Below are 42,199 nucleotides of genomic sequence, written 5' to 3' on the forward strand. Positions count from 1 at the left end.
GATCTGGACGCCGCCTTTGGCCGTGGAGACAACACAGTGCTGCTCCAAGAGCTGGTGGGAAAGCTGGACATCAAGGTGGAGCTCTCCGGCGGTCTCCGGGATGACGCGAGCCTTGAGCGTGCCATGAACCTGGGCGTGGCACGGGTTAACTTGGGTACAGCAGCGTTGGAAAACCCTGAATGGACAGCACGGGTCATCGACCGCTTTGGCGACAGGATCGCCGTCGGCCTTGACGTTCGCGGTACCACCTTGGCTGGCCGCGGTTGGACGCAAGAGGGTGGGGACATCTGGGAGGTTCTCGAACGACTAGAAGCCGCAGGCTGTGCACGTTACGTGGTCACGGACGTCACCAAAGACGGCACACTTCAAGGCCCCAACGTTGAGTTATTGCGCCAAATGGTTGCAAAAACAGCCAAGCCGGTGGTGGCTTCAGGTGGCATCTCCAGCTTGGACGATCTGCGGGTGCTCCGGGAGCTCGTTCCGGCCGGTGTTGAGGGTGCCATCGTAGGCAAGGCACTCTACTCAGGTGCGTTTACGCTGCATGAGGCACTTGACGTTGCCGGTCGCCGCTAGTCGTGGAGTCGGAGCACAAACACGGTAATCACCGGGAGCTACCGGGCCACATCGCAGCAGCACTGGCCGGCGCCGGGGGACTAACTGACTCGGCCGGTCAGCCATGGGCCGGCCGGAGTTTGGCTGGCGAAGATGCCAAGATTCACAACTTTGAGAACGACGACGGCACGGCCGATGCTGACTATCTCGCCGCTGTGGACCGACTTCAGGGTGGTCGAGGATCCGAGGCCGAGGTGGTGGCGTCGCTCGCAACAGCCCGGGTGTTTATACCGATTGTGGCTCAATTGGCCGAAGAAGCGGAACAAAGCAACGGTCTGCACGCTGACAAGCAAGCAGACATGGCAATGGTGACGCTCAAGGCGCCGGACGGTAGAACGGCAATGCCAGTTTTTACTTCAAGTGAGGCGCTTTCTGCATGGCATCCAACAGCGCGGCCTGTGGCTGCCTATGCAGCCAGGGCAGCATTGTCTGCTGTGTCGGAGGACGCTCAACTCTTGGTCATTGACCCAGGGCAGGCATTCACCTTTGTGGTGAGACGCCCGGCCCTGTGGTCACTTGCCCAACAAAGGGAATGGACGCCGTCGTACTTGGACGCTGAGGTTGAAGCATCGGTGCGTGAGGTGGCCGGCGGGTTTCCTCAGATCAGGGGCGTAGGTCTTTCCGCCGGCCACGGCGTATATACCAAGGACGCGTCTGGCGCTGTGTTGCCCGGTGGCGGAGCAGGTCCAGAACTCTGCTTAGAACTCGCGCTGGAAGATGGACTGGATGCCGCTGCGGTACAGTCGCTGGTGGCCGGGGTTCAACAGAATCTGGCCTCCAATGAGGTTTTTGCCGAACGGGTTGACTCCCTTGAATTGAAGTTGCGCCGCGCCCAAAACTAGGGATCCTTAGCCCGGGGCGGCTTGCAGTTTCCCTTGTTGTTCCATGGCAGGAACAATGGGCTTGTGAACTTTGCCCTGTATCAGAAGATTTTGGCCGTAAAACCCATTCGTCGTCTCCTCCTTGTGGGCATGATCGCCAGAATTCCGCACTCGGCAGCGGGTCTTTTGTTGACCCTTCACATCGTTCTCACCCAGCATCGAGGATTCGCGGCCGCGGGTGCTGCTGCAGCAGTGCTGACAATTGGTATTGCCGTTGGTGCGCCGTGGCGAGGACGCCGGGTGGACACCGTGGGGCTGAGGCGCGCGTTGGTGCCATCGGTCATTTCAGAGGCGATTATTTGGACGGTAGTACCCCATGTTCCATACGAGTGGGTTTTGGTGCTGGTGTTCGTTGGTGGCTTGTTGTCGCTTCCTGTTTTTAGTGTGGTGCGCCAATCGCTGGGAGTCCTAGCAAGCGGTGAGCAGCGGCGCACGGCATTCGCCTTGGACTCGATCGCCACCGAAATGGTGTTTATGATCGGCCCAGCCGCCGGGGCTGTGGTGGCCACACAATTCTCCACAGCGCTGGGACTGACCATCGTTGGGCTTGCCACCTCGCTGGCCGGACTGTTTCTGATTTGGTTCAATCCACCGACCCGTACTTCGGAGCGGGACCTGAGCCAATCTGAGGTGGAAATCAGTGAGGCTGAAGACAGTGAAGCGGCGTGCGAGGTGTTGGTTGCAACAGCACCGGCGCATGTCCAAGAGGCTGCGGGGGAGTTGATCCACTTGCCGGCGTCCAAGGCTGGAGCGCAAAAACGGGCTCGGCTGACGGGTGGCCGCCTCATGCAGAGCTTCTCCTGGTTCACAGCTGCCGTTGCCGCAGTCTTCCTAGCGGCAGCCGGAGCTGGAATGGTGCTTTCAGGTACTGACGTGGGCATCGTGGCTCTTTTGCAAGTACATAACACCGCCTCTGACATTGGTCTCGTGATGTTTTTTTGGTGCGCTGCTTCGGTGGTGGGTGGTTTGGTTTATGGTGCGATGGATAGGCCCGTTTCTCCGCTGCTGCTGTTGTTTGGTATGGCGGCGCTGACGATTCCGATGGGGTTCGCCCAGGATTCTTGGAGCTTAGCTTTGTTGTCCATCCTGCCGGGCTTTTTGTGCGCACCGGTGCTTTCGGCCGCATCAGAGAAAGTCGCCGAGCTTGTTACCGAGTCACGTAGGGGAGAAGCGATGGGCTGGTACGGGTCCGCGCTCACCGCGGGTGTGGCCTTTGGCTCACCGATCACCGGGGTTTTTATTGACCTGCAGGGGCCGTGGGTTGGCTTTGTAGCTGTGGGCGCCGTGGGTGCCGTCCTAGCACTGTGCGGAATCGCACTCCAAACACTACGACGACGACGCCGGCGCCTGAGTCACTAGGGTCACTCAGGTCGCCCGAGTGTTGGTCAGCTAGGGGGACGGCGGGTGATTCAGGGTTGCCCGGACGGGTTTGAGACGAGAATGGCTCCCAACGGTAGCGTTGGGAGCCATTCTGCTGGGGCCGCCTAGTTAACCGGGCCAGTGAACTTCTCGCCCGGACCCTTACCCGGTGCATCCGGGATCGACGAGGCCTCACGGAACGCCAATTGCAGGGACCGAAGGCCATCGCGCAAGGGACCAGCATGTTGTGATCCGATCTCGGGGGCAGCAGCTGTTACAAAACCGGCGAGGGCTGTGATCAGCTTGCGTGCCTCATCGAGGTCAACGAGTTCCTCGGCGTTTTCCTCTGCGGCCAGGCCAAGCTTCACGGCAGCTGCACTCATCAAGTGAACTGCCGCCGTCGAAATAACTTCGATGGCAGGGACTTCGGCAATGTCTCGGGCCTGTGAGGCTGCACTGGGCGCGGAGGTAGTGGTGTCTTCCGGATTACTGTCTGTAGAGCTCATAATGCTAAGCTTGTCACAGACCAACTGATGGTCGTTACCTGCGCATGGATCAAGACACGTTGTATTCGTTACATCGTCTTGTACCAAGCGCAGATAAACTAGACATTCAGTTTGCAAGCGGAGTTCTCTCCCACCCGCGTCGACCGACGTCTTTTGGTGAATAGTCACTAGAAATGAAAATAAAGGTCGCCGGGTATCTGGTCGGACGGAAGGCAAGAGTTCGCTCTTGAATTCCGGTGTGGTCTCTTTAGAGCCCCCCGCCAGCCTCGAGGCCTCTGATTGCACCCGCAATGAGAGGCCTTCTTTCGTTGTGAGGGTAAAAGTTTCAACGAATACAGGAGCTACAACATTAGCGAGCCAAGAATCAATGAGCGGATCCGCGTCCCAGAGGTGCGGCTTGTAGGGCCGGCAGGTGAGCAAGTAGGGATCGTCCGCATTGAGGATGCCCTGCGTTTGGCAGCCGAGTCGGACCTTGATCTCGTTGAAGTTGCACCTCAGGCGAAGCCTCCGGTGTGCAAGCTGATGGACTTCGGCAAGTACAAGTACGAAGCCGCAGTCAAGGCACGTGAAGCCCGGAAGAACCAGACCAACACTGTTCTGAAGGAAATCCGCTTCCGCCTCAAGATCGACACCCATGACTACGAAACCAAGCGTGGACACGCACTGCGCTTCCTCGGTGCCGGTGACAAGGTCAAGGCCATGATCCAGTTCCGCGGTCGTGAGCAGCAGCGCCCCGAGATGGGTATTCGCCTGTTGCAGCGCTTCGCTGAGGACGTCTCTGAAGTTGGCGTGGTTGAGTCCACCCCGCGCATTGATGGCCGCAACATGGTGATGGTCATCGGTCCTCTGAAGAACAAGGCCGAGGCAAAAGCTGAGGCTCGTCGCGCTGCACAGCGTGCCGAGGCTAAGGCGCAGAATGCTGCCAAGGGTGAAGGACGTGTAGACGTGGATGCAGATAACTCTGCTCCGATGACTCAGAGCCTCGCGGACCTGCTTCCTGAAGGCCTGCACCTCGGCGAGGATGCAGCCAAGCAGGCGCAGAACGATGCAGCAGAAGCACCTCAGGCGAATGTCGAAGAAGCCAAGGTTGAAGAGACCAAAGCTGAGGACGCTGCGCCGGTTGAAGAAGCCAAGGTGGAAACAGTTGCAGTAACTGCTGCTGAGAAGCCAGTCGAAAAACCGGTTGCCGCTAAGGCTGTTCCTGCCAAGAAGCCTGCTGCTAGCAAGCCTGCCTCCGCTGCAAAGCCAGCGGCAGCGGCGAAACCCGCTGCAAGCGCAAAGCCCGCGGCGGCCCCCAAACCTGCCGCAGCTGCAAAGCCTGCAGCATCCGTGAAGCCTACGGCTGCAAAGCCCACCGCTACACCCAAGCCGTCGGGAGCTGCAAAGCCTGCCGCACCGAAGCCGGCGCCTAAAAAGACCAACTAGTTCCAACGGACGGGACGGCCACCGCCTCCCTGAAGTAAGCAACCAGACGGTTTCCCGAAAAGGAAACCGCATAGTGATCCGCAGCTTGTCTGCGGCAATGTAAGGAGATCGGTTCCCATGCCGAAGATGAAGACCCACAGCGGTGCTAAGAAGCGCTTTAAGCTGACCGGTACCGGCAAGCTCAAGCGCCAGCAGGCTAACCGCCGCCACTACCTGGAGCACAAGTCCTCCCGCCTGACCCGCCGTCTGGCTGGCGACAAGATTGTTGCCAAGGGCGATGCAAAGGTCATCCGGAAGATGCTCGGCGTCTAACTTTCCCCCGAATATTGGCTGATAGCACCACTGCATCAGCTGTTTTCTCAAAGCCTTCTCAGGCCCGCTGAATAACTTGGCGGACATCGCTTGGGATAAGAATTCTGAAGGAGTACGCACGTGGCACGTGTGAAGCGGGCGGTCAACGCCCACAAGAAGCGCCGGGTTATCCTCGAACGCGCAAAAGGTTACCGCGGACAGCGTTCACGCTTGTACCGCAAGGCGAAGGAGCAGTTGCTCCACTCGTTCGTATACAGCTACGGCGACCGTCGCAAGCGTAAGGGTGACTTCCGTCGCCTCTGGATCCAGCGCATCAACGCTGCATCCCGCGCCAACGGCTTGACCTACAACCGTCTGATCCAGGGCCTTAAGGCTGCTGAGATCGAGGTTGACCGCCGTATGCTTGCCGAGCTCGCAGTGAGCGACGCTGGTGCTTTCGCCGCGTTGGTTAAGATTGCCAAGGACGCTCTCCCGGCTGACACTTCCGCACCGGCCGTCAAGGCTGAGGTGGCACCGAAGGCTGCCCCCAAGGCTGCTAAGGCACCGAAGGCTGAGAAGGCCGCTCCGGCTAAGGCTGAGGCTTCCTCCAAGAAGGAAATCGACGGCGCCATTGTTGCTGTTGACGGCCAGGAAGCTCCTGAGGGTCACTCCATCAAGGGCAACGCTGAGTCCAATAAGTACCACGTTCCCGGTTCCACCTGGTACGACGTAACTGTTGCTGAGTACTGGTTCTCCACCGTTGAAGCAGCTAAGGCTGCAGGCTTCGAGCCTGCCGGTGGCGAAGCTCGCCAGCAGATCAAGAACTAGTCGCGAAAGCCACTAAAGTTCTTATATGAACCAAAGCGGACGCCCCCAAGTATTGCCCATGACCAACCCCCGAGCTGATCGGGTACGGGATGTGGCAAAGCTTGGTGGGCGTCCGGTTCGTTTAAAGCGCGAACAGTTCCTCGTCGAGGGCCCTCAGGCCGTTCGTGAAGCCCTAGACCTTGACCGTCGGCGTCGTGACGCGGGTGCCGCGGGTGTCGTCGTCGAACTATTCGCAAGCGAGGCCTGCCTCGAGAAGCACCCCGAACTTGCCCAGGCAGCGGCCGGCGTGCCGTTACGGATCGCCACCAACGAGGTCCTTGCGGCTATGGCGGACACGGTCTCTCCTCAGGGAATTGTGGCCGTATGCCGTTTTGTGGACGTCACCTTAGACTCTGTGCTCGACGCTGGGCCCCGGCTGATTGCCGTGCTTTGCCAAGTGCGGGACCCCGGTAACGCAGGGACGGTCCTACGAGCCGCTGACGCTGCCGGAGCGGATGCTGTTATCTTGACCGCTTCGAGCGTAGATATTTACAACCCTAAAGCCGTACGCTCCACGGCAGGTTCGCTGTTTCACTTGCCAGTGGTACTCGGGACAGATGCTCACGAGCTCGCCGCAGCGTGCAAGGAGCGGGGGATTGGTGTGTTAGCTGCCGACGGTTATGGCGACGTAAACCTCGATGAGCTGCAGGATGCCAGTGCTGCACGCAGGCTAGGTGGCGTTGAGAGTAGCGGATATCAACTCGAGAAGCCCACTGCCTGGCTGTTTGGTAACGAGGCTCAGGGTTTGTCAGAGGACGAGCTTGCTCTGGCGGACCATCGTGTTGCTGTTCCCGTGTATGGGTCAGCGGAGAGTTTGAATCTTGGGACGGCAGCTACCGTTTGCGTGTATGCAAGTGCCAGGGCACAGCGTCGTTAGCCTGGCTTGCACCTATGGGAGTGCAAGAATCCAACGTTAAATCAGAAAGCCCCCAGCGCCGAGGCGCCGGGGGCTTTCGTCATTCAGCTACTTAGGCCTTATTGCGACCAGTGACGGCGCCGTATACACCGGCAACTACTAGACCACCAATAATGGCGAAAATCCAGGTTCCCAAGTGGAAGAAGCCCTGAATAGAGCTTGCTCCGAATACGAGGCTGGACAACCAGCCACCAACAATGGCGCCAACAACGCCGAGGACCAAGCTGGTAATCCAGCCGCCACCGACTTTGCCGGGCATGATTGCCTTAACAATCGCGCCAACAATAAGACCAAGAATGATCCATCCTAGAAAACCCATAATATGCCTCCTATGAAAGGGCTCAACTGACGTCGTAACGCTAGCATCTTTTACATCTTGATGTGCTAGGAGAGAGAGCAACACGCATAAACGGGGTTCGTCTGACATATCCCGGTATTCTGAGCAGTGACAAAAGAACTAGTCTCGGTACTGAGGCGTGGGTAGAATAAACGGGGTAAAAACGTGGCAGCAGGCGGCGGAACAAAAGCGATCGTGGCGGCGCTAGGAGCAAACCTAGCTATCGCTGTTATGAAATTCTTGGCATTCTTTCTGACAGCCTCATCATCGATGCTGGCAGAGGGTATTCACTCTGTAGCCGACTCAGGGAATCAGCTGCTTTTGCTGATCGGTGGAAAACGCGCCAAGCGTGAAGCGGACGCCAAACACCCCTTCGGCTATGGCCGTGAGAGATTCATCTATGCCTTTATTGTCTCGATTGTGTTGTTCAGTGTTGGCGGACTCTTTGCCCTTTACGAAGCATGGGGAAAGATCCAGCACCCGCACGCCATTGAAGGCAATTTCTGGTGGGTCCCGCTTGCCGTGTTGGTGGGGGCAATTGTTGCTGAAAGTTTTTCGTTCCGAACGGCTATCAAAGAATCTAACCCGCTGCGTGGGACACAGAGCTGGGTTAAGTTCATTCGAAACGCCAAACAGCCCGAACTGCCGGTCATCTTACTCGAAGACTTCGGCGCTCTGATTGGTTTGATTTTTGCCCTCTTGGGCGTGGGGTTGACCCTGATTACTGGCAACGGAATCTGGGATGCTATTGGCACCGGAATGATCGGTCTGCTGCTGGTATTTATCGCCATTGTTTTGGCGATTGAAACTAAGTCCTTGTTGTTGGGCGAGTCGGCTACCAAAAATGACGTCGCAAAAATTGAAGCTGCAATTGAGTCAGACGGTACCAAAATCATTCACTTGAAGACCCTGCACATGGGTCCGGAGGAACTATTGGTCGCGGCAAAGATTTCCGTAGGTGCCGCTGATTCCGGTGCCGAGATTGCCACGGTTATTGATAGCGCCGAGGTCCGAATCCGGGAAGCAGTACCGATGGCGCGGGTCATCTACCTCGAGCCAGACCTCCTGCGGCACGCTGACTCCGTTCAGCTCCCCGAAGATACTTCGGCTCCGCTGAACGGCTAGCTCACTAAGGGTCGCTTGCGTTCCACATAGCCGCTAACTAGAGCAACACCGAGCCCCAGCACGGCCAAGCCTGCACCAACCAGTGCTGGGGCTCGGTAGCCCCAACCCCAAGCAATGACCACACCGCCCAAGAAGGCCCCCAATGCGTTGGCCACGTTCAGGGCGGCGTGATTAAGAGATGAAGCCAGTGACGGGGCCTCGGGAGAGGCGTCCAATAGCCTGGTTTGGAGGGAGGGAACCAACATGGAACCCATACTGCCCACAACAAATACCATCAGCAACGCTGAGGGCGCCCAAACCACCGATACAAAGTACAGTACGAGGGAAACGGCGATTGCGGCGAGAACGCCGTAAATTGTTCCCATCACCGAGCGGTCTGCCAAGCGACCACCGATGATGTTGCCAGCCACCATGCCTAGGCCATAGAGGGCCACCACTAGCGGGATTAGCCCGGCGGGAAGTCCTGTAACGGCCGTCATGGTGTGTGAAATATAGGTGTAGGTGGCGAAGAATCCTCCAAAGCCAACCACACCAATCAGCAGTGCGAGCCAAACCTGCAAACGCTTAAGAGCACCAAGCTCGCGCCGGATGCTTGCATCAGGACGAGCTTCGCTAAACGGCACAAAGCGTGCGATCAGTGCGACTGTTACGAGTCCGATTCCTGCAACCACAACAAACAACAAACGCCAGCCAAAGTTCTGCCCCACCCAGGTGGCAATAGGAACACCAATTACGTTTGCCACGGTTAAACCGGCCATCACCATGGAGATTGCCCAGCCGCGCCGGCTTGCCGGCACCAAAGACGCAGCAATGACCGCAGCGACTCCGAAGAATGCACCGTGGGGGAGTCCGGAAACAAAGCGGGTGACAAGCATCCAGTGATAATCCGGCGCCGCGAATGAGGAGAAGTTGGCGAGAGCAAAAATCACCATAAGCGCTAGTGCAAGCCACTTGCGCGGCAGCTTGGCTCCAACGGCGGCAAGAACCGGCGCGCCAACACAAACACCCAAGGCATACGCCGAGATAAGGTTCCCGGCGTCTGGTGTGCTGATGTTCAAACCGCGTTCCACGTCGCTGAGCAATCCCATCATGGCAAATTCAGTGGTTCCGATTCCGAATCCGCCCATAGCCAGAGCAAAAATGGCGAAGGTGAGTTCACGCCGGGAAAGCGTCGACAAAGAATGATGGGGCGTGGTTGGCGTCATAACCTGCAATTTCGGTGGGAGTGAGTCGTATCCGCACAACAGCGCAAACACAAAGATGATTTCTTCAACCCTAAATGGTGCTTAAATCATTCCGCGATTCCTAGAGCAAATTTCGCCCTTGCCTACACTGGTGAGGTGACTAAGACGATTCACGTAGTGGCAGCAGCCATTTGCGACTCCCTAAACCACCCCACCAAATTGCTGATTGCCCAACGCAGCGCACCACCCAAATTCGCAGGTATGTGGGAATTCCCCGGCGGGAAAGTGGAAGCGGGGGAGACAGATCGGAATGCCTTGACGAGGGAGATCCGCGAGGAGCTTGGTGTGGAGATCACGCTGGGCGCAGCCGTTCTAGCCGAGGACCCGATGGGCTGGCCGCTCAACGAGAAGGCCGTGATGCGGGTGTGGCTCGGAGAAATTACAGAAGGTGAGCCGGCTGCCTTGGAAGATCACCACGAGCTGCGCTGGGTTCATTTAGCGGATCCTGAAGGAATTATGGCGCTGCCGTGGATCCCGGCTGACCTTCCTATTGTTGAAGCTCTTCTGAAGTTGGTGGCGGCATGATCCTACTGACCGGGTTCGAACCCTTTAACGGAGCCACAATGAATCCTTCGTGGGTGGCGGCCCAAAGCGCTGCCGATCAACTAAACGCCCAGGGGATAGCCACGGCGGCAATCGAGCTGAAGTGTGTGTTCGGTGAGAGCGCCAGCCAGCTCAAAGCGGCCATCAGCACTCATAACCCGGACGTTGTTATTTGTGTTGGCCAAGCCGGCGGCACCAAGGCTATTCGCGTTGAGCGGGTTGCAGTTAATCTGGACGATGCTCCGATTCCGGACAATGCCGGGAACCAACCGATCGATATTCCCGTGGTCCAGAACGGTCCGGCCGCCTATTTCAGCGGGCTACCTGTTAAAGCCCTGGCACAGGCCATCCGAGACGCAGGCATTCCGGCCGTTGTGTCAGCGAGTGCGGGCAGCTACGTCTGCAATCACGTTTTCTATTCGCTGATGCATCAAATCCAAGAGGTTCCCCACCTACGCGGAGGGTTTATCCACGTCCCACTTGCCACTGAACAATTGTCCACTGAACAATTGTCACCCGAACAACTTGAGCCGGAACAAGGGGCGTTGACGCAATCAGGCACTAACAACACCTCACCTTCCTTGCCACTGGAAAGTATCAGCGCCGCTCTTGTTACGGCCGTCCACACCCTAGTATCTGGCAACAGCGAGCTGCATTATCCCGCCGGATCTACCCACTAAGCACTCCGCCTGCTAACTACTAGGCCACAGCCCACACAACGGTGACCGAAGCGGTGACAGACGATTCACCTGCGGAGACTGGCATAACATCGGTAGCTGACATCCGGGCAAATTTGGGGTGGGGCTGAGTAAACCCTGAGGGGGTTTCACCCAGCGATACAATCTCCGCCAAGTGCACCCCAGCCAAAGAGCAATAGTGTTCTGCGCGTTCCTTGGCGTCAGCAAATGCGGCTTCCCTCGCCGCCGCTGCGAGAGAACTTTCATCGGTAAAGCCTAGGCTGAGTCCGTTCAGGCGCACGTTGTTGCCTCCGGCCTTAACCACTAGTGCCACTACGTCCGAGATTTGCGTTAGTGGGGTAATCCGCACCGTGAGCGTTGAGCTAGCCACGTAAGCGGTGGTCACTTGGCCCCGACCTTCTTCCCAAACGGTCTCAGCGCGAAGGTCCAGTGCCGACGTCGTAATGTCCTGTTCGCGTACCTCGGCATCGCGGAGGGCCTGCAGTAGACGCAGTGCAGCGGCACTTGCAGCGGCGTAAGCCTCTGGGGCGTCACCGGCGCGTACCTCGACGCCGGCGTTCATGACCGCTTGATCAGGTGCGGCGTTGGCAGAACCTGTACCCGTCACGGTGATGGTCCGTGCAGGACCCACCAAGGCACCAGCAGCAGGAACAGAAGGATTGGGCATTTCAGACATTGGAGACTTCCTTCAAGTATCCGCCAGCCTCAAGACCAGCGTGACGTTCAAAAAAGTTGGCAGTGGCTGGGTTGCCCGTTCGGAGGACCGACCACGCTGCACAGAGACCATAGAGCGGCAAAAACCCCAAGCCCAAACACCATGCGTACTGGGTGCAATGCCGTGCTTCGTGTCCCATCAGTACGGGATCCTCGGCGCTTGCACTCGTGCCACGGGGGAAAATAACCACGTTTCCAACGGTGAAGGCACCGGCCTGAGGGAACCGCCACCTATATCCCTGAGCGAGCACAATTCCGTGAGCGCCGTGGGAAAGAGTTGAGCCCGCCGCGACTGCCAGACCGGCGCCCAGCACGGTAGAGCCATTAACCAGATTTGCTACCTGTCGAACCCGCAGCGTCCACTTCATTGGCTCATCGTAACCACCCGGGAGGAAACGGCACACGCTCAGCTATTAGACTTGACCCTTGGAGCCTTGCTCCGTGCCCACCCCTGCCTCGTAGTTAAGAACAGTAAATGTCTGAGACCACGCCCGGCGCCATTCCGAATCCCACGGATGAAGCCGCTATCAATTCTGCCGTTGAGGATGCCCTCGCCGCAGTTGCCGCCGCCACTAGCCTGGACGAGCTCAAAGCCGTACGCCTTGCGCACACCGGCGAAAAGTCGCCGCTGAGCCTTGCCAACCGTGAGATCGGCGGCTTACCAAAGGACCAGAAGGCAGCCGCCGGAAAGCTAATGGGCCCCGCTCGTGGCCGGGTCAACCAAGCACTCACTGCCCGCACCGCCGTGTTGGAAGAAGAAAACGACGCGCGGATCCTCCTCGAAGAGACAGTGGACGTTACTGCCGCTCCGCGACGCCGTCGTGCCGGGGCCCGGCACCCACTGTCCACCCTGCAAGACCGTGTGATCGACATCTTTGTGGGTATGGGCTGGGAAATTGCTGAAGGCCCCGAAGTGGAATCCGAGTGGTTCAACTTTGATGCCCTGAACTTCAAACCGGATCACCCTGCCCGCGAAATGCAGGACACTTTCTTTGTAGAGCCTCCCGAAGCTCACTTGGTGATGCGTACTCACACTTCCCCGGTGCAGGTCCGCTCCATGCTTGAGCGTGAAGTGCCGATCTACGTTCTGTGCCCGGGCAAGGTTTTCCGCACTGACGAACTCGATGCCACTCACACCCCGGTGTTCCACCAGTTCGAAGGCCTCGCCATCGACAAAAACCTCAGCATGGCTGACCTTCTTGGCACGCTTGAGCACTTCACCCGTCAGATGTTTGGCGAAGAAGCCAAGGTTCGTTTGCGCCCCAACTACTTCCCGTTCACCGAGCCTTCCGCTGAGCTAGACATTTGGCACCCGGGTGCCAAGGGTGGCCCGCGCTGGATCGAGTGGGGCGGTTGCGGCATGGTGAACCCCAACGTGCTGCGGGCAGCCGGTATTGACCCGGACGTTTATTCAGGTTTTGCCTTCGGTATGGGTATTGAACGTGCCCTTATGTTCCGCAATGAAGTTGGCGATATGCGCGACATGATCGAAGGCGATGTACGTTTTAGCGAGCACTTTGGGATGGAGATCTAAGAATGCGTATCCCTCTTTCATGGCTGCGTGAATTCGCAGCAGTACCGGCCAACGCTACGGCCGAAGACGTAATGGCTGACCTGGTCAAGGTTGGTTTTGAAGAAGAAGATGTTCACCGTCCCACGGATGAACTGCAGGGCCCCGTTGTGGTGGGTCAGGTGTTGAGCCTGGTCAAGGAACCACAATCCAATGGCAAAACCATCAACTGGTGCCAAGTACGTGTGGTCCCTGAGGGTCAGGAACAGACGCTCACCCACGAAGGTATTGATCCTTCGGGTGTGCAGGGGATCGTTTGTGGTGCCCACAACTTCGTGGAAGGGGACAAAGTAGTTGTCACACTTCCCGGCGCTGTGCTTCCCGGCGACTTCCGGATCTCGGCGCGCAAAACCTACGGTCACCTGTCCGCGGGCATGATCGCCTCTGTGCGAGAACTCGGCATTGGCGATGACCACGACGGCATCCTGGTGCTCTCCCGTATCGGTTTGGATCCCGAGGTTGGCACTGACGCCATGGAGTTGCTTGGTCTTTACGATCAAGCTGCCGAAATCAACGTCACCCCGGACCGCGGCTATGCGTTCTCTATCCGTGGTGTGGCCCGCGAATACGCCCACGCCACCGGAACGGGCTTCACCGATCCGGCGTCCCAAGTCACCGCTCCAAGCACACTGAGCGGCGGATACGCAGTGAAGCTTGATGACCAAGCACCGATTTACGGTGTGCCCGGCTGCGATCGTTTTGTGGCACGCACGGTCCGTAACGTTGACCCCACCAAGCCCACACCGGCTTGGATGTCTTCGCGATTGCGCCTGGCTGGTATCCGCTCCATCTCCCTGCCCGTGGATATTTCCAACTACGTGATGCTGGAACTCGGCCAGCCGAATCACTGCTACGACTTGGATAAGCTCTCCGGTGAAATTGTGGTCCGGCGCGCTGCTCAGGGCGAGAAGATCACCACCCTTGACGCCAAAGAGCGCACGCTCGACGCCGAAGACCTCTTGATCACTGACGACTCCGGTGCCATCGGCATTGCTGGTGTGATGGGTGGAGCCAACACGGAGGTTTCGGACTCCACTACCAGCATTTTGGTGGAGGCCGCTCACTTCGACGCAGTCTCGATCGCTCGCTCACGCCGCCGTCACAAGCTGCCGTCAGAAGCATCGAAGCGCTTTGAACGTGGCGTGGACTGGAACGTGGCTTCTATCGCCGCTCAGCGTGTTGTGGACCTGCTGGTGGAACTGGCTGGCGGGACAGCAGATGAAACCGGTACGGACGTTGGTGAGGCACCCCAAACTGCTTCTATCAACCTCCCTGCCGCCGCGGCGTCGAACTTGATTGGTATTAACTTCACCACCGAGCAGATCGTTGGCTCGTTCCAGGACTTGGGCGCGACGGTGGAAACCACCTCGGATGGTTATTTGGTGACGCCGCCTAGCTGGCGCCATGACCTTGAAACTAAAGAGGACCTCATCGAGGAAGTCGCGCGATTGGTGGGCTACGACAAGATCCCCGCGACCTTGCCTGTTGCTCCGCCTGGCCGTGGTTTGACCCGGACGCAGCAACAAAAGCGTCGACTGGTCCAGGCTCTCGCTGACGCCGGGCTCACCGAGGTCCTTTCGTACCCATTTGTGAGCCAGAGCTCGAACAACACCTTTGGTGTGGCAGAGGCTGGAGCGGAACGCCCGGCACTGAAGCTCGCCAACCCGATTAGTGAAGAAAACGGCTACCTACGGACCTCGATCCTGCCCGGCTTGATTGAAGTGGCACGCCGTAACCATTCACGTGGTTTCCGAGACCTTGCGCTCTTCGAAGCCGGCAGTGTGTTCTTGCCCGGCGATACCCTAGGAACTGATTCCATTCCTCCGCTCGGCGCCAAGCCCAGCGAAGAGGTTTTGGACGGACTGTACGACGGCGTCCCGCACCAGCCCTTGTACCTTGCCGCTGTTCTGACCGGCAACGACTCGCCTGCCGCCGCCGGCCATGCACCGCGCGCTTGGGATTGGGCTGACGCTTTGGATGTTGTCCAAAATGCTGCACAGGTGCTGGGTGTTGAGCTGATTGTTTCTCAGGGAAGCCACCAGGCATTCCACCCGGGCCGGGTTGCCGCTTTGTCGCTGCGCGATGGCACGCTGGTGGGCTACGCCGGTGAACTGCACCCGAAGCTCCTGGCGAGCTTGGACATGCCGGCCCGCTCGGTTGCTGCTGAGTTCAATGCTGATGCTTTGTTCGAAGCTGCGGCAGATGTGATTGTGGCTAAGCACATCTCCACCTTCCCGGTAGCTACCCAAGATGTGGCACTTGTAGTTCCGCGTGAGGTACCGGCTGAGGCTGTTCTAGAGGCCCTGCGTGAAGGTGCGGGGGAGTTGCTCGAGGATGTTTCATTGTTCGACGTGTATACCGGCGCCGGCATTGAACCCACCCATAAGTCACTTGCTTTTGGGCTGCGTTTCCGTGCAACGGACCGCACGCTCACTGCGGATGAGGCCTCTGAAGCTCGGGCCAACGCAGTAGCTTTGGCCGCTGAACGTTTCGACGCAGTTCAGCGCTAACCACTAAATGGAAGTGCCCCCAGGATGCTTATCCTGGGGGCACTTCCATTTATGGGATACGGCTACTTTTTCTAGCAGGCTGTTGATCCGGTCCGTGGTTTGCGGCTTAGAACTCTTCGCCCTCGGCAATCACTGCGGCGGCTGAGCCTACGATGTGCGGATCTGGTGTGCCTGCGATTTCACGGTCCTTGCCCTCGTAATCAAAGAGGCTGAGCACATGCCGCATCGCTTCGATCCGAGCACGCTTTTTGTCGTTGCTTTTCACAACTGTCCAGGGCGCCCAGTCCGTGTCAGTTGCAACAAACATTGATTCCTTAGCTGCAGTGTAGGAATCCCATTTGTCCAGCGACGCCAAGTCCATGGGGGAGAGCTTCCACTGGCGAACCGGATCCACCTGGCGGATGGTAAAGCGGGTCAGCTGTTCAGTGCGGGAGACGGAGAACCAGAACTTAACAACGTCAATGCCATCGTTGACCAGTAGCTGCTCGAAGGCTGGCGCCTGGCGCAAGAACTCTTGGTACTGGTCCTCGGTGCAGAAACCCATGACCCGTTCCACACCAGCCCGGTTGTACCAAGACCTATCAAACATCACCATTTCCCCGGCCGCCGGTAGGTGTTCCACATAGCGCTGGAAGTACCACTGGGTTTGCTCACGCTCGCTGGGCTTTTCCAGCGCTACTACGTGAGCCCCACGGGGATTGAGGTGTTCGGTGAAGCGCTTGATAGTCCCGCCTTTACCGGCAGCGTCGCGGCCCTCAAAGACCATCACGACACGGCGGCCAGTGGACTTGACCCACTTTTGGAGTTTGAGCAGCTCGATTTGTAACAAACGTTTGTGCAGTTCGTAGTGTTCCCGGTCCATCCGCTCGCTGTACGGATAGCCTTCGCGCCAGGTGTCCACAGGGAGTCCAGACGCATCCAGCAGGATGGGATCGTCGTCGTCGTTGTCCAAAACGGTGTAGCCAGGCATGGCAAGATTTGAAAGGTCCACGCGCAGACTGTACGTCGGTCAAGTGAACCGAAAGTGAACACGCGCGTTGGGCGTCCGGTAGGCGTTACTGTCCATAAGTTGAGCAGAAAGCAGGGAGGTTGGTGTGGTCCCGGTTGACGTGATGTCCCGCAGACTTTCGCCGATGACTCCGGCCCTTGAATTCGCCTGCCGGGCCGAGTTGGATGCCGCCGAATGGGCTCGGGCGGATCGTTTGCTGAAGCACTCCGATGCCCAAGAGTTCCTCCTAGCCCGGTTGTTCCAGAGACGTTGGGTTTCCGAGCTTTTAGGGGTCCGGCCCGAGGCGCTAGTCACCGCCTACTTCTGTCCGGACTGCTCAGGGACTAAGAGCGGAGGCAGTAACGCGCCAGATCATGGCCGGCCAGGTTACTTGTACGACGGCGTGAGGGCACCTGTTGCACTCAGTGCCAGCCGGGCGGCTGGTTGGGCAGTGTTTGCTGCCGCTATCTCGCCGCCAGAGGGATTTGCGCTCGGCGTGGATGTTGAAGATCCCGCCGCGATATTTAGCGGATTCGATTCCGTAGCGCTGACCGATGCTGAGCGGGCGCTAGTGGTTGCGGCGGATTCAGAGGAGTATCCCAGGCTGGAGGTCCATACGGTCAAGCAGCGATTGCGTGCGAACTTCTGGGCCAAAAAAGAGGCCTTCCTCAAGCTACGAGGGACAGGATTGCGCACTGATCCGGCAACTATTGACACCACACAGCTTCGTGGGGTGCGCACCATGTCTGCACAGGAAAGTGGGCTTCCGGAGCAACTGGTTGCTGCGGTAGCACTTGCCGGCTAAGGCGTATCCGCTACGGCAACTTCGGCAGCTTTTCTGCGTACAACCACGGCTCAAGCAACTCGGCGGCTTTGAGCCCCGGAACTAGCTCCACGGCCAGCTTCACGAAGTCCTCTGTTGATACGTTGCCGTGCCGGAACCGGGCAACCCATTCCTGCAATAGTGGGAAAAACTGTTCCTCACCAATCCGCACCCGCAAGGCATGGAGGGCCAGAGCTCCGCGTTTGTACACACGGTCATCAAACATCAATTCAGGTCCGGGATCGCCAACTCTGATGTCTTGGGGGAGACCTGAGAGTTTCTTCCACGCTTCGGTAGCCCGCTGAGTCGCGGTCATCACCCCGGCGGCCTCGGACCATACCCATTCGGCGTAGCAGGCAAATCCTTCGTGGAGCCAAATGTCTTTCCAGCGGTTGAGCGTTAGCGAGTTCCCAAACCATTGGTGGCTGAGTTCGTGAGCAATGAGCCGCTGAGCTTCCCACGAGGTGCTCAAGTGGTTGCGGCCAATAATGGACATGCCTTGGGCTTCGAGCGGGATTTCTAGCTCGTCCTGGGTAACAACTACGCCGTACTCACTAAACGGGTAGGGGCCAAAGCAATACTGAAAAACGTCCATCATGCGTGGCTGTTCGGCCAAGGCAGTGAGTGCTTCACCGCGAAGTTCCGCTGGCACGGCTACCACTTGGCGAACCGGAGAGGATGAGTCCTGTGTGGCTGGCAGTTCTACCGGGTTGTAGCGTCCGATCTGAACGGTGGCCAAGTAGGTGGCCATAGGCTCTCTTTGTTCATACACCCATGTTTCTCGGCTGGATTTGGACGTGCGGCGCACGAGTTTTCCGTTGCACACAGCCCGGTAGTTGTCGTCAGTGGTGACGGCAATGCGGTAGCTGGCTTTCTGGCTTGGATGGTCGTTGCAGGGAAACCACGAAGCGGCGCCGTCGGGTTGGCCGGCAACGAGTACGCCGTCGGTCAGTTCTTCCCATCCGACCTCTCCCCAGAGTCCAGTGCGGGGCCGCGGGTTGCCTTCGTAGCGAATGTCTAAGCGGAATTCTTGCCCTTTGGCGATCGGGTCCTTGGGCACGATCACCAGGTGGGCGCGGCGTTGGCTGAATTTCTGAATCGGGCGGCCATCTAACTGAACCTTGAGGACTTTCAGGCCCACCAAATCAAGGACAATGCTTTGGGTTTTGGTCCCGGCGGTCGCATACAGCGTTGCCTTGGCGCTGAGCTTGTTGCTGGCCAGCTTGTAGTCCAAGTCCAGGTCATAGTGATCCACGGAATAGACGGTGCTGCCATGCTCCGGGGTGTACGAATCCTGGGTGGTGTTGGTACTGGACGTGCTCATCTAAGGAGGCAGCCTCGCTTTGTATTGTGGTGGGTCTTTGACGCTATCAGGGCTACTTGGGTCTAGCCCAAGGACTCACCGGGTTTCCCATCCAGTATGTGCCAGCGGGCACTGTTTCACCGCGCATCACCAACGACGCCGGACCAACTGTTGCGCCGTCGTCGAGCATTGCGCCGGGGAGGATTACGCCGTGGGGACCCATAGTGGAACCTCGCATCAGTTGCACTTTATCCATGCTCATAATTCGGTCGTGGAAGAGATGGGTTTGGATCACGCATCCGCGGTTCACGGTGCTGCTTTCACCAAGTTCCACGAGGTCTGCCTCGGGGAGCCAATAGCTTTCGCACCATGCGCCGTGGCCGATCTTGGCTCCTAGACCGCGAAGCCACCACACCAGTGCTGGTGTGCCGCTCGCTGCACGCGCAAACCAAGGCGCTGAGACCATCTCCACAAAGGTATCCACCACTTCGTTGCGCCAGATAAAGGAACTCCAGAGCGGGTGTTCACCTGCTTTGATCCGTCCCACCAGCACCCATTTGGCCACTACTGAGCTGACTGCTGCAATGGCGCCGGCTCCTAGCATCACTACGCCGCAGAGCAACGCTGCAACAAAGTAGTTAGTGTGCAGGGCGATCCAGTCCAGGGCCACCATCACTCCAACGCTGATGTAGCCAACAAGCATTACGGGGAACAACCTGCAGGCCTCCCAAATTGCCCGTGCCACCTTGAGCCGAGTAGGTGGCTGGAAGGTGCGGCTTTGGTCAGTTGCTTGGGCCACTCGACGCAAGCGAACCGGCGGGCTACCCAACCACGATGTGCCGGACTTCGCCTTGAGCGGCGTAGCTGAGAGGACAGCTACCAGTGAGTTTTTGGGAACGTTGCGCCCCGCAGCAGTCATACCGGAGTTGCCGAGGAAAGCTCGTTTGCCAACTTTGGCTGGGCCGATCTTCATCCAACCGCCGCCCAGCTCGTACGAGGCCACCATGGTGTCGTCTGCCAGGAATGCACCATCGCCCACGGTGGTCATCTTTGGCACCAGCAGCACAGTGGAGGCTTCCACGTTTTTGCCGATTTTTGCGCCGAGCAGGCGCAACCAAATAGGGGTGAAGAGGCTTGCGTAAATGGGGAACAACAGATCGCGTGCCATGTCCAGCACTCGTTCGGTGGCCCAGACCTGCCAGCCAATCCGGCTGCGGACCCGGTAGTGGCCGGCTTTCAGGCCAATGCCCAGCGCGCGAGTGGTAGCAAGGATGAGGAGGAGATTGCCGGCAAACCACACTAGAGCGCCCAGAGGGATCGACCACAACAGTGCAGGCCATGCCGCAAACAAGGTGTTGTAGCCGCGGATCGAGGCGATCACTACCGTGGAGGCTAGAGCAGCTGAAGCGTAGGGGATCAACGCCAAAAAGGCTGAGGCGGAGGCAAACGCGGCAAACCACATACGCTCAAGAAATTTGTTGGTGTACGGGAGTGTATCGGGCCACTCGTGGGTAGCTTTGCCTCTACGTTCGGCAGGGGAACCGGCCACCGACTGTCCGGCTTTGACCTTGCCAAAAACTGCCGATCCGGCCTCAACATGTGCGTCGGCACCAACCCGTGCTCCGGGCATCAGTGTTGATCGTGCACCAACTGTGGCATTTGCCCCAATGGTGATGGCACCAATGTGGACCGTGTCGCCGTCGATCCACCAACCGGAGAGGTCAACTTCGGGTTCAATATTGCAGCCGTTGCCCAAGCTCAAGAGCCCAGTGACCGGCGGCAAGGAGTGCAAATGGACATCTTTGCCCACTTTGGCACCGAGGGCACGGGCATAGTACGGAACCCACGGTGCGCTTGCTAGGCCAATAGCGCCAGCAAGGTCGGCGATTTGTTCTGCTAGCCACAAGCGTAGGTGTACCCGCCCGGAGCGCGGGTAGCGGCCTGGCCGGATACCACGCAGCAGGACGCGCGCGGCAGCAACCGAGATGCCCATACGCCCCAGGGGGCTAACAAAAACCAGCCACGAAGCAAGCACCCACCACCATGAAACCGTGGGAGCTACAGCGAGGACGCCCCAAGCGGAGAGCAGATTATTGACCGCCATCAGATACGTCAGCCAACGCATACCAACCAAAATGTGCAGTGGAATGCCCATTAGAGTTTGGAACACCTGCGCTTTGCGGGTTGTCCGGCGAACCGGGCGTTCCTTGGCTTCAACCGGGACGTAGTCCTCAGGAAGAGATTGCTTACAGACGTCGATCAGGGCGCCAACTCGCGGGTGGGCGTAAATGTCAGAAACGCGAACTAGGGGGTACCGGACCCGCAACGAAGAAACAAGCTGGGCAGCCGCCAGGGAACCACCACCGTGGGCAAAGAAATCTGCGTCCAGACTCGTCGCCGGGGTTCCCAGTACTGCTGACCACTGTTCAATAATCCAGCTTGAGTCTGCGTCAAGATTTAGCGGCGCAGCATCGGCCTCTGCTGCACCGGCGCCTGCCAAAGGCCACGGCAGTGCAGCGCGGTCCACCTTTCCGCTGGTTTTGGTGGGAAGCTCGTTGACAACTGTCAGCAAAGGAATGAGAGGTGCTGGCAAAGACTCGGACAACAGTTCCCGGAATTTTCCAAGGTCAGGTTCTGCACCGGACTGGGCGACGGCGAGATACCCCACCAGAATCTGGTTGCCGGCCGCTGAGGTTTTAACAGCCGCGGCTGCTCCTGCGAGGCCGGGGAGCGATTGGAGCGCTGAATCGATCTCACCGAGTTCAATACGTCTGCCACCGAGTTTCACTTGCTCGTCTGCGCGGCCTTGGAAGATGAGACCCGCGTTTTCACAACGAACCAAGTCGCCGGAGCGGTAGGCCCGGTCCCAGCCAAGGCTTGGCATCGGTGCGTACTTCTCGGCGTCCTTGGCGGGATCCAAGTAGCGGGCTAGTCCCACGCCGCCAATAATCAGCTCGCCAACCTCACCTTCGGCCACTGGAACACCGGAGGTATCAACAATTGCCAAGTCCCAACCGTCCAAAGGCAAGCCGATGCGCACCGGACCGTTGCCGGTCAGGGGCGCAGCACAGGCAACCACTGTGGCTTCAGTGGGCCCGTAGGTGTTCCACACTTCACGGTCTTCTACTACCAAGCGCTCGGCGAGCTCCGGCGGGCACGCTTCGCCACCAAAAATGAGCAGACGAACGTTCTCCAGTGATTCGGCTGGCCACAGTGCGGCAAGTGTGGGCACAGTTGATACCACTGTGATGCCGTTGTTGATGAGCCACGGCCCCAGGTCCATACCCGTCCGGACTAGTGAGCGCGGAGCCGGAACAAGGCAAGCACCGTGACGCCACGCGAGCCACATTTCCTCGCATGAGGCGTCGAAGGCAACGCTCAATCCTGCGAGGACGCGGTCAGTGGGGCCAATTGGTTCTCGCTGAAGGAATATCCGGGCCTCTGCATCCACAAAGGCAGCCGAGGAACGATGGGTGACGGCAACACCCTTAGGCGTTCCAGTGGATCCTGAAGTGAAAATGACCCATGAATCGTCCTCCGGTAGTGGCATACGTGGGGAGGGGAAAGGTTTGGGCCTTTTTTTGTCCACAACAATTTCGCCCTTGGCGCGTAAGATCCCAGCAACTCGGGCTTCAGAGAACACTAGTTTGGCCCGCTCGTCCGGATCGTCGGCGTCCACCGGAACGTAGGCGGCGCCAATGAGCATAATCGCCAAGATGGCAATGTACAGCTCATTGGTGCCGGAGGGAATTCGAACCCCGATCTTGTCCCCAGCGCCCAACCCGGCCAAGTGCAAATTCTTCGCGTAATCGCGGACGGCAGTCGCTAAGTCGGCATAGCTCAGTGACTTTTTACCATCGTGCAGAGCCGAGGCATCAGGGAATTCTTCAACGGTTGCGAAAAAGATGTCGATCAGCGTCCGAGGCGACGATGCGGCCGTGCCACCCGGCATTTGCGCCGGGTAGATGGCTGATTCAACATCGAGGGTGGCCTGAGGGCCTTCTTGCTCATTCACGCGCGTTATTCTCTCGGTTCAAGGTAAACATCAGGTGTTGCAGTGACCACTAGCTTCACTTAGGGGATCAAAATGACTTTCCCAGTGGTCTTGCGGCCTTCCAAATCAGCGTGTGCCTTGCCTGCATCCTTGAGGGCGTACCGTGCACCAATCCTGACTGCGAGTTGTCCTGAGGCTGCTGCAGCGAAAATTTCCTCAGAGCGCCAGCGCCGCTCTTGTGGGGTCAAGAGGAAGTCCCGCAAGGTTGGGCGAGTGAGCGAGAGCGATCCGCCAGCGTTGAGGCGCTGTGGATCAAGGGGTGGGACCGGCCCTGAGGCTGCACCGAAAAGAACCAATGTTCCTCTGGTGCGCAGGCTCGCGAGTGAGCCATCAAAAGTGTCCTTACCCACGCCGTCGTACACCACATCAGTTCCCACACCATCGGTGAGTTCCCGCACTCGAGCCGCAAAGTCTTTGTATTCAAGCACTTCATCAGCGCCTGCCGATCGAGCCAAGTCAGCTTTTTCTGGACTTGAAACAGTGGTGAACACCCTGGCCCCACGGGCCTTGAGTAGCTGGATGATCAACAGCCCCACACCACCGGCCCCGGCGTGAATGAGAACTGTCTGGCCTGGTTCTACGCGAAAGGAGGAATTGATCAGGTAATGAGCCGTCATACCTTGCAAGGGGAGCGCCGCGGCGGTTTCGATGTCTAGACCATCGGGAATGGGCAGTGCACGGCTCGCGTCCAAGACGGCAAAGTTCGCATAGCAGCCTTCGCCCTCCGCTGTGGCCACGCGTTGACCCACTTCGAATCCTTCAACGCCCTCGCCGAGCGCCTCGATAGTGCCAGCGGCTTCTGAACCGGGGACAAAAGGATAGGAAACTTTGTAGTTACCGTTGCGCTGATACGTCTCGATGAAGTTCAAGCCGATGGCTTGCACCTTAATGAGCAGCTGACCCGGGCCCGGGGTGGGCATGTCCGCCGCTGCATAGTGCAAGACCTCGGGTCCGCCTGCTTGGACGGCACTGACCGTATTATTCACTGTGGCTCCATTCTTCCGCGCGATCCTCGGTGGCAGGGTACACAGCCCATCCTATGTGGGTAGAAGGGAACCGTGGCGGTGTAGTCGCCAGCAGTATGAGGATTCCTCGCCTTCATCCAAATGCATAAATATTTGCTCCAGTGAATATTATTGCGCGCTGCGGTATAGTGCTCTATATGACGATTTCCGTTGCCGTTTCCGGAGCCAGTGGTTATGCCGGTGGGGAAGTGCTGCGTTTACTAGGCACCCACCCTGACGTGAGAATTGGCGCGATCACCGCGCACAGTAACGCGGGAGCCAAGTTAGGCGAGCTCCAGCCGCACTTGCATACTCTCGCGGACCGAGTTCTTGTAGACACCACCATTGAAGAACTCGCAGGCCACGACGTTGTATTCTTGGCCCTTCCGCACGGAACATCGGCAGCCGTGGCAGCGCAGCTTCCGCCAGAAACGCTAGTGATCGACGCCGGAGCTGACCACCGCCTCGAAGATCCCGCTGCGTGGGAAAAGTTCTACGGCAGCGCACACGCAGGAACGTGGCCCTATGGTTTGCCTGAGCTGCCTGGGCAGCGCGAAAAGCTTGTTGGCGCTCGCCGAATTGCCGTGCCAGGCTGTTACCCCACCTCCGTTCTGCTTGCACTGACCCCCGGCTTTGCGGCTGGACTGCTCGAGCCTGAGGACGTGGTGGTGGTTTCAGCCTCAGGAACTTCCGGTGCAGGCAAGGCCGCCAAAGTGAACCTGATCGGTTCAGAAGTTATGGGTTCCATGAGCCCGTACGGGGTGGGTGGAATGCACCGGCACACTCCAGAAATTGAACAAGGTTTGTCCAACGCTGCCGGTGAAGCAGTGAGTGTTTCTTTCACCCCAACACTCGCGCCGATGAGCCGGGGCATTCTGACCACCGCAACTGCTCGCGTGCGCAATGCAGATCAGGGCCAAAACCTTGCCTCTGAATTGCGCGCAGCCTGGCAGAACGCCTACGCCGACGAGCCTTTTGTCCATCTACTCCCGGAAGGACAATGGCCCACCACCAAGTCTGTTCAGGGATCTAACCACGTAGTGATGCAGCTGGCATATGATCCACATGCCAAGCGCGTCATTGTGACGTGCGCGATCGACAACCTCACAAAGGGAACCGCTGGGGGAGCGGTCCAATCCATGAATATTGCCTTGGGGCTCAATGAAGCTACCGGGCTCCAGCAGCTAGGAGTAGCACCGTGAGCGTTACCTCACCCCTTGGATTCCGGGCCGCCGGCGTTGTAGCCGGACTCAAAAGCACAGGTAAGCCGGACGTCGCTCTGGTAGTCAACGATGGCCCGGATTTTCACGCAGCAGCGGTTTTTACCACTAACCGTGTGGCAGCGGCTCCTGTTCACTGGTCCCGCCAAGTAGTTTCTGACGGCCGTGTTGACGCAGTAATTCTCAACTCCGGCGGAGCGAATGCATGCACGGGTCCGCAAGGATTTCAGAACACACACACCACAGCGGAAAAGACTGCTGAAGTTTTGGGCTTGTCCGCTACGGACATTGTGGTCTGCTCAACCGGGCTCATCGGTGAGCAGCTGCCCATGGACAAAATTACTGCCGGTGTGGACGCGGCTGCCGCGGCTTTGAGTGGCGACGGCGGCGATGATGCCGCCAGCGCCATTATGACCACAGACTCGGTTTCCAAAACTTCGGTTATCAAAGGAAAGGATTCCGAGGGTCGCGAATTCACTATCGGTGGAATCGCCAAGGGCGCTGGAATGCTAGCGCCTGGCCTCGCCACCATGCTGGTGGTCATCACCACTGACGCAGTAGTCTCGCCGGACATGTTGGATGTTGAGTTGCGCGACGCGTGCCGGGTTTCCTTTAATCGGGCCGACTCGGACGGCTGTATGTCCACCAATGACACAGTCCTCTTGATGGCTTCCGGCGCCTCTGGAGCTGTTCCAGCTGTTGATTCATTTGGTGAAGCGTTGACAACAGTTTGCAAGGACTTGGCTCGTCAGCTGATTGGCGATGCCGAAGGAGCCAGCCACGACATTGCTATCCGTACCTTCAACGCCGCCACCGAGGTTGATGCTGAAACCGTTGGACGCTCCGTAGCTCGATCGAACCTCTTTAAGGCAGCGATCTTTGGTAAAGATCCCAACTGGGGCCGTGTTCTTTCCGCAGTGGGCACCACTGACGCAATCTTCGATCCAGACCAGCTCAACGTCTCGATCAACGGGATCCAAATCTGCCAAAACGGGGGAATCGGGGAAGATCGGAACCTGGTGAATCTGGATGCTCGTGAAGTTTTGGTTGAAATTGATCTGAAGGCGGGCGCTGAAGAAGCCACCATTTGGACCAACGACCTCACTCATGACTACGTCCACGAGAACAGCGCCTACTCGAGCTAACCACCCCACTTAGAGAGCACACTGTGAACAACTCCACGCTGGCAGCACAGGACAAAGCCGAAACGCTCATCGAGGCATTGCCTTGGATTCAGCGCTTCTCCGGTACCACCATGGTGATCAAGTACGGCGGGAACGCCATGATCAACGAGGAACTGCGCCGGGCTTTCGCCGAAGACATTGTGTTTTTGCACCACGTGGGAATCCGTCCCGTAGTGGTGCACGGCGGGGGCCCACAAATCAACTCGATGCTTGCCCGGCTGGGCATTGAGTCCGAATTTAAGGGCGGATTGCGAGTGACCACCCCTGAAGCCATGGATGTGGTCCGGATGGTGCTTACCGGCCAAGTAGGACGCGAACTCGTGGGCCTGATCAACGGCCATGGCCCTTACGCTGTGGGAATGTCTGGCGAAGACGGAGGCCTCTTGCGTGCTGTCCGGACCGGAACCGTAGTCGACGGCGAGGATGTTGACTTGGGCCAAGTGGGGGAAGTTGTTGGTGTGGATCCGGCCGGCATTTTGGACATCCTGGAGGCCGGGCGCATCCCGGTAATTTCCACGGTGGCTCCCGAATTCGTGGTTGAAGAAGGTGGGCTGGTTGCCACCGGGGAAGTCCTGAACGTAAATGCGGACACGGCCGCAGCTGCACTGGCCGAAGCACTCGGCGCCAGCAAGCTCGTGATTCTCACAGACGTTGAAGGCCTTTACGCGAATTGGCCGGATAAGAGCTCACTCATTTCTTCACTCACCGCAGGGGAGCTGCGCGAAATGCTGCCGCGCTTGGAATCGGGCATGATTCCAAAAATGGAGGCCTGCCTTAAGGCCGTTGATGCAGGGGTTGAGCGAGCGCACATCGTTGACGGGCGGCTAGCCCACTCGATGCTGCTAGAAACATTTACGACGGCGGGAATTGGCACCCAAGTTGTGCCGGACGGAGTTGAAGCAAAGTGAGCGAAATGGCTGAAGCCACAGCGAATGAATTAACTCACCTAGGCGGTGTCTCATCGCAGGAACTCCTTGAGCGCTATGCCACTTCACTGATGGGTGTATTTGGAGCACCACAGCGCGTTTTGGTGCGTGGTGCTGGCTGCCATGTTTGGGACGCTGACGGAAAACAGTACTTGGACCTCCTAGGCGGGATTGCCGTCAACGCCTTGGGTCACGCTCACCCCTTTGTGAACTCGGTGATCTCGAGCCAACTCTCCACCCTGGGCCACGTCTCGAACTTCTTTACCTCGCCAACCCAGATTGCCTTGGCCGAAAAGCTTCTTGAGATTGTGAAAGCGCCGGCGGGTTCAAAGGTCTTTTTCGCCAACTCTGGTACCGAAGCTAATGAGGCGGCCTTTAAGCTGGTTCGCCGTCATTCACATGGTCAACGTCCCAAATTGGTTGCTCTGCAGGGCGCTTTCCACGGGCGCACCATGGGCGCTTTGGCACTGACATCGAAGGAAGCATACCGGGCCCCCTTTGAGCCGTTGCCCGGAGGTGTGGAGCACATCCCCTTTGACGATATTGAAGCCTTGCGTGCGGCCGTTGACTCAAAAACAGCTGCAGTGTTCTTAGAACCAATTCAAGGTGAAGCCGGGGTCCGGCCGCTTTCTGTTGAGTATTTGCGCGAGGCTCGGAAAATTACCTCCGAAGCTGGTGCACTCTTGATTTTGGACGAAGTTCAGACTGGTATTGGCCGTACCGGAGCATGGCTTGCAAGCGCCGCTGCAGAGATTGTTCCCGATGCCATCACCCTTGCCAAGGGTCTAGGTGGAGGTTTTCCCATTGGTGCGCTCATTACCTTTGGTGAGGCGACGTCGTCGCTCTTGTCAGCCGGACAGCACGGGACTACCTTCGGTGGGAATCCGGTGGCCACAGCAGCCGCTTTAGCAACCCTTCATGCCATTGAACACCAGCGCATCCTGGCGAACGTTCTTGCGGTAGGGGAGTACTTGCGCTCCGCTTTGGCGAAGCTGGACTTTGTTACCGAAGTTCGCGGACAAGGACTACTGATCGGCTTTGATCTTGACGCCGACGTTGCCCCGGCCGCGGTTCAAGCAGCCTTAAACGCGGGCTTTATTCTCAACGCTCCCGGGCCCAAAACTATTCGTTTAGCTCCGCCACTCATTCTGACCATCGAGCAGGCACAGAGCTTCATTGACGCGCTGCCCGCCATCATTTCAACCGCAAAGGATGCCAAGTGAGCACCACTCGCCATTTCCTCAAAGATACTGATCTCAGCCCGGCGGAGCAGGCTGAGGTTCTGGACCTTGCCGCACGAATGAAGGCAGCACCGTTTAGCGTTCAGCCGTACGCAGCCGAAGGTAATGGTCGCCAAACGGTGGCAGTGATCTTTGACAAAACCTCCACTCGTACACGGGTTTCCTTTGCCACCGGTGTGGCGCAAATGGGTGGCAACGCCCTGATCATCAACCCGGGTGAAGCGCAGATTGGCCACAAAGAGTCTGTCGAGGACACCGCTAAAGTCCTAGAACGAATGGTCTCAACAATTGTTTGGCGCACGGGAGCTCATTCCGGTCTGGTGGCCATGGCAGAAAATTCTCGAGTTCCAGTGATCAACGCCCTGTGCGACGACTACCACCCGTGCCAGCTGTTGGCCGATCTCTTGGCAGTAAAAGAGCACAAGGGCGAGCTTGCTGGATTAACCATGGCTTACTTAGGTGACGCGGCAAATAACATGGCCAATTCGTACTTGCTTGCTGGTGTTACGGCAGGAATGCATGTTCGGATCGCTGGCCCGGAGGGTTACCTGCCGGCGGCCGAGATTGTTGCGGCGGCCCAAGAACGCGCAGAACAAACCGGCGGTTCTGTGCTCATCACTACCGACGCTGGCGAAGCACTCAACGGTGCCGACGTTGTTGCCACTGATACTTGGGTTTCCATGGGCCAAGAAGCCGAAAAGGAAGCCCGGATGCAGTTGTTCCGGAACTATTCCGTTGATGAGGCAGCCATGGCGCAGGCTGCGGCAGACGCCGTCGTACTTCACTGCCTGCCTGCTTACCGTGGGTATGAAATTTCGGCCGAAGTCATCGACGGTCCACAGTCGATTGTTTGGGACGAAGCAGAGAACCGGTTGCACGCACAAAAGGCACTGATGGCCTGGCTGATGCACCAGTCTGGACTGGCAGTTGTAGACGGGCTTGCGCCGGTAGGGGAGCAGGCCTAAGTGTCCGGGCAAGCACCCAATGCCGCTGGTACCGGGCAAGTGAACAACACCAATCAGTCTTCCTCGCCAACCACAAAAACGGCGAGGCAGGCTCGGATCACTGCGATTTTGACTGGTGAATCCGTTCGTTCACAAGCTGAACTGGCTGCCTTGTTGGCGGACGACGGCGTTCAGGTCACCCAAGCGACGCTATCGCGCGACCTGGTAGAACTCGGTGCTGTGCGTGTGCGCGGCAGTGCGGGTGTGCTGGTCTACGCGGTGCCTGGCGAAGGCGGGGATCGCGGTGCTCGCAGCGGCGTGGGGCAAGAAATTTTGGATGCTCGGCTGGAGAAGCTGTGCGGTGAGTTGTTGGTTACGGCGGAATCGTCGGCGAACCTTGTGGTGCTCCGTACTCCGCCGGGAGCGGCTAACTTCTTGGCGTTGGCTATTGATCATTCAGTGATTCCCTCGATTTTGGGCACCATTGCGGGCGACGACACCGTATTGCTGGTGTCCCGCGATCCGAATGGTGGGGACGCACTTGCTGCGCGCTTCCTCGCCATGGCGCAGAGCAATCCCAACTAGCTCGCAGCACTATGTATAAATAACCAAACTTCTGTATAGTCATACATAACGGCATTTGCCATAACGTTTACCCCGCAAGGAGAGATTTCCGTGACTGAACGCATCGTGCTGGCCTATTCCGGTGGCCTGGATACTTCTGTAGCAATCGGCTGGATCGGCGAAGCAACAGGTGCAGAGGTCATCGCCGTTGCCGTTGACGTTGGACAAGGTGGCGAGTCGCTCGAAACCATCCGTCAGCGCGCACTCGGCTGCGGCGCCGTGGAGGCTTACGTTGCTGACGCTCGTGACGAGTTCGCCAACGAGTACGCCATGCCCACCCTGAAGGCGAATGCTCTGTACCAAGGGCACTACCCGCTGGTTTCAGCCATCTCCCGCCCCGTGATCGTTAAGCACTTGGTCAAGGCTGCCCGCGAATTCGGCGCCACCACTGTGGCGCATGGTTGCACCGGTAAGGGCAACGACCAGGTCCGCTTTGAAGTTGGCATCCAGACCCTCGGCCCAGACCTGAAGTGCATTGCACCAGTCCGCGACCTCGCCCTGACTCGTGACAAGGCCATCGCCTTCGCTGAGGAAAAGGGACTGCCAATCGAGACGACCAAAAAGAACCCGTACTCGATTGACCAGAACGTGTGGGGCCGTGCTGTAGAAACTGGTTACCTCGAGGACATCTGGAATGCTCCTACCAAGGACATCTACGACTACACCGCCACCCCGGAATTTCCCCCGGCACCAGATGAAGTAACCATCTCCTTCGTCCAGGGCGTCCCGGTGGCGATTGACGGCATTGCAGTCTCACCATTGCAGGCTATTCAGGAACTCAACCGTCGCGCTGGCGCACAGGGCGTTGGACGCATCGATGTTGTTGAAGACCGCCTCGTTGGCATCAAGTCTCGTGAGATCTACGAAGCACCCGGCGCCATGGCCCTGATCACGGCGCACAAGCACCTCGAGGACATCACTATCGAGCGCGAGCAGGCCCGCTTCAAAGCCACCGTTGGCCAGCGTTGGTCCGAATTGGTCTACGACGGCCAGTGGTTCTCCCCGCTCAAGCGCTCCCTGGATGCCTTCATCGAAGACACCCAGAAGTACGTTTCCGGTGACATCCGGATGACCCTGCACGGCGGTCAAGCGATTGTGAACGGACGTCGCTCCGAGACTTCGCTCTACGACTTCGATCTGGCCACTTACGACACCGGTGACACCTTCGACCAGTCGCAGGCTAAGGGCTTTATCGAGCTCTGGGGTATGTCTTCCAAGGTTGCGTCCACTCGCGATCAGCGGGCTGCGGGTAAGTAATGACCTCGGCAACGAATGAAGGCGCCCTCTGGGGTGGCCGCTTCGCTGGCGGTCCAGCAGATGCCCTCGCCGCGCTGAGCAAGTCCACGCACTTCGATTGGCGTTTGGCGCGGTATGACATTGCCGGGTCGAAGGCGCATGCGCGTGTTTTGCACACAGCCAAACTGCTGAACGACGACGAACTCGCCGGCATGCTCGACGCCCTGGATCGATTGGACGCCGACGTCGCCTCGGGAGCCTATGTGGCCTCCGACAGTGATGAGGACGTCCACGGTTCCCTTGAGCGTGGGTTGATTGAGCGCGCTGGAACTCACTTGGGCGGCAAGCTCCGTGCAGGCCGTTCACGTAATGACCAGATCGCCACCTTGGGCAGGATGTTTTTGCGTGATCACGCGCGGATCATCGCCCGTGGTGTGTTGGCCACGATTGACGCGTTGGTGGAACAGGCCAAGGCGCACCCGAACGCGGCAATGCCCGGCCGAACGCACCTGCAGCATGCACAGCCGGTATTGCTGAGCCATCACCTGTTGGCGCATGCTTGGGCCCTTCTGCGTGATGTACAGCGGCTCGCCGATTGGGACAAACGCGCGGGAGTTTCGCCGTACGGTTCGGGTGCGCTGGCTGGCTCCTCGCTGGGTCTTGACCCTGAGGCAGTGGCCGCGGACTTGGGCTTTCGTTCCGCGGTGCATAACTCGATTGACGGCACAGCTTCGCGGGATGTTTTTGCTGAGTTCGCATGGGTCTCCGCCATGATCGGCGTAGATCTGTCCCGGATCTCCGAGGAAGTCATCTTCTGGGCCACCAAGGAGTTCTCTTTTGTGACGCTGCACGATTCCTACTCCACAGGGTCATCGATTATGCCGCAGAAGAAGAACCCGGATGTTGCTGAACTGGCTCGCGGAAAAGCTGGACGGTTGATCGGTAACCTGACCGGCCTTTTGGCCACACTCAAGGGCCTGCCCCTGGCGTACAACAGGGACTTGCAAGAGGACAAGGAACCGGTGTTTGACGCAGCGGACACTTTGGAGCTTTTGCTGCCGGCTGTCTCCGGCATGATCGCCACGCTGAAGTTCAACACTGAACGGATGGCTTCCTTGGCACCGCAGGGCTTCGCCCTAGCTACGGACATCGCCGAGTGGTTGGTCCGTCAAGGCGTTCCATTCCGCGAGGCTCACGAACTCTCGGGTGCTGCGGTCAAGCAGGCTGAGAGTCGCGACGTTGAGCTATGGGATCTGACCGATGAGGAATTCGCGGCCATTTCGGAGCACCTCACTCCGGCAGTGCGTGAGGTGCTCAGCACGGAAGGTTCGCTCAACAGCCGGGACGCTCAAGGCGGTACCGCACCATCCGCCGTCGAGCGTCAACTCGCGGTTCTTGAAGCCGAGATCGCGGAACTGCGCGACTACGCAGCTTAGTTCGAACATATCCACCGCTTGGTCTGGCACGTAGCTGTCAGGCCAAGCGGTTAGGATATCGGCATGACACAGATCACCTCGGAGCAGCTTTGTGCTGCTGTCAACGAATCCGCTAGCGCACTACGTAAGACCGTCGCTGGAATGGTGGAGACGGACGTTGCTCAACCGTCGCAGTTGCCCGAGTGGACGCGTGGACACGTCTTGGCTCACTTGTGCGGCGTGAGTGCTGCAGTGGCTCGGCAGCTTGAATTCGCAGCTCGAGGTGAGTTAATTGACATGTACGACGGCGGGCAGCACGGCCGTGACAACGCGATCAATAAGGCGGCTTCCCAGAGTCTGGAAAAGCTCGCAAAAGATCTGAACTCGGCTTTGGATCAAGCACTTGCAGCGCTGAACAATGTTGAGGAATCCGGGTGGGATGCGCCCGTGAAGTACCGCGACAGCACGGTTCGTGAAGTTGTTTTTGCCTTGTGGCGAGAACTTGTCATCCACACTTCAGATTTGGGTTTGGGTGGTGTGGGCGCTGGGCGTGGCCCCGAGACGTGGAGCAAGCTGTTCTGCGAACATCTCTTTGACTTCCTTGAGGCTCGGGTTCCTGCTGAGCAGCGCTTTGTGATCCAGGCTCTTGGTATGCCGCCGCGTACCCTCGGCAATGGCCCTAAGTCCACCGTTATATCGGGAATGGTCACCGATCTGGCCGCCTGGCTGGCCGGCCGCACACCAAGCCTTGGCACCCTACGCGCCGATGCTGCAGCCGACGGCGTAGACCTGCCACAGCTTATGCCGTGGCCCTCCGGAATCCCTTCGCAGATGCCCGCAGTAGTCACAGCACAACCTTAAACGTGGATACAAGAGTTTTTCGTTTTTCCGGGGTCCCCGGGCTTTGAAAGCGACTGACGCTCCTGCAGTAAGCGTTTCCGGCACGGTCTTCTACTGGCGCGGTCCAGCACCGTTTCACTTTGTTCGAGTTCCTGATGATAACGTGGCCTTTATTAAAGGGCTGGCAGCAATGTTTAGCTACGGCTGGGGCATGATTCCGGTTACCGCTCGCCTGGGTTCCACGAGCTTCACCACATCGCTTTTCCCCAAGGCAGGGGGCTATCTTGTTCCACTCAAAGATGCAGTCCGCTCCGCCGAAAATGTAGACCTCGATGATCAGGTCACCATCATCGTGGAATTGCGCCGGCGTAAATAGGACGCAGTGCTGGGTGGCTAGGGCGGGTAAGGTATTTGGGTGAACAATAGCCAGCCGAACCAAGTTTCTACACCAGAATCTGTCGAAGAGCAGATTAACCGTTTGTGTGCCACTGTCCCGAATTACCCCAAGCCTGGCATCGAGTTCAAAGACCTGACTCCGGTTTTCGCGGACGCATCAGCGTTTAAGGCAATTGTTGATGCACTGGTGGAGCCATTTCGTGGCCAATTTGACGCCATTGCCGGAGTGGAGGCCCGCGGGTTCCTGTTGGCAGCAGCTGCAGCCTATGCCACCAATACAGGCGTAGTGACAGTGCGTAAGGCTGGCAAGCTACCGCGCGAGGTCTATGCCGAAGATTACGCGCTCGAATACGGTACAGCCACGTTGGAATTGCACAAGAGCGACGTCCCAGCTGGCTCACGTGTGTTAATTCTCGACGACGTTCTCGCCACGGGCGGGACTCTCGGCGCTGCTGCCAAGCTTTTTGAGCGCTCAGGCGTTCACGTTGCTGGCGTTGGTGTTGTGATGGAACTGGGCGAACTGCGGGGACGTTCAGCCTTGAGCGGACACAGGGTCCGCTCCTTGATGAGGTTGTAATTCGTTTCATCTGCGTTCATCAAAATGGCTGTAGAATAGACGGTCCGCCATTTGGGAAAAGGGGAGCTGCTCCATGCTTGACGCAGATTTGATCCATGAACGTCGCTACGTGGCCGGCTTGTACGCCAGGCTTGACGAGCTCCGTGAGATCAAGCGTGCCCAATTGGCCCAGGTTCGCAAGTCGGGTGGCGGCGGGACCATGCAGAACGCCTCAGAGCGGGACGCTTTCGCAGCGCTCTATGAGGATCGGCTGGCCCAGCTTGACGCCGTGGACGATCGGCTAGTTTTTGGCCGCTTGGATCTGGACTCAGGCGAAGAGCAGTACATTGGCCGCATCGGACTATCCACGGATGAGCTGCGTCGTTTGATGGTGGACTGGCGTGCTCCGGAAGCTGGCCACTTCTACCAAGCCACAGCTTTTGATCGTCAAGGTGTGCGCCGTCGTCGTCATTTGATCTTGCAAGGTCGCGAGGTCAAGGCTCTTGAAGACGATGTCCTCGACGCCGAGATGCTCACGGAGAGCAGCTCGCTGCAAGGTGAAGGTGCTTTGCTTGCGGCTCTGAACTCTAAGCGGACCGGCCGTATGTCGGACATCGTGGGAACCATCCAGTCCGAACAAGACCGCATTATTCGTGCGCCCATGTCCGGGGCTCTGGTAGTTCAAGGTGGCCCCGGAACAGGTAAAACGGCAGTTGCCCTGCACCGGGCAGCGTACCTTTTGTACACGCACCGAGACAGGCTCAAATCGGCTGGTGTTCTGCTGGTTGGACCTAGCAACTCCTTTATGAAGTACATCGAACGTGTTTTGCCGTCCCTTGGTGAAACTGGGGTTGTTATGAGTAGCGTTGCTGGCTTGTATCCGGGACTTTCGGCTGTTCCCGAGGCCAATCCGGATGTGGCTGAGATCAAGGGTCGGCTTGAGATGGCCACGGTCATCAAAGACGCCGTGGCGAACCGTCAACGAATCATCCGTGGGGAACGGGTACTTGTTGTTGATGGCCGCAAGCTAACGCTGAGCGAACGCCAGGTTCGCCGTGCCCGGGACAAAGCGCGCGGAACGGGCAAGCCGCATAATGAGGCTCGCGAAACTTTTGTGAAGATCTTGCTGCGTGAACTGACAGAGCAGCTCACTGAGATCGTTGAGTCCAGCAACGTCGGAAACAACGCAGATCGCAGTTATTTGGCTGAGGATGTTCGTTCAGCCCGCGATGTACGGGTTGCATTGAACTTGGCCTGGATGCCGATGACACCGCAGCAACTGCTTGCCGATTTGTTTTCCAAGCCTGAGCTGTTAGCCGTTTGTGCACCACAGCTTAGCGCTGAGGAGCGCAAGCTGCTCCAGCGTCCGGTGGAGTCCCCGTGGACTGAGGCTGATGTCCCTTTGCTCGACGAGGCAGCCGAGCTCTTGGGCGAGTTGGAGGTGCCTGGCGCTCGGAGTCAGTCGCAGATTGATCAGGACCATGCGCGGGATCTCGCCAACGCCACACAAACGCTCAAGAATATGGAGCATTCTGGCTTTGACGTTTTGATGTCCGCTGAGGAATTAGTAGATCAAAATGTTGAGCGAATGAACCGGATGACTGCGGCGGATCGGGCTGTGAGCGATCGTCATTGGGCTTTCGGCCACATCATTGTGGATGAAGCACAGGAGCTCTCGCAGATGCAATGGCGCCTTTTGGTGCGGCGTTGCCCACTCAAGTCCTTTACTGTCGTGGGAGATATCGCCCAGACAAGTGCCTCAGCAGGGGCTTCATCATGGGCCGATGCATTAACTCCGCAATTCGGTGAGCGCTGGCAGCTTGAAGAGCTCACAGTGAACTACCGCACGCCAGCCCAGATCGCAGAGTCCGCTGTCCGTATGGCGAATGCTGCTGGGCTGATCATTTCGGCGCCGAAGGCAGTGCGCGAGGGCCGTTGGGATCCGATCGTGGACCAGGTCGCAACAGGTCAAGTAGTAGAGACTGCTGTTGCTGTTATGGATGAGGAACTGGCCGCCGTTGAGGGTGGATTGTTAGCTGTGATCGCAGACGGTGATTTACTACCGGCGGTTGCCCGTGCTTTGCGTGCAAAGTATGCGGGACGTGTCGGTCACGGCGCCGGAAGCTACGAGCAGGACATTGTAGTTCTGAGTCCCAAGGAAGCTAAGGGACTGGAATTTGATGGTGTGGTTATTCTTGAGCCCGCCGCGATGCTCAACCCGCAGCGAGGGCTGGTGGGGGACCTGTACGTGGCAATGACACGGCCTACTCAACGATTGCGGCTTATCGCCTCGGAACCACTTCCCGCCGGAATCTGATCTTCGGCTGGATACCAACTTTCTAGATGCTAACTTTATGGGGTGCCACAGATGACTGATCTCTCAACCCAACGGAACGATTCGAGCTTTGCCAATGTTTGGCAAGAGCTTCAGTGGCGTGGACTAATCCACGTTTCCACTGATCAAGCTGAATTGGAAACTCTTCTGTCCGGCGAGCCGATTACGTTCTATTGTGGATTTGATCCCACGGCACCGAGCCTGCACTTGGGCAACTTGGTGCAATTGTTGGTTATGCGTCGTTTGCAACTGGCTGGCCACAAACCATTGGGCTTAGTGGGCGGCTCCACAGGGTTGATCGGTGATCCTCGGCAAACTGCCGAGCGTATTTTGAATACAAAAGAGACCGTGGCCGAATGGGTACTCAACCTTCAAGGGCAAGTTTCGCGATTCTTGGAATTTGAAGGCAATAACGCAGCCCGAATGGTCAATAACCTTGACTGGACGGCGCCGATGAGCGCCATCGATTTCCTGCGTGAGATCGGCAAGCACTACCGCGTGGGCACCATGATCAAAAAGGACATTGTTGCCTCGCGTCTAAATTCGGACGAAGGCATTAGCTTTACTGAGTTCAGCTACCAAATTTTGCAGGGTATGGACTTCCTCCAGCTAAATCGTCAGTACGGCTGTGTTTTGCAGACGGGTGGTTCGGACCAGTGGGGCAACCTAACCAGTGGAACGGAGCTCATCCGTAAAGTTGAGGGTCGTAGTGTTCACGCCTTGGGCACCCCACTGATCACTAATTCGGACGGCACCAAGTTCGGCAAGAGCGAGGGCAACGCGATTTGGCTAGATCCGGAGATGTGCTCGCCGTACACCTTTTACCAGTTCTGGCTTAACACGGCAGATGACGACGCCGTCACTCGCCTTAAGGTCTTTACTTTCCTGAGCCGGAATGAGATTGAGGAACTTGAGCGCTCCGTAGCCGAGAGACCCTTCGCACGTGAGGCGCAGCGCCGTCTGGCCTATGAAGTTACTTCTTTGGTGCATGGGGTGGAGGCAACGGAGAAGGTTATTGCCGCTTCGGCTGCCATGTTCGGCAACGGGGATGTCACCGAGTTGGATGAATCCACCCTCCGTGCTGCCACCGCTGAATTGGCAACAACGGTTGTGGGGGAGGACCAGCTTGGCATCATCGATTTGTTGCTGGCTTCAGGACTGGTTGACAGTAAGTCGGCTGCTCGCCGAACAGTGAATGAGGGTGGCGCCTACGTCAACAATGTCAAGGTCACTGATCCGGATGCGATCCTTGGCCAGGACAGTTTGCTCCACGGAAAGTACCTGTTGGTACGTCGTGGCAAAAAGAACCTTGCTTCAGTAGAAGTCTCTGCTGAAGCCAGTATCTAGTCAGGCGTTGGGCATCTAGCCCATAGAGATTTGCTTCAAGTCTGATCGAGGCGCCGGCAGCGGAAACCGCTGACGGCGCCTCTTTCTATGTCGATTTGCACGGAAGCCAACGGCCGTGTAATGTTTTCTGAGTCGCCGCCGCTGAGCGGTGACCAACCCCTTCAAAATTCAGGCAAGATGGCCGTTATGCATTCGTGCAAATGACCAGAAATTGTCTAAATTCTTGATGGGCGGATTCGGTTCATAGAGTAAACATCCGGTGAAAAACACGGATTTGCAAAGTGAATATGAATGAAATAAGATAATTACATCGCAGCGAAGAACAAAGCGGAAAAGAAATTCAGAAATGAATTACCGAAAAGTATTCGTATGTGCCTGTTGTTTGAGAACTCAATAGTGTGCCAAGTTTATTGATACCGATTGTTTTTTGATTGGTTGATTTTGCCAGGCTGTGCGCACCCCGTGTGTGTGGTCTGGTTTTCAGCTGGTTTCGAATTTAGTGCAATCATTTGCTGTGTTATTTCCATGGTTTTGGTTGTGTCTGTTTGGTTAGTTTTTAACGGAGAGTTTGATCCTGGCTCAGGATGAACGCTGGCGGCGTGCTTAACACATGCAAGTCGAACGATGATCCCAGCTTGCTGGGGGATTAGTGGCGAACGGGTGAGTAACACGTGAGTAACCTGCCCTTAACTCTGGGATAAGCCTGGGAAACTGGGTCTAATACTGGATATGACCTTCCATCGCATGGTGGTTGGTGGAAAGCTTTTTGTGGTTTTGGATGGACTCGCGGCCTATCAGCTTGTTGGTGGGGTAATGGCCTACCAAGGCGACGACGGGTAGCCGGCCTGAGAGGGTGACCGGCCACACTGGGACTGAGACACGGCCCAGACTCCTACGGGAGGCAGCAGTGGGGAATATTGCACAATGGGCGAAAGCCTGATGCAGCGACGCCGCGTGAGGGATGAAGGCCTTCGGGTTGTAAACCTCTTTCAGTAGGGAAGAAGCGAAAGTGACGGTACCTGCAGAAGAAGCGCCGGCTAACTACGTGCCAGCAGCCGCGGTAATACGTAGGGCGCAAGCGTTATCCGGAATTATTGGGCGTAAAGAGCTCGTAGGCGGTTTGTCGCGTCTGCCGTGAAAGTCCGGGGCTCAACTCCGGATCTGCGGTGGGTACGGGCAGACTAGAGTGATGTAGGGGAGACTGGAATTCCTGGTGTAGCGGTGAAATGCGCAGATATCAGGAGGAACACCGATGGCGAAGGCAGGTCTCTGGGCATTAACTGACGCTGAGGAGCGAAAGCATGGGGAGCGAACAGGATTAGATACCCTGGTAGTCCATGCCGTAAACGTTGGGCACTAGGTGTGGGGGACATTCCACGTTTTCCGCGCCGTAGCTAACGCATTAAGTGCCCCGCCTGGGGAGTACGGCCGCAAGGCTAAAACTCAAAGGAATTGACGGGGGCCCGCACAAGCGGCGGAGCATGCGGATTAATTCGATGCAACGCGAAGAACCTTACCAAGGCTTGACATGAACCGGAAAGATCTGGAAACAGGTCCCCCACTTGTGGTCGGTTTACAGGTGGTGCATGGTTGTCGTCAGCTCGTGTCGTGAGATGTTGGGTTAAGTCCCGCAACGAGCGCAACCCTCGTTCCATGTTGCCAGCGCGTAATGGCGGGGACTCATGGGAGACTGCCGGGGTCAACTCGGAGGAAGGTGGGGACGACGTCAAATCATCATGCCCCTTATGTCTTGGGCTTCACGCATGCTACAATGGCCGGTACAAAGGGTTGCGATACTGTGAGGTGGAGCTAATCCCAAAAAGCCGGTCTCAGTTCGGATTGGGGTCTGCAACTCGACCCCATGAAGTCGGAGTCGCTAGTAATCGCAGATCAGCAACGCTGCGGTGAATACGTTCCCGGGCCTTGTACACACCGCCCGTCAAGTCACGAAAGTTGGTAACACCCGAAGCCGGTGGCCTAACCCCTTGTGGGAGGGAGCCGTCGAAGGTGGGACTGGCGATTGGGACTAAGTCGTAACAAGGTAGCCGTACCGGAAGGTGCGGCTGGATCACCTCCTTTCTAAGGAGCCTCTGCCATTGCTGGTGGTGACTGTATGGTTGCTGTTGGTGTGGTCAAGAGTTATAGCTCATTGCGTGGACGTTTGTTCCACGGTGGGTGCTCATGGGTGGAATATCAATAGGCATGCTTTGCTGGTTTTTGCTGGCTGTGTTTGAGTACGGGCTTTCTTCGCTTTTGGGTGGAGGGGTTGTGGAAAGGATGTGGTTGGTGGGGGTTGGTGGGGATTTTTGGCACACTGTTGGGTCCTGAGGCAACAGGGCCGCTGATTGTTTTGTGATGCGTGCTGCTTTGGTGGTGTGTGTTGTGGGGGTTGGTGGTTTTGTTTGTTTCGGTTTCCTGGCCTTGACTGATGCGGTGCACTGTTTGGTGTGTTGTTGGTGTGGGGTACGGGGTTGTTGTTTGAGAACTACATAGTGGACGCGAGCATCTTATAAAGAAGCAATTTCTAAGATTATGAACCTGGATCTGTCGTCGTGCCCTTTGGGGTGTGGTGGTGGTTTTCATGGTTCTCTCGAAAGTGTTTTATTGATCTTTGTGGTCAAGTTTTTAAGGGCACACGGTGAATGCCTTGGCATTAGGAGCCGATGAAGGACGTGGGAATCTGCGATATTCCTGGGGGAGTCGATAACCAGACTTTGATCCCAGGGTCTCCGAATGGGGAAACCCCGCCAGGGGCGCGAGTTACCTGGTGACCTGCAGCTGAACACATAGGCTGTGTGGAGGGAACGCGGGGAAGTGAAACATCTCAGTACCCGCAGGAAGAGAAAACAATAGTGATTCCGTTAGTAGTGGCGAGCGAACGCGGATCAGGCTAAACCGTGTCATGTGTGATAGCCGGCGGGCGTTGCATGACCGGGGTTGTGGGACCATCCGTTCCAGTTCTGCCGGACTGGTGAGGTGAGAGTGTAGGTATAGGTGAACGGTCTTGAAAGGCCGGCCGTAGAGGGTGTTAGCCCCGTAACTGTAATGTTTGTACACCGCCTGGTTTGGTATCCCAAGTAGCACGGGGCCCGAGAAATCCCGTGCGAATCTGTCAGGACCACCTGATAAGCCTAAATACTCCCTAATGACCGATAGCGGACCAGTACCGTGAGGGAAAGGTGAAAAGTACCCCGGGAGGGGAGTGAAATAGTACCTGAAACCGTGTGCTTACAATCCGTTGGAGCATCTGCAGCTTGTCTGTATGGGTGTGACAGCGTGCCTTTTGAAGAATGAGCCTGCGAGTTAGTGTTACGTCGCGAGGTTAACCCGTGTGGGGAAGCCGTAGCGAAAGCGAGTCTGAATAGGGCGTTGCAGTGGCGTGATCTAGACCCGAAGCGAAGTGATCTACCCATGGCCAGGTTGAAGCGACGGTAAGACGTCGTGGAGGACCGAACCCACTTCAGTTGAAAATGGAGGGGATGAGCTGTGGGTAGGGGTGAAAGGCCAATCAAACTTCGTGATAGCTGGTTCTCCCCGAAATGCATTTAGGTGCAGCGTTGCGTGTTTCTTATTGGAGGTAGAGCTACTGGATGGCTAATGGGCCCTACAAGGTTACTGACGTCAGCCAAACTCCGAATGCCGATAAGTGAGAGCGCAGCAGTGAGACTGTGGGGGATAAGCTTCATAGTCGAGAGGGAAACAGCCCAGACCACCAACTAAGGCCCCTAAGCGTGTGCTAAGTGGGAAAGGATGTGGAGTTGCTCAGACAACCAGGAGGTTGGCTTAGAAGCAGCCATCCTTAAAAGAGTGCGTAATAGCTCACTGGTCAAGTGATTCCGCGCCGACAATGTAGCGGGGCTCAAGTACACCGCCGAAGTTGTGGATTTCGTATAGTAGACAAGCCTTTGTGGTTCAGTCGTACGGAGTGGTAGGGGAGCGTCGTGTGGGCGGTGAAGTCGCGGTGTAAACCAGCGGTGGAGCCTACACGAGTGAGAATGCAGGCATGAGTAGCGAAAGACGGGTGAGAAACCCGTCCGCCGAATGATCAAGGGTTCCAGGGTCAAGCTAATCTGCCCTGGGTAAGTCGGGACCTAAGGCGAGGCCGACAGGCGTAGTCGATGGACAACGGGTTGATATTCCCGTACCGGCGAAAAACCGCCAATAC

Annotated in this window: 34 protein-coding genes, 2 rRNA genes and 1 pseudogene (1 of these 37 running past the window's edge); 28 read left to right on the top strand and 9 right to left on the bottom strand. The window is 57.6% G+C overall.

The window, feature by feature from the left end:
- From priA to ACQR35_RS08445, 3 genes are all read left to right on the top strand, one after another.
- Nucleotides 1–573, top strand: the 3' portion of a protein-coding gene (gene priA / locus ACQR35_RS08435; protein ID WP_430269777.1) for a bifunctional 1-(5-phosphoribosyl)-5-((5-phosphoribosylamino)methylideneamino)imidazole-4-carboxamide isomerase/phosphoribosylanthranilate isomerase PriA. Its footprint begins 171 nt before the window's first position; the window shows 573 of its 744 coding nt (coding positions 172–744); the start codon falls outside the window, past its left edge; the stop codon is at nucleotides 571–573.
- Between the two features lie 2 nt (nucleotides 574–575).
- Complete coding sequence (locus tag ACQR35_RS08440; protein ID WP_430268717.1) at nucleotides 576–1,454, top strand: SseB family protein; 879 nt, start codon at nucleotides 576–578, stop codon at nucleotides 1,452–1,454.
- 63 nt (nucleotides 1,455–1,517) lie between these two features.
- Nucleotides 1,518–2,852, top strand: a complete 1,335-nt coding sequence (locus ACQR35_RS08445; RefSeq protein ID WP_430269778.1) for an MFS transporter — start codon at nucleotides 1,518–1,520, stop codon at nucleotides 2,850–2,852.
- Between the two features lie 125 nt (nucleotides 2,853–2,977).
- Here the strand turns inward: ACQR35_RS08445 and ACQR35_RS08450 are convergent, their stop codons facing one another.
- Nucleotides 2,978–3,358, bottom strand: a complete 381-nt coding sequence (locus tag ACQR35_RS08450) for a DUF1844 domain-containing protein (RefSeq protein ID WP_430268715.1) — start codon at nucleotides 3,356–3,358, stop codon at nucleotides 2,978–2,980.
- 390 nt (nucleotides 3,359–3,748) lie between these two features.
- Here ACQR35_RS08450 and infC point away from each other — a divergent pair, with 390 nt between their 5' ends.
- The 4 genes from infC (at nucleotide 3,749) to ACQR35_RS08470 (ending at nucleotide 6,818) form a co-directional block, all read left to right on the top strand.
- On the top strand, nucleotides 3,749–4,783 hold the full coding sequence (gene infC, locus ACQR35_RS08455; protein ID WP_430268714.1) for a translation initiation factor IF-3: 1,035 nt from the start codon (nucleotides 3,749–3,751) through the stop codon (nucleotides 4,781–4,783).
- A gap of 117 nt (nucleotides 4,784–4,900) precedes the next feature.
- A complete protein-coding gene (gene rpmI, locus ACQR35_RS08460) occupies nucleotides 4,901–5,095 on the top strand; it encodes a 50S ribosomal protein L35 (RefSeq protein WP_430268713.1) in 195 nt (64 codons plus the stop codon).
- A 120-nt stretch (nucleotides 5,096–5,215) separates the two neighbouring features.
- Nucleotides 5,216–5,902: a 50S ribosomal protein L20 gene (rplT, locus tag ACQR35_RS08465; RefSeq protein WP_430269779.1), complete on the top strand. Its 687-nt coding sequence runs from the start codon at nucleotides 5,216–5,218 to the stop codon at nucleotides 5,900–5,902.
- Between the two features lie 25 nt (nucleotides 5,903–5,927).
- The gene (locus ACQR35_RS08470) at nucleotides 5,928–6,818 is read left to right on the top strand and encodes a TrmH family RNA methyltransferase (protein ID WP_430268711.1); all 891 of its coding nucleotides are present in this window, start codon (nucleotides 5,928–5,930) and stop codon (nucleotides 6,816–6,818) included.
- A gap of 91 nt (nucleotides 6,819–6,909) precedes the next feature.
- Here ACQR35_RS08470 and ACQR35_RS08475 read toward each other — a convergent pair whose 3' ends face one another.
- Nucleotides 6,910–7,176 (bottom strand): GlsB/YeaQ/YmgE family stress response membrane protein, encoded by a 267-nt coding sequence (locus ACQR35_RS08475; RefSeq protein ID WP_430268710.1) that lies wholly within the window; start codon nucleotides 7,174–7,176, stop codon nucleotides 6,910–6,912.
- Between the two features lie 183 nt (nucleotides 7,177–7,359).
- On the opposite strand from ACQR35_RS08475, the gene ACQR35_RS08480 reads away from it, so the two are divergent.
- Entirely contained in the window at nucleotides 7,360–8,319 is a 960-nt protein-coding gene (locus ACQR35_RS08480) for a cation diffusion facilitator family transporter (protein WP_430269780.1), read from the top strand.
- On the opposite strand, the gene ACQR35_RS08485 is transcribed toward ACQR35_RS08480, so the two are convergent.
- Complete coding sequence (locus ACQR35_RS08485) at nucleotides 8,316–9,524, bottom strand: MFS transporter (protein WP_430269781.1); 1,209 nt, start codon at nucleotides 9,522–9,524, stop codon at nucleotides 8,316–8,318. The genes ACQR35_RS08480 and ACQR35_RS08485 overlap by 4 nt on opposite strands.
- A gap of 135 nt (nucleotides 9,525–9,659) precedes the next feature.
- Here ACQR35_RS08485 and ACQR35_RS08490 point away from each other — a divergent pair, with 135 nt between their 5' ends.
- Both ACQR35_RS08490 and pcp read left to right on the top strand, forming a co-directional pair.
- Entirely contained in the window at nucleotides 9,660–10,088 is a 429-nt protein-coding gene (locus ACQR35_RS08490; RefSeq protein ID WP_430269782.1) for a (deoxy)nucleoside triphosphate pyrophosphohydrolase, read from the top strand.
- Complete coding sequence (pcp, locus tag ACQR35_RS08495) at nucleotides 10,085–10,786, top strand: pyroglutamyl-peptidase I (RefSeq protein ID WP_430269783.1); 702 nt, start codon at nucleotides 10,085–10,087, stop codon at nucleotides 10,784–10,786. Before ACQR35_RS08490 ends, pcp begins: the two co-directional genes overlap by 4 nt.
- 19 nt (nucleotides 10,787–10,805) lie before the next feature.
- On the opposite strand, the gene ACQR35_RS08500 is transcribed toward pcp, so the two are convergent.
- Both ACQR35_RS08500 and ACQR35_RS08505 read right to left on the bottom strand, forming a co-directional pair.
- Nucleotides 10,806–11,480 carry an SIMPL domain-containing protein gene (locus ACQR35_RS08500; protein ID WP_430269784.1) on the bottom strand — a complete coding sequence of 225 codons (675 nt, stop codon included), beginning with the start codon at nucleotides 11,478–11,480 and terminating at the stop codon, nucleotides 10,806–10,808.
- A 196-nt stretch (nucleotides 11,481–11,676) separates the two neighbouring features.
- A pseudogene (locus ACQR35_RS08505) lies at nucleotides 11,677–11,886 on the bottom strand (hypothetical protein); the annotation flags it as partial.
- 107 nt (nucleotides 11,887–11,993) lie between these two features.
- On the opposite strand from ACQR35_RS08505, the gene pheS reads away from it, so the two are divergent.
- Together pheS and pheT are read left to right on the top strand one after the other, a co-directional pair.
- Entirely contained in the window at nucleotides 11,994–13,052 is a 1,059-nt protein-coding gene (gene pheS, locus ACQR35_RS08510; RefSeq protein ID WP_430269785.1) for a phenylalanine--tRNA ligase subunit alpha, read from the top strand.
- Between the two features lie 2 nt (nucleotides 13,053–13,054).
- Nucleotides 13,055–15,598, top strand: a complete 2,544-nt coding sequence (gene pheT, locus ACQR35_RS08515) for a phenylalanine--tRNA ligase subunit beta (protein WP_430269786.1) — start codon at nucleotides 13,055–13,057, stop codon at nucleotides 15,596–15,598.
- 106 nt (nucleotides 15,599–15,704) lie between these two features.
- Here pheT and ppk2 read toward each other — a convergent pair whose 3' ends face one another.
- Nucleotides 15,705–16,568, bottom strand: coding sequence for a polyphosphate kinase 2 (gene ppk2 / locus ACQR35_RS08520; protein ID WP_430269795.1), 864 nt, complete (start codon nucleotides 16,566–16,568; stop codon nucleotides 15,705–15,707).
- A gap of 163 nt (nucleotides 16,569–16,731) precedes the next feature.
- On the opposite strand from ppk2, the gene ACQR35_RS08525 reads away from it, so the two are divergent.
- Entirely contained in the window at nucleotides 16,732–17,391 is a 660-nt protein-coding gene (locus ACQR35_RS08525) for a 4'-phosphopantetheinyl transferase family protein (RefSeq protein WP_430269787.1), read from the top strand.
- Between the two features lie 10 nt (nucleotides 17,392–17,401).
- Here ACQR35_RS08525 and ACQR35_RS08530 read toward each other — a convergent pair whose 3' ends face one another.
- The 3 genes from ACQR35_RS08530 to ACQR35_RS08540 all read right to left on the bottom strand — a co-directional run bounded on the left by ACQR35_RS08530 (nucleotide 17,402) and on the right by ACQR35_RS08540 (nucleotide 23,752).
- Nucleotides 17,402–18,733, bottom strand: a complete 1,332-nt coding sequence (locus tag ACQR35_RS08530) for a M1 family metallopeptidase (RefSeq protein ID WP_430269788.1) — start codon at nucleotides 18,731–18,733, stop codon at nucleotides 17,402–17,404.
- A gap of 52 nt (nucleotides 18,734–18,785) precedes the next feature.
- Nucleotides 18,786–22,664 (bottom strand): Pls/PosA family non-ribosomal peptide synthetase, encoded by a 3,879-nt coding sequence (locus ACQR35_RS08535; RefSeq protein WP_430269796.1) that lies wholly within the window; start codon nucleotides 22,662–22,664, stop codon nucleotides 18,786–18,788.
- Between the two features lie 122 nt (nucleotides 22,665–22,786).
- A complete protein-coding gene (locus ACQR35_RS08540; RefSeq protein ID WP_430269789.1) occupies nucleotides 22,787–23,752 on the bottom strand; it encodes a quinone oxidoreductase family protein in 966 nt (321 codons plus the stop codon).
- Nucleotides 23,753–23,928: 176 nt separating this feature from the next.
- Here ACQR35_RS08540 and argC point away from each other — a divergent pair, with 176 nt between their 5' ends.
- The 15 genes from argC to ACQR35_RS08615 all read left to right on the top strand — a co-directional run.
- Nucleotides 23,929–24,972 (top strand): N-acetyl-gamma-glutamyl-phosphate reductase, encoded by a 1,044-nt coding sequence (gene argC / locus ACQR35_RS08545; RefSeq protein WP_430269790.1) that lies wholly within the window; start codon nucleotides 23,929–23,931, stop codon nucleotides 24,970–24,972.
- Nucleotides 24,969–26,135, top strand: coding sequence for a bifunctional glutamate N-acetyltransferase/amino-acid acetyltransferase ArgJ (gene argJ, locus ACQR35_RS08550; RefSeq protein ID WP_430268804.1), 1,167 nt, complete (start codon nucleotides 24,969–24,971; stop codon nucleotides 26,133–26,135). Before argC ends, argJ begins: the two co-directional genes overlap by 4 nt.
- A 23-nt stretch (nucleotides 26,136–26,158) precedes the next feature.
- Entirely contained in the window at nucleotides 26,159–27,082 is a 924-nt protein-coding gene (gene argB, locus ACQR35_RS08555; protein WP_430268805.1) for an acetylglutamate kinase, read from the top strand.
- A gap of 5 nt (nucleotides 27,083–27,087) precedes the next feature.
- Nucleotides 27,088–28,323 carry an acetylornithine transaminase gene (locus ACQR35_RS08560; RefSeq protein WP_430269791.1) on the top strand — a complete coding sequence of 412 codons (1,236 nt, stop codon included), beginning with the start codon at nucleotides 27,088–27,090 and terminating at the stop codon, nucleotides 28,321–28,323.
- A complete protein-coding gene (gene argF, locus ACQR35_RS08565) occupies nucleotides 28,320–29,306 on the top strand; it encodes an ornithine carbamoyltransferase (RefSeq protein ID WP_430269792.1) in 987 nt (328 codons plus the stop codon). Before ACQR35_RS08560 ends, argF begins: the two co-directional genes overlap by 4 nt.
- 39 nt (nucleotides 29,307–29,345) lie before the next feature.
- Nucleotides 29,346–29,870 carry an arginine repressor gene (locus ACQR35_RS08570; RefSeq protein WP_430268817.1) on the top strand — a complete coding sequence of 175 codons (525 nt, stop codon included), beginning with the start codon at nucleotides 29,346–29,348 and terminating at the stop codon, nucleotides 29,868–29,870.
- Between the two features lie 90 nt (nucleotides 29,871–29,960).
- On the top strand, nucleotides 29,961–31,166 hold the full coding sequence (locus tag ACQR35_RS08575) for an argininosuccinate synthase (protein ID WP_430268808.1): 1,206 nt from the start codon (nucleotides 29,961–29,963) through the stop codon (nucleotides 31,164–31,166).
- Nucleotides 31,166–32,581 (top strand): argininosuccinate lyase, encoded by a 1,416-nt coding sequence (gene argH / locus ACQR35_RS08580; protein ID WP_430268809.1) that lies wholly within the window; start codon nucleotides 31,166–31,168, stop codon nucleotides 32,579–32,581. The genes ACQR35_RS08575 and argH overlap by 1 nt, the downstream gene beginning before the upstream one ends.
- Before the next feature lie 63 nt (nucleotides 32,582–32,644).
- A complete protein-coding gene (locus tag ACQR35_RS08585) occupies nucleotides 32,645–33,421 on the top strand; it encodes a maleylpyruvate isomerase family mycothiol-dependent enzyme (protein WP_430269793.1) in 777 nt (258 codons plus the stop codon).
- 43 nt (nucleotides 33,422–33,464) lie between these two features.
- Complete coding sequence (locus ACQR35_RS08590) at nucleotides 33,465–33,776, top strand: DUF1905 domain-containing protein (RefSeq protein ID WP_430269794.1); 312 nt, start codon at nucleotides 33,465–33,467, stop codon at nucleotides 33,774–33,776.
- Nucleotides 33,777–33,815: 39 nt separating this feature from the next.
- Entirely contained in the window at nucleotides 33,816–34,373 is a 558-nt protein-coding gene (locus tag ACQR35_RS08595; RefSeq protein ID WP_430268812.1) for an adenine phosphoribosyltransferase, read from the top strand.
- A 73-nt stretch (nucleotides 34,374–34,446) separates the two neighbouring features.
- Entirely contained in the window at nucleotides 34,447–36,669 is a 2,223-nt protein-coding gene (locus ACQR35_RS08600; RefSeq protein WP_430268813.1) for a HelD family protein, read from the top strand.
- A 51-nt stretch (nucleotides 36,670–36,720) separates the two neighbouring features.
- Nucleotides 36,721–38,034 (top strand): tyrosine--tRNA ligase, encoded by a 1,314-nt coding sequence (gene tyrS, locus ACQR35_RS08605; RefSeq protein WP_430268814.1) that lies wholly within the window; start codon nucleotides 36,721–36,723, stop codon nucleotides 38,032–38,034.
- Nucleotides 38,035–38,590: 556 nt separating this feature from the next.
- A 16S ribosomal RNA gene (locus ACQR35_RS08610) occupies nucleotides 38,591–40,113 on the top strand.
- 536 nt (nucleotides 40,114–40,649) lie between these two features.
- Nucleotides 40,650–42,199, top strand: a 23S ribosomal RNA gene (locus ACQR35_RS08615); the annotation flags it as partial.

The sequence above is a fragment of the Pseudarthrobacter sp. J1738 genome (assembly GCF_050490315.1).
In the GTDB taxonomy this organism is placed as follows: Bacteria; Actinomycetota; Actinomycetes; order Actinomycetales; family Micrococcaceae; genus JBNPEO01.

Excerpts from the sequence above, each read along its gene's own strand:
- ACQR35_RS08560 (WP_430269791.1), top strand. The coding sequence starts at position 27,088 with ATGGCTGAAGCCACAGCGAATGAATTAACTCACCTAGGCGGTGTCTCA.
- pheS (WP_430269785.1), top strand. The coding sequence starts at position 11,994 with ATGTCTGAGACCACGCCCGGCGCCATTCCGAATCCCACGGATGAAGCC.
- ACQR35_RS08485 (WP_430269781.1), bottom strand. The coding sequence starts at position 9,524 with ATGACGCCAACCACGCCCCATCATTCTTTGTCGACGCTTTCCCGGCGT.
- pheT (WP_430269786.1), top strand. The coding sequence starts at position 13,055 with ATGCGTATCCCTCTTTCATGGCTGCGTGAATTCGCAGCAGTACCGGCC.
- ACQR35_RS08535 (WP_430269796.1), bottom strand. The coding sequence starts at position 22,664 with ATGCCGGGTGGCACGGCCGCATCGTCGCCTCGGACGCTGATCGACATC.
- ACQR35_RS08475 (WP_430268710.1), bottom strand. The coding sequence starts at position 7,176 with ATGGGTTTTCTAGGATGGATCATTCTTGGTCTTATTGTTGGCGCGATT.
- argH (WP_430268809.1), top strand. The coding sequence starts at position 31,166 with ATGACCTCGGCAACGAATGAAGGCGCCCTCTGGGGTGGCCGCTTCGCT.
- pcp (WP_430269783.1), top strand. The coding sequence starts at position 10,085 with ATGATCCTACTGACCGGGTTCGAACCCTTTAACGGAGCCACAATGAAT.
- ACQR35_RS08530 (WP_430269788.1), bottom strand. The coding sequence starts at position 18,733 with ATGAGCACGTCCAGTACCAACACCACCCAGGATTCGTACACCCCGGAG.
- ACQR35_RS08500 (WP_430269784.1), bottom strand. The coding sequence starts at position 11,480 with ATGTCTGAAATGCCCAATCCTTCTGTTCCTGCTGCTGGTGCCTTGGTG.
- ACQR35_RS08585 (WP_430269793.1), top strand. The coding sequence starts at position 32,645 with ATGACACAGATCACCTCGGAGCAGCTTTGTGCTGCTGTCAACGAATCC.
- ACQR35_RS08600 (WP_430268813.1), top strand. The coding sequence starts at position 34,447 with ATGCTTGACGCAGATTTGATCCATGAACGTCGCTACGTGGCCGGCTTG.
- ACQR35_RS08450 (WP_430268715.1), bottom strand. The coding sequence starts at position 3,358 with ATGAGCTCTACAGACAGTAATCCGGAAGACACCACTACCTCCGCGCCC.
- rpmI (WP_430268713.1), top strand. The coding sequence starts at position 4,901 with ATGCCGAAGATGAAGACCCACAGCGGTGCTAAGAAGCGCTTTAAGCTG.
- ACQR35_RS08470 (WP_430268711.1), top strand. The coding sequence starts at position 5,928 with ATGAACCAAAGCGGACGCCCCCAAGTATTGCCCATGACCAACCCCCGA.
- argC (WP_430269790.1), top strand. The coding sequence starts at position 23,929 with ATGACGATTTCCGTTGCCGTTTCCGGAGCCAGTGGTTATGCCGGTGGG.
- ACQR35_RS08525 (WP_430269787.1), top strand. The coding sequence starts at position 16,732 with ATGACTCCGGCCCTTGAATTCGCCTGCCGGGCCGAGTTGGATGCCGCC.
- ppk2 (WP_430269795.1), bottom strand. The coding sequence starts at position 16,568 with ATGCCTGGCTACACCGTTTTGGACAACGACGACGACGATCCCATCCTG.
- tyrS (WP_430268814.1), top strand. The coding sequence starts at position 36,721 with ATGACTGATCTCTCAACCCAACGGAACGATTCGAGCTTTGCCAATGTT.